Source organism: Petralouisia muris (assembly GCF_004793545.1).
GTDB classification, from domain to species: domain Bacteria; phylum Bacillota; class Clostridia; order Lachnospirales; family Lachnospiraceae; genus Petralouisia; species Petralouisia muris.
In genome coordinates this window covers 1-46,031 of the sequence record NZ_SRYA01000038.1, presented here as the reverse complement: position 1 = coordinate 46,031, position 46,031 = coordinate 1, and the positions used below count along the sequence as shown (strand labels likewise).

At 43.8% G+C, this 46,031-nt stretch carries 51 protein-coding genes; 11 read left to right on the top strand and 40 right to left on the bottom strand.

Annotated features, from left to right (window positions below; all coding sequences use genetic code 11):
• Window positions 1-164: 164 nt before the first annotated feature.
• The 4 genes from E5329_RS17455 to E5329_RS17440 all read right to left on the bottom strand — a co-directional run bounded on the left by E5329_RS17455 (window position 165) and on the right by E5329_RS17440 (window position 2,642).
• Window positions 165-1,199 (bottom strand): nucleoid-associated protein, encoded by a 1,035-nt coding sequence (locus E5329_RS17455; protein WP_135990724.1) that lies wholly within the window; start codon window positions 1,197-1,199, stop codon window positions 165-167.
• A 27-nt stretch (window positions 1,200-1,226) separates the two neighbouring features.
• Complete coding sequence (locus E5329_RS17450) at window positions 1,227-1,484, bottom strand: hypothetical protein (RefSeq protein ID WP_135990723.1); 258 nt, start codon at window positions 1,482-1,484, stop codon at window positions 1,227-1,229.
• Between the two features lie 100 nt (window positions 1,485-1,584).
• Window positions 1,585-2,340: an exodeoxyribonuclease III gene (locus tag E5329_RS17445; protein ID WP_135990722.1), complete on the bottom strand. Its 756-nt coding sequence runs from the start codon at window positions 2,338-2,340 to the stop codon at window positions 1,585-1,587.
• 41 nt (window positions 2,341-2,381) lie between these two features.
• Window positions 2,382-2,642 (bottom strand): hypothetical protein, encoded by a 261-nt coding sequence (locus E5329_RS17440; RefSeq protein WP_135990721.1) that lies wholly within the window; start codon window positions 2,640-2,642, stop codon window positions 2,382-2,384.
• Window positions 2,643-2,916: 274 nt separating this feature from the next.
• Here E5329_RS17440 and E5329_RS17435 point away from each other — a divergent pair, with 274 nt between their 5' ends.
• Complete coding sequence (locus E5329_RS17435; protein WP_135990720.1) at window positions 2,917-3,396, top strand: pyridoxamine 5'-phosphate oxidase family protein; 480 nt, start codon at window positions 2,917-2,919, stop codon at window positions 3,394-3,396.
• An 81-nt stretch (window positions 3,397-3,477) separates the two neighbouring features.
• On the opposite strand, the gene E5329_RS17430 is transcribed toward E5329_RS17435, so the two are convergent.
• The 7 genes from E5329_RS17430 to nrdD form a co-directional block, all read right to left on the bottom strand.
• A complete protein-coding gene (locus E5329_RS17430; RefSeq protein ID WP_135990719.1) occupies window positions 3,478-4,434 on the bottom strand; it encodes an L-lactate dehydrogenase in 957 nt (318 codons plus the stop codon).
• 101 nt (window positions 4,435-4,535) lie between these two features.
• Entirely contained in the window at window positions 4,536-4,727 is a 192-nt protein-coding gene (locus E5329_RS17425) for a hypothetical protein (protein ID WP_135990718.1), read from the bottom strand.
• Between the two features lie 62 nt (window positions 4,728-4,789).
• A complete protein-coding gene (locus E5329_RS17420; protein ID WP_135990717.1) occupies window positions 4,790-5,113 on the bottom strand; it encodes a hypothetical protein in 324 nt (107 codons plus the stop codon).
• 16 nt (window positions 5,114-5,129) lie between these two features.
• Window positions 5,130-6,404, bottom strand: coding sequence for a diaminopimelate decarboxylase (locus E5329_RS17415; RefSeq protein ID WP_135990716.1), 1,275 nt, complete (start codon window positions 6,402-6,404; stop codon window positions 5,130-5,132).
• 20 nt (window positions 6,405-6,424) lie between these two features.
• Entirely contained in the window at window positions 6,425-7,168 is a 744-nt protein-coding gene (locus E5329_RS17410; protein WP_135990715.1) for a TrmB family transcriptional regulator, read from the bottom strand.
• A 177-nt stretch (window positions 7,169-7,345) separates the two neighbouring features.
• Entirely contained in the window at window positions 7,346-7,837 is a 492-nt protein-coding gene (gene nrdG / locus E5329_RS17405) for an anaerobic ribonucleoside-triphosphate reductase activating protein (protein ID WP_135990714.1), read from the bottom strand.
• Between the two features lie 9 nt (window positions 7,838-7,846).
• The gene (gene nrdD, locus E5329_RS17400) at window positions 7,847-9,976 is read right to left on the bottom strand and encodes an anaerobic ribonucleoside-triphosphate reductase (protein WP_135990713.1); all 2,130 of its coding nucleotides are present in this window, start codon (window positions 9,974-9,976) and stop codon (window positions 7,847-7,849) included.
• Between the two features lie 201 nt (window positions 9,977-10,177).
• On the opposite strand from nrdD, the gene E5329_RS30775 reads away from it, so the two are divergent.
• Window positions 10,178-10,546, top strand: a complete 369-nt coding sequence (locus E5329_RS30775; protein WP_275443407.1) for a hypothetical protein — start codon at window positions 10,178-10,180, stop codon at window positions 10,544-10,546.
• Between the two features lie 254 nt (window positions 10,547-10,800).
• Here E5329_RS30775 and E5329_RS17390 read toward each other — a convergent pair whose 3' ends face one another.
• The 8 genes from E5329_RS17390 to E5329_RS17355 form a co-directional block, all read right to left on the bottom strand.
• Entirely contained in the window at window positions 10,801-11,931 is a 1,131-nt protein-coding gene (locus E5329_RS17390) for a ComEC/Rec2 family competence protein (RefSeq protein ID WP_135990712.1), read from the bottom strand.
• A 2-nt stretch (window positions 11,932-11,933) separates the two neighbouring features.
• Entirely contained in the window at window positions 11,934-12,836 is a 903-nt protein-coding gene (locus tag E5329_RS17385; RefSeq protein WP_135990711.1) for a hypothetical protein, read from the bottom strand.
• Window positions 12,837-12,964: 128 nt separating this feature from the next.
• The gene (locus E5329_RS17380; protein WP_135990710.1) at window positions 12,965-13,402 is read right to left on the bottom strand and encodes an RrF2 family transcriptional regulator; all 438 of its coding nucleotides are present in this window, start codon (window positions 13,400-13,402) and stop codon (window positions 12,965-12,967) included.
• 14 nt (window positions 13,403-13,416) lie between these two features.
• Window positions 13,417-14,526: a PucR family transcriptional regulator gene (locus E5329_RS17375; protein WP_135990709.1), complete on the bottom strand. Its 1,110-nt coding sequence runs from the start codon at window positions 14,524-14,526 to the stop codon at window positions 13,417-13,419.
• Between the two features lie 87 nt (window positions 14,527-14,613).
• Window positions 14,614-15,726 (bottom strand): ABC transporter ATP-binding protein, encoded by a 1,113-nt coding sequence (locus E5329_RS17370; RefSeq protein ID WP_135990708.1) that lies wholly within the window; start codon window positions 15,724-15,726, stop codon window positions 14,614-14,616.
• A gap of 208 nt (window positions 15,727-15,934) precedes the next feature.
• On the bottom strand, window positions 15,935-16,369 hold the full coding sequence (locus E5329_RS17365) for a dUTP diphosphatase (protein WP_135990707.1): 435 nt from the start codon (window positions 16,367-16,369) through the stop codon (window positions 15,935-15,937).
• Window positions 16,369-17,154 (bottom strand): lytic transglycosylase domain-containing protein, encoded by a 786-nt coding sequence (locus E5329_RS17360; protein WP_275443406.1) that lies wholly within the window; start codon window positions 17,152-17,154, stop codon window positions 16,369-16,371. Before E5329_RS17360 ends, E5329_RS17365 begins: the two co-directional genes overlap by 1 nt.
• 22 nt (window positions 17,155-17,176) lie before the next feature.
• A complete protein-coding gene (locus E5329_RS17355; protein ID WP_135990705.1) occupies window positions 17,177-18,079 on the bottom strand; it encodes a S1 RNA-binding domain-containing protein in 903 nt (300 codons plus the stop codon).
• 298 nt (window positions 18,080-18,377) lie between these two features.
• Between E5329_RS17355 and E5329_RS17350 the strand changes: the two genes are divergently transcribed.
• Window positions 18,378-19,130 carry a glycosyltransferase family 2 protein gene (locus E5329_RS17350; RefSeq protein WP_135990704.1) on the top strand — a complete coding sequence of 251 codons (753 nt, stop codon included), beginning with the start codon at window positions 18,378-18,380 and terminating at the stop codon, window positions 19,128-19,130.
• A 14-nt stretch (window positions 19,131-19,144) separates the two neighbouring features.
• A complete protein-coding gene (locus E5329_RS17345) occupies window positions 19,145-21,322 on the top strand; it encodes a DUF2298 domain-containing protein (RefSeq protein ID WP_275443405.1) in 2,178 nt (725 codons plus the stop codon).
• Window positions 21,323-21,328: 6 nt separating this feature from the next.
• Here E5329_RS17345 and E5329_RS17340 read toward each other — a convergent pair whose 3' ends face one another.
• From E5329_RS17340 to E5329_RS17330, 3 genes are all read right to left on the bottom strand, one after another.
• Entirely contained in the window at window positions 21,329-21,907 is a 579-nt protein-coding gene (locus E5329_RS17340; RefSeq protein ID WP_135990702.1) for a formate/nitrite transporter family protein, read from the bottom strand.
• Between the two features lie 123 nt (window positions 21,908-22,030).
• Entirely contained in the window at window positions 22,031-25,567 is a 3,537-nt protein-coding gene (gene nifJ, locus E5329_RS17335; protein ID WP_135990701.1) for a pyruvate:ferredoxin (flavodoxin) oxidoreductase, read from the bottom strand.
• Window positions 25,568-25,716: 149 nt separating this feature from the next.
• Window positions 25,717-27,519 (bottom strand): GGDEF domain-containing phosphodiesterase, encoded by a 1,803-nt coding sequence (locus tag E5329_RS17330; protein WP_135990700.1) that lies wholly within the window; start codon window positions 27,517-27,519, stop codon window positions 25,717-25,719.
• A 224-nt stretch (window positions 27,520-27,743) separates the two neighbouring features.
• On the opposite strand from E5329_RS17330, the gene E5329_RS17325 reads away from it, so the two are divergent.
• From E5329_RS17325 to E5329_RS17305, 5 genes are all read left to right on the top strand, one after another.
• Window positions 27,744-29,384, top strand: coding sequence for an ABC-F family ATP-binding cassette domain-containing protein (locus E5329_RS17325; RefSeq protein ID WP_135990699.1), 1,641 nt, complete (start codon window positions 27,744-27,746; stop codon window positions 29,382-29,384).
• A gap of 74 nt (window positions 29,385-29,458) precedes the next feature.
• The gene (locus E5329_RS17320; protein WP_135990698.1) at window positions 29,459-29,677 is read left to right on the top strand and encodes a PDDEXK family nuclease; all 219 of its coding nucleotides are present in this window, start codon (window positions 29,459-29,461) and stop codon (window positions 29,675-29,677) included.
• Between the two features lie 362 nt (window positions 29,678-30,039).
• Window positions 30,040-30,417 carry a GntR family transcriptional regulator gene (locus E5329_RS17315; protein ID WP_135990697.1) on the top strand — a complete coding sequence of 126 codons (378 nt, stop codon included), beginning with the start codon at window positions 30,040-30,042 and terminating at the stop codon, window positions 30,415-30,417.
• On the top strand, window positions 30,418-31,281 hold the full coding sequence (locus E5329_RS17310; RefSeq protein WP_135990696.1) for an ABC transporter ATP-binding protein: 864 nt from the start codon (window positions 30,418-30,420) through the stop codon (window positions 31,279-31,281).
• Window positions 31,278-31,922: an ABC-2 transporter permease gene (locus E5329_RS17305; protein WP_135990695.1), complete on the top strand. Its 645-nt coding sequence runs from the start codon at window positions 31,278-31,280 to the stop codon at window positions 31,920-31,922. The genes E5329_RS17310 and E5329_RS17305 overlap by 4 nt, the downstream gene beginning before the upstream one ends.
• Window positions 31,923-31,924: 2 nt before the next feature.
• On the opposite strand, the gene E5329_RS29865 is transcribed toward E5329_RS17305, so the two are convergent.
• The 18 genes from E5329_RS29865 to E5329_RS17220 all read right to left on the bottom strand — a co-directional run bounded on the left by E5329_RS29865 (window position 31,925) and on the right by E5329_RS17220 (window position 44,855).
• The gene (locus tag E5329_RS29865; RefSeq protein ID WP_168356665.1) at window positions 31,925-32,170 is read right to left on the bottom strand and encodes a hypothetical protein; all 246 of its coding nucleotides are present in this window, start codon (window positions 32,168-32,170) and stop codon (window positions 31,925-31,927) included.
• A 21-nt stretch (window positions 32,171-32,191) separates the two neighbouring features.
• A complete protein-coding gene (locus tag E5329_RS17300) occupies window positions 32,192-33,229 on the bottom strand; it encodes a M42 family metallopeptidase (protein ID WP_135990694.1) in 1,038 nt (345 codons plus the stop codon).
• A gap of 24 nt (window positions 33,230-33,253) precedes the next feature.
• Window positions 33,254-34,114 (bottom strand): peptidoglycan editing factor PgeF, encoded by an 861-nt coding sequence (gene pgeF, locus E5329_RS17295; RefSeq protein WP_275443404.1) that lies wholly within the window; start codon window positions 34,112-34,114, stop codon window positions 33,254-33,256.
• Window positions 34,115-34,207: 93 nt separating this feature from the next.
• Window positions 34,208-34,576 carry a YraN family protein gene (locus E5329_RS17290; RefSeq protein ID WP_135990692.1) on the bottom strand — a complete coding sequence of 123 codons (369 nt, stop codon included), beginning with the start codon at window positions 34,574-34,576 and terminating at the stop codon, window positions 34,208-34,210.
• A gap of 40 nt (window positions 34,577-34,616) precedes the next feature.
• Window positions 34,617-34,901 (bottom strand): EscU/YscU/HrcU family type III secretion system export apparatus switch protein, encoded by a 285-nt coding sequence (locus E5329_RS17285; protein ID WP_135990727.1) that lies wholly within the window; start codon window positions 34,899-34,901, stop codon window positions 34,617-34,619.
• Window positions 34,902-34,971: 70 nt separating this feature from the next.
• Window positions 34,972-36,909: a hypothetical protein gene (locus E5329_RS17280; protein WP_135990691.1), complete on the bottom strand. Its 1,938-nt coding sequence runs from the start codon at window positions 36,907-36,909 to the stop codon at window positions 34,972-34,974.
• A 29-nt stretch (window positions 36,910-36,938) separates the two neighbouring features.
• The gene (locus E5329_RS17275) at window positions 36,939-37,664 is read right to left on the bottom strand and encodes a ribonuclease HII (RefSeq protein ID WP_135990726.1); all 726 of its coding nucleotides are present in this window, start codon (window positions 37,662-37,664) and stop codon (window positions 36,939-36,941) included.
• 38 nt (window positions 37,665-37,702) lie between these two features.
• Window positions 37,703-38,230, bottom strand: a complete 528-nt coding sequence (gene lepB / locus E5329_RS17270; RefSeq protein ID WP_408634662.1) for a signal peptidase I — start codon at window positions 38,228-38,230, stop codon at window positions 37,703-37,705.
• Between the two features lie 248 nt (window positions 38,231-38,478).
• Window positions 38,479-39,330 (bottom strand): ribosome biogenesis GTPase YlqF, encoded by an 852-nt coding sequence (gene ylqF, locus E5329_RS17265; RefSeq protein WP_135990689.1) that lies wholly within the window; start codon window positions 39,328-39,330, stop codon window positions 38,479-38,481.
• A gap of 57 nt (window positions 39,331-39,387) precedes the next feature.
• Window positions 39,388-39,969: a signal peptidase I gene (lepB, locus tag E5329_RS17260; RefSeq protein WP_135990688.1), complete on the bottom strand. Its 582-nt coding sequence runs from the start codon at window positions 39,967-39,969 to the stop codon at window positions 39,388-39,390.
• Window positions 39,970-40,207: 238 nt separating this feature from the next.
• Entirely contained in the window at window positions 40,208-40,561 is a 354-nt protein-coding gene (rplS, locus tag E5329_RS17255; protein ID WP_135990687.1) for a 50S ribosomal protein L19, read from the bottom strand.
• A gap of 132 nt (window positions 40,562-40,693) precedes the next feature.
• Window positions 40,694-41,440, bottom strand: coding sequence for a tRNA (guanosine(37)-N1)-methyltransferase TrmD (gene trmD, locus E5329_RS17250; protein ID WP_135990725.1), 747 nt, complete (start codon window positions 41,438-41,440; stop codon window positions 40,694-40,696).
• A gap of 8 nt (window positions 41,441-41,448) precedes the next feature.
• Entirely contained in the window at window positions 41,449-41,997 is a 549-nt protein-coding gene (gene rimM / locus E5329_RS17245) for a ribosome maturation factor RimM (protein WP_135990686.1), read from the bottom strand.
• Between the two features lie 113 nt (window positions 41,998-42,110).
• A complete protein-coding gene (locus tag E5329_RS17240; protein ID WP_135990685.1) occupies window positions 42,111-42,341 on the bottom strand; it encodes a KH domain-containing protein in 231 nt (76 codons plus the stop codon).
• A gap of 18 nt (window positions 42,342-42,359) precedes the next feature.
• Window positions 42,360-42,602 carry a 30S ribosomal protein S16 gene (rpsP, locus tag E5329_RS17235; RefSeq protein ID WP_135990684.1) on the bottom strand — a complete coding sequence of 81 codons (243 nt, stop codon included), beginning with the start codon at window positions 42,600-42,602 and terminating at the stop codon, window positions 42,360-42,362.
• 83 nt (window positions 42,603-42,685) lie between these two features.
• A complete protein-coding gene (gene ffh, locus E5329_RS17230; protein ID WP_135990683.1) occupies window positions 42,686-44,041 on the bottom strand; it encodes a signal recognition particle protein in 1,356 nt (451 codons plus the stop codon).
• A gap of 1 nt (window position 44,042) precedes the next feature.
• Window positions 44,043-44,387 (bottom strand): YlxM family DNA-binding protein, encoded by a 345-nt coding sequence (gene ylxM, locus E5329_RS17225; protein WP_135990682.1) that lies wholly within the window; start codon window positions 44,385-44,387, stop codon window positions 44,043-44,045.
• Between the two features lie 234 nt (window positions 44,388-44,621).
• Window positions 44,622-44,855, bottom strand: coding sequence for a hypothetical protein (locus E5329_RS17220; protein ID WP_135990681.1), 234 nt, complete (start codon window positions 44,853-44,855; stop codon window positions 44,622-44,624).
• Between the two features lie 482 nt (window positions 44,856-45,337).
• Here E5329_RS17220 and E5329_RS17215 point away from each other — a divergent pair, with 482 nt between their 5' ends.
• Together E5329_RS17215 and E5329_RS17210 are read left to right on the top strand one after the other, a co-directional pair.
• The gene (locus E5329_RS17215) at window positions 45,338-45,679 is read left to right on the top strand and encodes a TnpV protein (protein ID WP_135990680.1); all 342 of its coding nucleotides are present in this window, start codon (window positions 45,338-45,340) and stop codon (window positions 45,677-45,679) included.
• Between the two features lie 102 nt (window positions 45,680-45,781).
• The coding region (locus tag E5329_RS17210; protein ID WP_135990679.1) for a response regulator at window positions 45,782-46,031 on the top strand (250 nt) is incomplete at its 3' end.

The window sequence follows — 46,031 nt, the reverse complement described above, 5'->3', positions numbered from 1 at the left end:
GTTCGGTAAACTCTTGTTCTTTTTCTCTCCTCAAAAATCGCAATTTCCTATAAAGTAAAAAAAGAGCGGTGGCAAATTCCGCTCTCTCCTTCTTAGTAATATTTGATAATTTCTAAATCCTGTTTAGATTTCTCAATGGCAACTTTTTTCATTTCCTGCTCCATTTATTTAGAAGTAATATGACCCACATTTTTAATCAAAATTGAAATGCTTCCATCCGGATTGGTAATAAATTCAATACGCTCCCCATCCTGATACTGCTCCATGGGAATCTTAATTTCCACTCCGGTGTCTGTAGTCAGGTGCTGCTTCCCAAACTTTCTGGTTGTGCTTTCTGCCTGAGGTTCAATTCGAAGATCTGCTCCCATTTTGTATTTCTCCAGCTTTTCCTGAACTTCTTCCTTGTATTCTTCCTTCTCCTTAAAAACCTGATCCAGCACAAAAGGCACGTCCACTGCTCCTGTTTCCGCCAGCTGATCATGAATGATCTGCTTAGTTTCCATCTGCGCCTCAAACTGCTCCCCGTCGTTGAAATACTTCTTCTGTACTGTGTCGATGGCCCGGGTGACAATGGAAAGCTGGGATTTCGGGGACAGCGCTCCGCTGCAGTTTAAAAATAATTTTGAAAAATAATTTGTCTTTGTGCCGTTAACCTCATATTTTTTCTCCGTCAGAAAAACGGTAAAATCTGACAGGCTGATAAGAGCAGCCTCCGACAGTTTCTGGGTTTCTGTGGGAAGAATTGCCCGAAACTTAATAATTTCATTGGCGTTTCCAAATGCGTCGGACTGAGTCTGGTGAGTATAAGAAGTCCTGTAATCCATTTTCAGCAGCGCAAGATATTTTCCTGCATCTGCTTCAAACAAAACCACCACAAAATCCGCCTGAGGAATCTCAATATTCTGATTCATGATTTCGTACAGACGGGCTGCCATTTTCTGGCTGGTTTCTATAAATTTTCCCTCCTCCAGCCCTGCTTCTGCAAAGGCAGCTATCTGTTGATATACCTCCGATTCCTCTTTATGGAATTCACAGGTTTTCTTCTCATCTGTCGTTTCGATCCTGTAAATATGCTCTCGCAAAAAATCTCCAAAATCGGAACCGTAATCCAGCAGCGCATCCGAAAGTACCGGCGTTCCCACTGTGGAATCTAAAATATGCACGATGACCTTCCGAAGCCTGATTTCTCCTTTTTCCATTTCTATTCCTTTCTGGATGCTCATTGGTTACAAAAATTTAACGGTTTCCTTTTCTGACAAACCATACTGTTCCATAACAGCTTCTATTATTTTGTCTCTGCTCATCCCACGATTGCGCAATACATTTACGGTTCCGTAAATTCCCTTTCGAATCCCTTCCTGAATCCCTTTCTCTTTTCCTCTTTTCTCGTCCTCCCTCAATTCTGGTTCCATAATTTCCATCAAAACCGGACCCATATCATCCTCTCCTTTCTGCTGCTCCACCCATTTTCTATTCTCTTTCAAATACAAGATCCTTACGGTTTTCTGACAATTCCAGGTTTATAGCGGACACAAAGGCAGGACGCCATTGAATATCTTTTTCTTTTCTTCGCCCATTTTTTCCTTACTCTATCTCCAATTCCACCGGACAATGATCAGAACCAAGTATCTGCGTATGGATTTTCGCATCTTTCAGTCTGTCCTTTAAATCCTCCGACGCTACAAAATAGTCAATTCGCCACCCGGCATTTTTCTCTCTGGCTTTAAACCGGTAAGACCACCAGGAATATGTCTGTTCCAAATCAGGATAAAAATGCCTGAAGGTATCTATATAGCCATGGCTCAAAAGGTTCGAAAACTTCTCCCTTTCCTCATCGGTAAATCCGGCGTTTTTCCGATTGGTTTTAGGATTCTTCAAATCAATCTCCTGATGAGCCACATTCAAATCCCCGCAGAAAATAACAGATTTCTTCTTTTTCAGCCCATCCAGATATTGAATCATTGCCTCTTCCCATTCCATGCGGTAGGAAAGCCTGGCCAATTCATTCTGGGAATTGGGGGTATAACAGGTTACAAGGTAAAAGTCCTCATATTCCAGCGTAATGACACGGCCTTCGGAATCGTGTTCCTCTGCGCCTATTCCGTAAGCTGCTGACAACGGCTTATGTTTTGTGAAAATCGCCGTGCCGGAATAGCCTTTCTTCTGCGCATAATTCCAATAACTTTCATATTCTTTCGGCAAATCCAGGGAAATCTGCCCCTCCTGCAGCTTTGTTTCCTGAATGCAGAAAAAATCTGCATCGGCTTCCCTGAAAAAGTCCAGAAATCCTTTCTGAACACAGGCCCGCAGGCCGTTTACATTCCATGAGATAAACTTCATAAACGAAATGCTCCTTCTCTGATGATTATAATATATTTTGATTATATCATGTATCCCAGGATTTTGCAAAAACGGCCTGTAAATCTGACCGTTACGTTTCCTCTGCCGGATCGTTTCTTGAGAAAATGATTGTGAAAAATCACTTTTTTGTCCTGGCTTTTCACCGGTGTTCTCATTTCCCTTTGTGTATTCATGAACGGCCTTTTCCCATAGGCTGCAGCGTTTCTTGCCGGGTCTGTGCCGGAGCCCAGTTCATCCATAATGATAAAGCTTTCTTCGTCTGCTTCCTTGAGGATTTCCAAAACGTTTTTCCTATGAGCTGAAAAAGTAAAAGCACAGCCATACAGCTATGCTCCTAAGATCCAACAAAATACGGAAATGCCGCCTGGCATTCCCGCTGATAAATCACACATCATGATTCAGCAATTGTAAGGCGAATAAACGGCAATTGACGCTGTCTGAATATGAACAGACTTCCAGCCTGAACAAAAACAACATTTCTGTCTGGATTATCATTTATTTTTATGGTATCCTTATGGAAATCACACATTTTACCAATCAGAAAGGAACCAAAGCATGAGACGAAAAGACCGGGAAATCAAAAACACTGACGAAATTTTCTCTGTAATCAAGCAATGCAAGACCGTACACATCGCCATGGTGGATGATGGTAAGCCTTATGCCGTTGCCCTTAATTTCGGCTTTGACCGCACAGGAGACACGTTGGTTTTATATCTTCACAGCGCCATGGAAGGCCGAAAAACAGATATTTTAAAAAGAAACCCCAACATATATTTTCAGATGGACTGCAGCCATGGACTGGTTCCGGGAACCCCTGGCAATCCCTGCAGCTTTAGCTGGAATTATGACAGTGTAATGGGCTGTGGACAGGTCACCTTTCTCACCGAATCATCTCAGAAGGAACACGCCCTGAATCGAATCCTTCAATGCGCTGCCAACACGGAAGAAACATTCGAATTTCCAGAGCAAATGCTGGAAAACGTCTGTGTATGGCAAATCGCGTCAAATGATTTTACCGGTAAACGCCATAGATGAAACACCGCCATAAAATAAAGCCCGTCTCCGATCAGCCCACAACGGAAAAGATTTGTCAAATGCATTCTAAGGAACTGTCCCCTAAGGCAAATCCAAGCTTCCAATCACTTCCTTAAGGGTATCCGCCGAATGTTTCAGCAGTTCCATTTCTTCCTCATCCAAAGAAACAGGCACATGGGCTTCTACGCCGTTCATGCCCACCACTGCCGGCATACTGAGGGCGATGCCTTCCATTCCATAATTCCCATGCTGGATCGAGGATATGGGCAGGATGGATTTCTCATCCCTTACAATACATTCACAGATCCGTTTCACGGCCATGGCAATTCCGTAATAAGTGGCCCGCTTTTTGGAAATAATTTCATAGGCGCTGTCTTTTACCTTTTCAGCAATTTCATCCATTGCCTCTTCGTGGTTAAAATGGCCCCGCATTTCACAGAAATCATCCACTGGAACGCCAGACACATTTGCGCTGCTCCAGGCGGCAATTTCACTGTCTCCATGCTCGCCAATAATAAAGGCATGAACACTTCGGCTGTCCACCCGCAAATGCTCGCTGAGGACGCATTTCAGCCTTGCAGTATCAAGAACCGTTCCGGATCCCAGCACTCTCTGTTCCGGAAATCCTCCGATTTTTACCGCTGCATACGTCAAAATATCCACCGGATTGGATACCACCAGAAGAATTCCCTGAAATTCCCGTTGTGCAATTTCCGGTATAATGCTTTTATAGACGGCCACATTTTTATTTACCAGATCAAGCCTGGTTTCCTCCGGCTTCTGGTTTGCTCCCGCCGTCACAATGATAATGGCGGCGTCTGCAACATCATCATAAGTTCCGGCGTAAATTTTCATCTGCCCGGAAAAAGGAATTCCATGGGCAATATCCTTGGCCTCCCCGTCTGCCTTGTCAAAATTGGCGTCCAGAAGCACAAGTTCCGTAAAAAGCCTGCTCTGCATCAGGGTAAAGGCTATAGCAGAGCCTACGAATCCGCAGCCGATCACAGCCGCTTTTTTTGCGTTGATTTGTTTCTCCATTTTTGCTCTCGCTCCTTTTCGGGGACTGTTTCCATACTATGAAACGTTTTCATAGTATACCCTTTATGAGCGGCTGCTATTCTTTCCTGCTTTTCAATTTTTCAAACACGCTCTAATATCCTTGAGGAGGCCCGTTTCCAACGCACTTTTTCTAATTCTAGTATAAAATTCTTTTTCATCTTCGTGATGGATATACGTCCCATTTTACGACTTGTCATGAAATCGTATAAGTCATAAGAAAACTGCTCAATCGTAAAAGGTTTCGTATCTCGATCATATAAATCTATACTCATTTATGTCTCCTCACAAACCCCGTTTTTCCCCTTAAAAACTGTCCAAGTTCCATGCCGGCTCTCTACCAGTTTGTCTTTGCCGCCAGCCAGCGTTTTGGCTCCTTTTCCCACAATTCATTAAGCCAGTCAATCCCCTGTTGTATTCCTTCTTCCGAAAACTCTGTTTCTATCCTCTGCTTCTTCTCCTCCGGCGTGGCGTCGAACCCGTAAGGAGCTTCCCATGCTGTTATTTCCAACATCTGAACTCCTTTACCTTTTTCTTCCTTATCCCCTACGGGAAGCTCTTTCTTTGTAACGGCAAACCGGAAGCGAAGTCCTTCATAGCTTCCGGTAAACACCGCCTTTTTCAGATAAGGAATTGACAATACATCCTTGCGTTCTATCATGAAATTCCTCTTAATTCTATCTCTGCTTCATATCTTTTAAAATGTCAAAACAATCAAATGTGGCAAAATAGTCCTTCGGCGTTTCCGCCCGCCGGATTAACTGTATACTTCCGTCCTCTTTTAATAAAATTTCTGCTGACTTTAATTTGCCGTTATAATTGTATCCCATGGAAAATCCGTGAGCGCCGGTATCATGAATTACCAGCAAATCCCCCATATCAATCTTCGGAAGCATGCGGTCTATGGCAAACTTATCATTATTCTCACAAAGGGAACCTGTAATATCATATTTATGATCGCACACATGATTGTCTTTGCCCACTACCGTGATATGGTGATATGCCCCATACATAGCCGGCCGCATCAGATTCACAGCACAGGCGTCACAGCCTATGTACTCTTTGTGGGTATGCTTCTCATGGATGGCAGTTGTCACAAGACATCCATAAGGCCCCATCATAAAACGCCCCAGTTCTGTATAAATGGCCACATCTCCCATTCCTGCCGGTACAAGAACTTCTTCGTAAACCTTCCTTACCCCCTCACCGATGACATAAATATCATTGGGCTCCTGATCCGGACGATAGGGAATACCGATTCCACCAGACAAATTAATAAACCGAATATCCGCTCCTGTCTCTTCTTTTAACTGAACCGCCACCTTAAATAAGGTCTTTGCCAGAGTTGGGTAGTATTCATTTGTCACTGTATTGCTTGCCAGAAATGCATGGATTCCAAAATGCTTCGCACCCTTTTCCTTTAGTACTCTAAAGCCTTCAAACAACTGCTCCGTGGTAAACCCGTATTTTGCATCCCCTGGGTTGTCCATAATACTATTGCTGATTTTGAACACTCCGCCCGGATTGTAACGGCAGCTTATCGTTTCCGGAATATGCCCAATGGTTTTTTCCAGAAAATCAATATGGGTAAAATCATCTAAATTGATGATTGCTCCGATCTCATCTGCAAATTTGAATTCTGAAGCCGGCGTTGCATTGGAAGAAAACATAATATCCTTTCCACTAAAATGCAAAGCATCCGCCAGCATCAGCTCTGTCATGGAGGAACAGTCACAACCGCAGCCATATTCCTTTAAAATATTGATTAAAAATGGGTTCGGCGTTGCTTTCACTGCAAAATATTCCTTAAATCCTTGATTCCAGGAAAATGCCTCTTTTAAAGCCTTTGCATTGGCGCGTATCCCCTTTTCATCATACAAATGAAAGGGAGTGGGGTATTTCTGTACAATCTCTTTCAACTGTTCTTCTGTTACAAATGGTTCCTTTTTCATCTTACTATTTCCTTCCTTTTCTATTTTCCTTCTTTTTGCTCCAGCTCCAAAAGCTTAATTTCATTCTTCATGGAATCCTTAAACACCTGAACAAAATTAGGCTGCCCGGAATACAAGCACGTACTGTCCTTTCCCTTTCCGAACTCTCCCGTCAAAACCTGCCTGGAATCTGCAATCAAACCAATCTGATTTTTCTTATCAGCGGTACGATAAATTTTTACTCCTTTTTCTTCCAAAGAACGCTCCATTGCTGCTTCCTTCTCGTCTTTTACAAAAGAAGTCAGAATCACCGTTTTCATTCTCCGCATTGCCAGCCGCTCCAGTTCTTCCTGAAATTCCTCTAAAAACCTGTCAGACATGGATAAATAAACACGCTTTTTGGCTTTATTCAGCATATTTTTTATTTTATCCGCAATATTCTCATCCGAACTAATCGTAAAATATCCTTCATTTTCCTCCTTCTCTCCAGGAAGGTGAGCAATCAAAAGCTCCTTGCGCACATCCAGGCTGCGAATTTTATTCTGGCAGAATTCTTCGATATCCACCGGGGTATATTTTCTGGAATTTCCCTCTGTCACATAGGCGCCGCCTTTATCTGTCAATCCTTCCAATGCTTTATAAACATTCGAACGTGATATTCCGATACATTTTGCAATTTCATATCCATTGCTTGTTCCAGAACGAAACAATTCCAGATAAACCTGCGCTTCCTGCCCAGTCAGCCCAAAAGCAACCAAATGCTCCACCAGATTTCTCTCTTCCATTTTACTTGCCCTTTCTCTTACAATCCTGACACTTCGCTTGTAGTAGTATTGTTCAGGAATACTATACTGGTTTCACTGAGAAAAGTCAAGGGATTTTTTAGCATATCCAACTTATTGGCACAAATAACGCCGGACAGAAATATTGCATATTCCGATATTTCCATCCGACGCTCATATTTATTCACAATGCAGAATAACTTTTCCCTCTGTTCTGCTGGCAGGTACATTTATGACACGCTGATTTTCACTCCCCCGCCAATATAACTTTGTATTTTTCTGTTCCGCCAAGAATTCCCCATCCACCAACACATCCACATAATCCATAATTTCCAACGAAGAAATCGTCTCCCATATAAATCCGGTATACATCCAAATGGTTTTCCCCGGAAATCTTTCTTTCACTTCTTTGGCAAATTTCAGCACATCTATACGGTTGCCGAAATACAGAGGATCTCCGCCGCTGAATGTAATTCCTGACACATAATCTCTGGCAAGCTCTTCAAAAATTTCCTGTTTTGCACCATCATCAAAAAGAAGTCCGCCATTGGGATCCCAGGTAATGGGATTCTGACATTCTTTACAGCAATGAGAACAGCCGGACACCCATAAGACTACACGAAGCCCGTCACCGTTAAGCATATCGTCTTTTGTTATATTGTGGTATCTCATAATATCTCCTTACATACTTATGCGTTCTTTAATCTCTGCCATTTTCGCATCATTCAGCCTGGTATCGCCTTTTACTCTGGAATAAGACAAATATCCGTTCATCCGTTCAATCTTCGTCAGATTATGGCTGCCGCATTTGGGACATACATCCATCTCCAATTCCTGATGACCGCAATCGTCACAATAGGCAAGGGATAAATTCACCCCTTCATAAAATCCCATATCCATGGCCCGCCTTACCAATGTTTTCACTGCTTCTGTATTATAATCAATCGGATACTTCACATACTGAATCTTTCCTCCGTTGCTCAGTTCCCAGAAACGGTATTCCAAATCCTGTTTCTGGATCGGAGTAATATCCTCTGTCACATGGCAGTGGAACCCATTGCTCACATACTCTCTGTCAGACACATTTTCCACAATGCCATATTTCTTCCGAAACTGTTTTACCTGCAGTCCGCAGAGATTTTCTGCCGGCGTTGCATAAATAGCATAAAGATTTCCGTCAGCCTTTTTAAATTCCGTAATTTTTTCATTAATATGCTCTAGCACCTCAATGGCAAACTGTCCGTCCTCCACCAGGGATTTTCCATTGTATAGCTGCTGCAATTCATTAAAAGCCGTAATTCCAAAAGAGGCCGTTGCCGTCTTCAATAATGGTTTGATTTTATCATGAATCCCCAGATGGCCGCCGTAAAACCCGCCTTCACAATAGGCCAGCGGATTGGTGCTTGCCCGCATTTCTCCCAGATATGCGTAGGTACGGATGTGAAGCTGGCGGATTAACTCCAGATAATAGTCCAATACCTCATAAAAGTTCCTGCTTTCCTGCCTGGATTTGGCTAAAATCATCGGCAGATGAAGACTGACAACCCCAATATTAAACCTTCCTACAAATACCGGATGATCTGTTTCGTCCGCAGGATTCATTCCGCCTTTCACATACCAGGGAGACAAAAAGGCTCTGCATCCCATGGGACTGATAATCTCTCCATACTGCTTGTACATACTGGAGATATAACCTTTTCCTGTAAGGCTTAACCAGTCAGGATACATGGTTTTCCTGGAGCACTCAATGCCCGCCTCAAATACATCCTCCAGTTCTTTTCCTGGGCCATGGAGATTCTCATCATACAGAAAAACCAGCTTAGGAAACAGCACCGGCTTTTTGCAGCCTTCTTTTCCCTGGCCTTTTTTTCTCACATTCAGCATGGCAATTGAAGCCATTTTCGCAAATTTCCCTGTGCCTGTGCCAAACGTCATAGTAATAAACGGATAATCTCCCCTGCTGGAGGATACGGAATTAAATTTATATTCCCAGCCCTGGACTCCCTGCTCCAGATCCCTTGCTATCTCCTTCATGGTCTCTTCCTCTGCACGTTCCTCACTGAGTCCCAGACTGCAGTAATGGTTCTTATATTTGACATAGGATTTTTCTGCATAAGGCTCCAGAATTTTTTCCACACTCGGCACAGTAAACCCGCCATATTGCTGGCTTGCTGCACTTAATACAATATCCCCTATTACATCAAATGCCACATCCAGTGTCTTTGGCTCATTGTACCAGAGGTTTCCCATTTCGAATCCGCCCCGCAGCACATTTTCCACATCAAACAGACAGCAGTTCATGGTATCACGCCTGGCAGACATATCATGGACATAAATATAACCGTCCCGGCAAGCCTGGATTTCTTCTGTTGTCATAAAAAATTTCTGATACAACTCTTTATTTAACTGGTTAAATATCAGACTTCGCTTGGTGGAAACAAGAGCGCTGTCCGTATTGGAATTTTCTTTGTCACCAATGTACATAATAGACTGGCTCTTTTTGTAAACTTCATCCAGCATCTGCACAAAATCCTGTTTATAATTCCGGTAATCCCGATAGCTTTTTGCCACCACTGGATTTACTTTTTCCAATGCTCCTTCCACAATGTTGTGCATCTGAGCAATCTTCACTTCTTCTATCCCCATGGATTCCACTTTTTCCTCAACAAACTGGCAGATAAACTTTAATTCCTCCTCCGTAAATGTAATCAAAGCCCGGTAAGCGGACTTGTTTACCGCAACCACCACTTTCTGCACATTAAAGTCTTCTTTTGTCCCATCCTTTTTTACTACTTTAAAGGTTTTCACCATGCTGTTCCCTCCTGATTTATTCTTCTAATATATAGGTATATCTAGTGAATTTTTCTGAATTATCCCCCCTATTTATACTATATCTTGTGTTTTGGACTATATCTTATCATGGCAGCGTAAGGAAGTCAAGAGATTCCCGTAGACTTTTTAGGCCAAACATGTTACAATCAGGATATCTTATAGAAATGAGGAGGTGAGCACATGAGCGAAAATGATAAGCTTGATCTGATTCTTTTTAAACTGCAGGATATTCAAACGCACCTTCAAACTATCGACAAACGTCTCGACGGGATTGAAGAACGCCTTGACAGAGTGGAAGCGCGTCTTGACAGAGTAGAAGAACGTTTGGACAGAGTAGAAGAGCGTTTGGACAGAGTAGAAGAACGTTTGGACAGACTCGAGGATACTGTAAACAGAAATTATGCTATGACGGAAGAATTTTACGTTTCACAGAAAGAATCCAATGAAGAATTCCGGGCAGAATTCCGCGTCATACACGGAACCCTGGATATGCATGCAAGACAGATTGCACGCAATACGGCACTGCTCAAAGAGTATAAGATATCGTAACCCGTTCATTTCTTTATGCATTTGTTAGCATCCCCTTTGGGGCATTACTTACTTTATGGTCATTCGGCCGTCTCACAAAGCACAGCTGACTTTCAGAGTATTTTTTAAGAAAATAGCAATCCCTTTTACTTTTCGGCTCTGTGAAAAAAAGAGAACATCCCTGATAGAAGGGGCAGAATCGGCATTCATACTTTCTGTTTCTTCTATCAGGGATGTTCTTTGCAGCAAGAATCATTACATTCTTATCATCTCTGCTATGGCCTGCATCTGCTGCAGGGCTCATATCCCTGTTCTTTCAGCTCCTGTGAACTCAGGCTGCTGTATTCTTTATTCTCTTCCTGCATTTGTTCCACACTGCTGCAGGAATTCTTATGAAATTTTCCGGTATTGGTATTAATGACGTAGGTTCCTGTCTCCTTCTCCTGGCCTTTGATACTTTCTTCCGTCTCCTTATCCTGACTCCCTGTGGGTTCCCCTGCTTTCCAGCTCTCACTTGGAGAACAATTCCAGATAATTTTCTCTCCATCCGAAACCGCCACAATCGTTCCCTGTTCATCTGTCCGGTATATCTCTGTCCCGATACTGCGGAAATGATTCATCGCTTCCGCTCTTGGGTGTCCATAGCTGTTTCCTTCTCCGCAGCTTATCACCACTGCATCAGGATTCACCTCTTCCAGAAATTCCATAGTATTTGCTGTATCGCTGCCGTGGTGAGCCGCCTTTAGAACATCTGCAGATAAATCAACGCCTTCTGCAAGCATGTCCTGCTCTGCATCCTCTTCCGCATCTCCGGTAAACACAAAACGGTTCTCTCCAAACTGCAGCAGAATCCCAACAGAATAATCATTCCAGTTATCACCATAATCTTCCTTTACAGGTGCGATAATTGTAAATTCTGCATTTCCCAAAGCGTAGGATGTTCCGGCTTTGGGATAAGTAATCTCTTCCCTTTTGTCCTGAATTACCCGCAACACGTCCTGATATGTTTTTGTATCTTTCTCCAGATCAGGTAAAATCACTGTATCCCACGAAAATTTATACAGTATTACATCCAGTCCGCCTACGTGATCGGAATCCGGATGAGTGCCGATAGCATAGTCCAGATGATCCACTCCCTGATGCTGCAAATAAGACTGGACTGCCGTTCCTTTGTCGTTATCTCCAGCATCAATCAGCATGGCGTGATCTCCCTGCTTAATCAAAGTGGCGTCCCCCTGCCCCACATCTATAAAATGCACCTCCAGCGTTTCCCCGTTAAGCTCCGGACTTTCCCCGCCGGAATCCCCCTCTTTGGTCAACAGATTTCCGCAGCCTGCCGTCTGGATCCATAAAACTGACAGCGCCAGCAGAATTCCGCGCCATACGCTTTTCCTTTTGTTTCTCATAATTAAATATTAAAATCCACTACAATTCCTTTAATTTCTTCTGGCAGCAACGCCTGCTCTTCCAAGATCTGCTGCGTACTGTTTAGAATCTCCATTTGTCTGTTCTGAAGATCTTTTATAACATCAGCCTGAACTTGAGCCGATGGAGGGCTGACTCGGTTTTCTCTGGCTCTTTTTTTCTTCTCCAGTTCTTCCTCCAGTTCTTTTGCCTGCTTCTCCTGTTCTAACTGAGCTTCCTTCATTTCTTCTTTCTGCTCGTTCTTTTCCTCTTTAGCTTCCTCAGCCTTTTCCACAGTCTCTTCCAGATCCTGATCCACGGTTTCTTTTGCTTCGTCCATCAGCATTCCTATTATTTCTTTGCTGGCAGCATTCATCGTCTCTTCCGCAGCTTTAACAGCGTCTGTCATCCCATGATGCTTTAACGCTTCCTGCTTCACTGCTTTAATTGCCTTCGTGGAATCCGCAACCATGGACTGGCCTTTCTCAATTTCCCCACTCCAATGCTTCTCCATCTCATTCAGCTCTTTCATATAAGCTTCATAATCCTCGCCGCCGTCCGGGTATTCCTCCTTCAGCTGTTCCTTCTGCTCCCGGACTGCCTTCAGCTCTTTGGAGGCTGCCAACGCCTGTTCCTTGCCCTCTTCAATCTGTCCACGGCATTCGTCCATCACTTCATCCACCTGGGAATCCGATTCAAACTGTTGCTTTATAAAATCCATGGCATCCTGCATTGCCTTCTTCTTTTTCTCAGCAATACCATCCTGACACAGATTTAATCCAGAAGCATCAATACTTTTTTTCTGGCTTTTCTCCTGCTTTTCTTTCTCTGCGTTGTTCTCCAAACGATCTTTTCCATAGCTGTTTTTTACAATTGTTTCCTGCTCTGCTGCGTTTCCTATTTTCATGTCTCTTCCCCTTTCTGCATTCCTCTGAAATAGTAGCTGTTATATGTATCGGTATATTTTCACATTTCCTTAATTTTCCCATTTCATTTGCTGCAAAAGGGCATTTTCCTGTTGTAAACGTCAGAACATTAAATACTATAATCTGCCGTTCCCCTGATTTCTTTCTCCCATTCCACCAAATCTTCAAGAGTTACCTGATCCACCACCCCGTTAATGGCCTCGTAAAGCATCTGCCAAAACCGCAGGGTCACGCATTCTCTGCTGCGGCTGCAGGAATTCTCTTCATCCTCCAGACAAGCCACAGGCGCAAGACTCCCCTCAATCTGACGCAGAATCATTCCTACCGTATATTCCTTTGGCTTCTTTGCCAGCATATAACCGCCACCCGGCCCTCGCAGGCTTTTCACATACCCGCATTTCTGAAAAACGGAAATAATCTGCTCCAGATATTTCATAGAAATCTCCTGGCGCCTGGCCACATCTTTCAGCCTGACAATCTGATTCTCTTCCAGTGCCAAATCCAGCATCAGGCGCAGCGCATACCTGCCCTTTGTAGAAATTTTCATCCCTATCGCCCTCTCTAGTCCTTATCCTCTTCATTTTCCTGCTCTCCGGCACTCTTCTGGTAATTCATATTGGAAATCACCATCAGCGCAATCTTAAACAGCATGGCGTCCTCAAAGGTACGGATATCCAGACCCAACGCTTTTTCAATCCGCTCCAGCCGATACACCAGTGTATTCCTGTGCACATACAGCTGCCTGGCGGTTTCTGATATATTCAGATTATTTTCAAAGAACTTATTAATCGTTACCGTAGTTTCTTCATCAAACATATCCGGTATCTTTTCTCCAAACACCTCCTGCAAAAACATTTCACACAAGCTGATTGGAATCTGATAAATCAGTCTCCCAATGCCCAGGTTCGCATAGGAAATGGTATGGGCTTCCACATAAAAAATGCTTCCAACCTCCAGAGCCATCTTAGCCTCCTGATAAGAACGGGCAATATCCTGCAGCATTTCTACACGGTTGCCATAGCCCACCCGTACCTTTACCATCGCTTCTGTCTGAAGGTTATCTACAATCACCTCTGCCAGACTCGCCAGTTCTTCCTCTGTTCCAATCTCCCTGACATCTTTAACCAGAATCACTGATTTCTCATCTACTTCCGTTATAAAATCTACGGTAGATGAAGCAAACAGGTTCTTCACTGTCTCCATGACAATTCCATCTTTTTTCCCGGAAACTTCTATCACAAACACCACCCGCTGGGCAGTTTCAATATGCAGCTTCTTCGCCTTATTGTACATATCCACCACCAGCATGTTTCCCAGAACCACATTCTGCATAAAGCTGTTCCGGTCAAACTGCTCCCGAAACGCACTGACCATATTGCGAATCTGACACGCTGCCAGACGTCCTATCATATAGGCTTCTTCCCCGCCGGCCCGGGCAAGTAAAATATACTCCAGTTCATTTTCAATTAAAATCTTAAAAAAATGGCATCCGGACAGCATCTGGCTCTCTGCCATGGAATCTGCAAAAAATCGAATGGCGTCTCCCATTTCTTCCTCTATCTGGTAAGTGGACGCCAGCAAGTTTCCCTTATCACTGTAAAGCGCCAGATCAATCCTAGATATCTCTTTGATTTCTTCCAATGTCACCTGTAACTTATGATTTGATAGCATATTTATTCTCTCCGTAATATGAAAAACGGAAGCAACACATCGCTGCGTCGCTTCCGGACTTTTGTGTTATGAAATTATATTACCGAATTAGTGAGTAATTGTCAATTCAGTTTCTTTATCAAATACATGCATTGCATTGATATCCATTGCCAGCTTAATGGAATCGCCAAGGCGCGCTGATGTGCTGGAAGATACCTTTGCAGTCATGCTGGTTCCGTTGATGGTATAATACAGCAGCACTTCAGAACCAAGCAACTCATATCCGGTAACCTTGGTGTTGAAAACACTGTCCTTATGCGCCTCAAGGGCTGCCTGGGAATCGTCAACATCTTCCGGACGGATACCAATTACAACAGTTTTGCCATTATAACGGCCGTCAATCAATTTCTTTGCTTTTGCAGGCGGCAGTACAATGCTGTTTTCTCCAACCTTCAGAGATACCTTATCGCCTTCAATCTTGCAGACAGCATCCAGGAAGTTCATCTGCGGAGATCCGATAAATCCGGCTACAAATAAATTATTCGGCTCATTGTATAATTTCTGAGGAGAATCTACCTGCATGATAATTCCATCCTTCAATACAACGATTCTGGTTCCCAGCGTCATAGCTTCTGTCTGGTCATGGGTTACGTAAATGATGGTTGCGCCCAGTCTCTGATGCAGGGAAGCAATCTCAGCACGCATCTGCACACGAAGCTTTGCATCCAAGTTGGATAACGGTTCGTCCATCAGGAATACCTTCGGTTCACGGACAATTGCACGTCCCATAGCAACACGCTGTCTCTGTCCACCAGATAAAGCCTTAGGCTTACGATCTAATAATTTCTCCAGATCAAGGATTCTTGCCGCTTCCTCTACCTTCTGTTTGATTTCTTCCTTCGGAACTTTTCTTAACTTCAGACCAAACGCCATGTTATCAAATACAGTCATATGAGGATACAGAGCATAGTTCTGGAATACCATGGCAATATCTCTGTCCTTGGGCTCTACGTCATTCACTATTCTTCCGTCGATAGACAACTCACCGGAGGAAATCTCTTCCAAACCAGCTACCATACGGAGCGTTGTGGATTTACCGCATCCTGACGGTCCTACGAAAATAATAAATTCTTTGTCTTCAATCTCAAGGTTAAAATCCTTTACTGCTTCAAATCCATTGGGATATTTCTTACAAATGTTCTTTAATGATAAACTTGCCATTTTCTAATTTCCTCCTGTATTATGTTCTGTCTAAGCAGAATTCTTTATATCAAGTATACTACCAGACTTCTGCAGGAAATGCCATGCCCCAACTATACAAAAAGAACTGCCCTTTCTTGTCAGTTCTGACAGGAAAAAGCAGTCCTGTTGTATCTCTTCGTCACATTAACGAAATAATTTAAATAATTTATACAATTTGACGAATTCCCTACTTTACTCCCGTAGTTCCAAATCCGCCTCTGTCCTGATTGTTCAGCGAATCCACTTCTTCAAAGACTATAGCCGGCTGATTCTTCATAATTCGAAACTGACAGATTCTGTCACCCTTATGAATCACTGTATCCCGGATTGCATACGCCGGCATCTGCCACATATCCTGATCGCCACAATAACTTCCGTCAATGACGCCGCAGCTGTTGGTCTGCAAAATGCCGTAATTCTTAAAAGTGGAACTTCTGGGAACCACATGGGCTTCATATCCCGCCGGCAGCTCCATGGCAACTCCCAAAGGAATCAATCTGAATTCCCCTTTCTTCAATTCCGTCGTTTCGCTGGCCCGCAGATCAATCCAATCTGACTTTCCGTCTATGTAGGTAAGCTTATCCAACTCTGAATCAAAATATTTAATCTTAATGGTTTCCATTAAATTCCGCCTCCCAGCAAATTGACTGCCGAAGGACTGAACTTAAGATCCTGATAAGCGCGGTAAGAATCTGACTGCTCTTCCTGCTGCTGTTCCTCTTCTTCTTTTTCCTGCTGCGCTTCCTGAATCTTTGTATACAAGTCAATAAATCTGAGATAATCTTCATAAGAAAAAAGCTGCTCTAAAATACTTTCATAATAACTCTCTTCCGCTTCTTCCACAGTAGCCGCCGTAAGATTACCGCCATTTAACGTTCCTGTATTGCCGGCAGCGCCATTGACCGCATAAGAAGCATTGGGAGCTGCAACGCCGTCATTCATATATTGCGTAACCTTCACCACATAATTCTGCGTCTCTTTAAAAGGCGGAATTCCGCCGTATTTTGCCACATTATTACTTCCAGCGTTATAGGCAGCAAGCGCTAGGCTGATATCGCCGTCATATTTCTGGAGCATCTGGCTGATATATTTGGTGCCGCCCATTATATTCTGATAAGGATCATAAGAATCTGTCACTCCCAGTTCCCTTGCAGTAGCCGGCATCAGCTGCATAATGCCCTGGGCTCCGGCCTTAGAGGTTGCATCCGGCCGAAAGTCTGATTCCGCCTTGGCAATAGCCTTAATCAAATTCTTCGGCACATTGTAAGTCTGGGCCGCCTGTTCAAAAATTTCCTCCAGTGAAGCTGTCGTCTGCAAATAAGAAGAAAAATCTCCTCCCTGCCCTGTCACAGAAGTAACCGTCTGCATGCCTGTGGCGTCTGTACTCTGAATTCCATTTACTTTCATTTGCTGTGACTCCCTTCTATTCTTATAATTTAATTTTGGAAAGCAAATCTCCCAGATTCGTAGAAGCGCTTTCATGGGAAACGTATTCTTCTACCTCTTCTGGCTTATCTACATCCACCATTTCTTCTTCCAAAGCCTTCATGCTGAGGCTTACTTTATTATCATTCGTATTCAAAACCTTCACCTTCACCTGCTGCCCCACGCTCAGCACCTCGGAAGGTTTGCCAATCCGCCTCTGGGAAATCTGTGAAATATGAACCAATCCGCTGATTCCCTCTCCCAGATCCACAAAAGCCCCGTAAGGCATTAAAGATTCCACCACGCCTTCCATCACGCTTCCTGGAACCATTCTGGCAATCTTACGGTTGTGCTCCTCCTGCTGCCGTTCCTTCAAAATCACTTTAGCAGAAAGCACCAGCTTCTTTTTCGATTCATCTACTGTGATTACCCTTACCTTCACTTCTTTCCCAAGCCATTCTTCCGTAGCTTCCACATACGAAAGAGCCAGCTGGGACGCTGGAATAAATCCCCGGATTCCTTCCACATATGCCACAACGCCGCTGGGCACAATGCCTGCAACCTTGACCGACAGCTCCGTCTCATCTTCCATGCAGGTACGCAGCTTCTCCCATGCCAGGATATCATTTGCCTCTTTTTTAGACAACTGGATATTTCCTTCCCCATCATCGGTCTTAACTACTGTAGCTTCTATCACATCCCCTGGATGCACCTCCTCCATTACCTGAAAGTTCGGGTCATTGCTCAAATCCTCTACCCTGATAATTCCCTGGGCATAGTATTTTAAATCAAGGGTCACCTCTTCCTCGCTTACTCCAATCACGGTTCCAGAGATTATGTCTCCTTCATTGATTCTGCGGAAAGACGCTTCCAGTTCTTCTTTGTAATCTTCCATTGATTCTGCCATAATCAGCTCTCCTTCTCTCCATAAAAAATGCCTGTATTACATAATTAAATATATTCTAACAGAAAAAACAGAAAAATGCCAGAAAAATATTCTCTTTATTTCCCAGTAAATAAATGGTATAATAGGAGCATTCAGCAGCACATATTACGTGTCCCGCATACGTGATGTCAGACTGCTTCACGGATCGAATCAAACACAGGCGGCAATGTCCGCAGACATGGTCTAAACCACAGATTAAATTTTCAGGCTGGGCAGGTTTACAAAAGATAATGTTTATGTCCGGTTTCAGGAGGTATTCATGGATACACTTTTCATCATTATGCCTGCATACAATGAGGAGGAAAATATACATAATGCAATCGCCCAATGGCATCCAATTGCAGAAAGAATCAGTCCGGACAGCCGTCTGGTCGTAATAGACGACGGAAGCCGGGATCACACCTTACAAGCTGCGCAGAATTTAAAGAAAGCCTACCCGCAGCTAATCGTCCTTACCAAAGAAAATCAGGGGCATGGCGCAACTGTCCTTTACGGATACAAATATGCCATCTTAAAAGGCGCTGACTATGTATTCCAGACTGATTCTGACGGCCAGACCTTACCGTCAGAATTTTCTGTATTTTGGAAAAACCGCAGAAAATGCGGGCTTCTAATCGGCTGCCGTATCAGGCGGCAAGACGGACTTTTCAGAATATTCGTCACAAGGGTTCTGCAAATGGCGCTGCTTATCTCATTCAGAATTCCCGTAAGAGACGCCAATACTCCCTATCGCCTGATGCGCTGTGAAGAACTGCAAAAAGTTCTTTGCCTGGTGCCTAGAAATTTTTTTCTGTCCAATGTATTAATTACTGTAATTTATACCAAGCAGCATCTGGGGGTCCATTACTATCCCATTACTTTTCTGGAACGTCAGAATGGACGAAACTCTATTAATATGAAAAAAATTATTCAAATTGGCTCCAGAGCCTTTTGCCAGTTCTGGCGTCTCCGTAAAAAAATACAACCTGAACATTCAAAACAGAAATCGCTCCATGGAAGGAAGCTGTTATGAAGGGAGCTGTTATAATGAAAAAATCTATCCGAATACTGACTTTTGCTATCTTGTTTTGCCTGACATTCTTGTTACTGCAGAAGGACAGCGGCCCTTTTCTGATCTGGTGGCTGATGCTTTTTATTCTTGGATGTTCTTTCATGCCCCTCACCAGTATCTTATTTCCTGGTTTTCAGGACAAAGGCTGGATCTTTTCCAAAGTCATTGCCATTGCTGTTTCCGGATATATCACCTGGCTGCTGGTTTCCCTGCACATACTGCAATTCACTTCGGCAGCCTGCCTTTTGATTACCCTTGCATGCATCGCCCTGAATCTGACTGCAATGGCCCTGCATCGGAACAGCTTTTCCCGCTTTCCGGCTGCGGACATAAACCTGATTTTTCAGGAAGAGGTCATTCTTTTTCTTGCATTTTTGCTTTGGACTTATATCGCAGGATTTCGGCCTCAGGCTTTTGGGGAAGAGAAATTTATGGATTTTGGATTCATGGCCGCCATGATGCGCAGCGCCAGGCTTCCTGCCACTGATCTCTGGTACAGCCAGTCTCCCATCAATTATTATTACGGAGGCCAATACTATGCCGTATTTCTCACCAAGCTGACTGGAACCCAAATAGCTCTTACCTATCATCTGATGCGTACATTGGTTGCAGCTATGGCGTTTGCCCTGCCCTTTTCTCTGGTCCGCCAGATTTCTTTTGATTACTATCAAAGCACAGGCAGGATTTCTTCCTCAAAATACCGGGGATTTCTGCCCTGCTGTGCCGGGCTGCTGGCTGGAATGGCCGTTTCTCTGGCTGGAAATATGCATTATGTGATTTACGGCAAAATCCTGCCCCTGTTTACAGACTCCGATTATTGGTTCCCTAATTCCACCAGATACATCGGACATAACCCCGAAACCCTGGATCAGACCATCCACGAGTTTCCCTCCTATTCTTTTATTCAGGGGGATCTGCATGCCCATGTTGTAAACATCTATTTTGTTCTGACAGTAATAGGACTTCTGTATGCATGGATAAAAAAAGGAAACTATGAAAAAAAGAAAATATTGCTCCAAATGCCTTTATTGATGTGCGGTCTGTTTCTTGGAATTTTCCAATGGAGCAATGCCTGGGACTTTGCCATTTATTATGTGATACTCTGCGGTATCTGCCTGTTTGGCAATCTGAAATGGTTTGAAAACTGGAAACAGGGCATCCTTGCCAGCGCAGGACAATGGGGGGAAGTGCTGATTTTAAGCTTCCTGACCGCCCTTCCTTTTACGCTGCACTTTGACAGCAGCATGGCGCAGGGAATCCGGCTGGCGCAAAACCATTCCGCACTGTATCAGCTCTGCGTTCTTTGGGGGTTTCCAATTCTCATTGTCATCATTTATCTGACTGCACTGATTTTGGAACGGGGAAAATGCAGCCCTCTCCAATGGCTGTCAGACACTAATCCCACAGACATTTTTACCGCCGTTTTATGTCTGTGCGCCTCAGGGCTGATACTGATGCCGGAACTTATCTATCTGCGGGACATTTATGAAAAGACTGCCGCGCGATCCAACACCATGTTCAAGCTGACTTACCAGGCATTTATTTTGTTCGGCCTTTGTATCGGATTTATTTTGATACGTTTTCTATCCGACGCTTCCCGCAGATGGATAAAAACCGCAGGCGGACTTGGCATCGTCTGTCTGCTGCTGACTTCCGGCTACACCTCTACTGCCGTAAAGCAATGGAATGGAAATATCTGGAACAGAGCCGGATATCTGGGACTGGACGCCACTGCCTTTCTAGAAACCAGTTACCCCGAAGACGCCCCCGCAATTCGATGGCTGCAAGCGAATATAGAAGGATCTCCAGTAGTTCTGGAGGCAAACGGCAATAGTTACAGCAGTTATTGCCGGGTATCTGCCATGACCGGTCTTCCCACTATATTAGGCTGGTACACCCACCAACATCTCTGGCGAAACGATACGGATGATTTAAATGAGAAAAGCAGGGAAATCGAATTTATTTATACATCTGAAAACGAAGTTCAGGTGCGCAGCCTTCTGGAAAAATATCAGGTTTCCTACCTCTTTATCGGCCAGATGGAACGTGAAAAATATCCTTCTCTGAATGAACCGCTGCTGCGCAGCCTGGGAGAAGCTGTATATGATAATAAAACGGTAATTATCCGGCTTCCCTGGCATAAGACCCCATAAATAAGTTCATTCTGGCTTCAAACTGAAAAGTTTAGCCCCAATCCCATTACCAATCAGCATAACGATAAGATAACCAAATGCTTTTAAACTATATGTCCCAGCAAAATTAAAATAAAACATATTTGCAATGGAGTGTTCAAAACCAGACAATATAAATATCATTACAGGCGCTATGATAAATATTATATTTTTAGATTTATTATAATTATCGATTGCCAAATACATCATAACGCCACAGAATATTGATAAAATAAAAATATGTAGAATATCGTTACTTAACTTTTTATTGACCAACTCTGAACTATCAATATTAAGATGTGTAACTTTAATTAAAAATGCCGCAATATAAGTTCCGATAAAGTTTCCGATTATGATAAGCGGCATATTTAAAAGTTCTTTCAAATCTTTCACAAAACCTATTTTACCAGTGTATAAATAAAACCCTTGTGTTACGATTGTCAATAACCCAAAAGAAAATAACAATGAACTTATAAATCTATCTTCGACTGACAAATATACAATACCGCCTATCCCAATCATAAAACCAGCATAAATTGATTTTATAAACATTTTCTTCGTATCCATAAATGTAAAGCACCGCCTCTCTGATAAAAAACTACTATATAGATGGCGATTAATGATTGCCACCTATAAATTTCCCTATAAGATAAATCCCTCCGGCTAGGCCGGAGGGATTTTAACTCTATCTTAGTTTTCACCATATAAAGTGATTAACTTATTCAGATACTCATAACGCTCTTTTGCATGTTTCTCAGATACAGCAAACAATTCTTCTGCTCTTTCCGGATTGAATCTTGCAAGTGCATTATAACGAACTTCGCCGTTCAAGAATGCCTTGTAATCTCCAGTAGGAGCCTTGCTGTCTAAGGAGAATGCCGCCTTTCCTTCTTCCTTCAATGCAGGATTGAAGCGGAAGTTATGCCAGTAACCAGCTTCCACAGCGTTCTTCTCTTCGGTCTGAGCTTTGCTCATACCAACCTTGATACCATGGTTGATACAGGGAGCGTAAGCGATAATCAGGGATGGTCCCGGATATGCTTCTGCTTCTGCCAGAGCTTTGATACACTGATTATAGTCAGCGCCCATTGCGATCTGCGCAACGTATACATAGCCATAGCTCATTGCGATAGAAGCAAGGTCTTTCTTCTTCACTTCTTTACCGCCTGCTGCAAACTGCGCAATTGCGCCGGTTGGCGTAGCTTTGGAGGACTGTCCGCCTGTGTTGGAGTAAACTTCAGTATCGAATACCATTACGTTGATATCCTGTCCGCTTGCCAGAACATGGTCAACGCCGCCAAATCCGATATCGTATGCCCATCCGTCACCGCCGAAGATCCACTGGGACTTCTTAGCAAGGAAGTCTTTCTCTGCAAGGATTTCTTTGGAAGCGTCGCATCCGCAGGCTTCTAAAGCTGCTACTAATTTATCGGTAGCCGTTCCGTTCACAGCGCCGATTCCATAAGTGTCAAGCCACTCTTTTCCTGCTGCTGCAACGTCTGCATTCTTGCCTTCTGCTACTAATGCTTCAACTTTGGTTCTTAATTTCTCTCTGATTGCCTTCTGAGCCAACAGCATACCGTAGCCGAACTCTGCAGCATCTTCGAATAAGGAGTTAGACCATGCAGGGCCATGTCCTTTTTCATTAACAGTATAAGGCGTGGATGGTGAAGAGTTACCCCAAATAGAAGAACATCCGGTTGCATTTGCAATGTACATTCTATCACCAAACAACTGTGTAATTAATTTTGCGTAAGGCGTCTCGCCGCATCCGCCGCAGGCTCCCGAGAACTCAAGCAACGGCTGTTTGAACTGAGAACCTTTCACGGTTGTCTCTTTGAATTTCTCTACTACGTCTACTTTCTTCTCTGTGGTCAAACCATAATCAAAGAATGCCTGTTCTCCAACGTTAGCTTCACAGTTCTGCATCGTAAGAGCTTTTTCACCCTTCTTGCCCGGGCACACGTTTGCACAGGAGCCGCATCCGGTACAATCAAGTGCAGAAATGGTCATGCTGAACTTGTACTCCGGCATTCCAGTCATAGGAAGTGTCTGCATTCCTTCCGGAGCCTTAGAAGCTTCTGCTTCTGTCAATGCCACCGGACGGATAACTGCATGGGGGCAAACATAGGAACAAATATTACACTGGATACAGTTTTCCGGATTCCATACCGGAACGTCCACTGCGATGCCGCGTTTCTCATATGCAGCGGAACCGGAAGGAGTCTGTCCATTTTCATATTTCTTCACAACGGATACAGGAATCTTGTTACCTTCCTGTCCGTTTACAGGAATCTGGATATCGTTTACGAAATCTACTACGTCTTTTCTATCTCCTGTTGCAACCTTCGCAAAGCTTTCATCCTGAGCGTCTTTCCAGCTTGCAGGCACTTCAATCTTAACAACTCCGGTTGCTCCGGCGTCGATTGCATCATAGTTCATCTGTACAATCTTGTCGCCTTTCTTGCCGTAGGTTGCCTTAGCGGCAGCTTTCATCAGCTCGATGGCTCTCTCTTCCGGAATAATTGCTGCCAGCTTGAAGAATGCAGACTGAAGCACAGTATTGATACGTCCGCCAAGTCCGATTTCCTTACCAATCTTAATACCGTCAATCGTATAGAACTGAATATCATTTTCAGCGATATATCTCTTTACCTGTCCGGGAAGATGTGTTTCCAGTTCTTCCGGACTCCAGGAGCAGTTCAAAAGGAAGGTTCCTCCTGGCACTAATTCCTGAACCATGTTGTATTTGCGAACATAGGAAGGATTGTGGCATGCTACGAAATTCGCCTGTTTAATTAAGTAAGTGGACTTAATTGCCTTCTTACCGAAACGCAGGTGAGACATGGTAACGCCGCCGGATTTCTTGGAATCATAGTCAAAATATGCCTGAGCATACATATCTGTGTTATCACCAATAATCTTGATGGAGTTCTTATTTGCTCCAACGGTACCATCAGCGCCAAGTCCCCAGAACTTACAGTTAATGGTTCCCTCCGGAGTGGTTACCGGATCTTCTTTTACTTCCAGGGAAAGGTTGGTTACATCATCATAAATACCGATAGTGAATCTTTCTTTCTCTGTGTTGTTAAATACAGCGATAATCTGTCCCGGAGTGGTGTCCTTGGAGCCTAATCCATAACGGCCGCTGGTAATCTTAACAGCGTCAAATTTACTTCCCTTCAATGCTGCTACTACATCCAGGTATAAAGGCTCTCCAAGAGATCCGGGCTCTTTGGTTCTGTCTAATACAGCGATTGTCTTAACGGTGTCAGGAATTGCTGCAATTAATGCATCCTTGCTGAACGGACGGTACAGACGTACCTTCACAACGCCTACCTTCTCGCCCTTAGCCATTAAGTAGTCAATGGTCTCGTCAATGGTATCGCATACAGAACCCATAGCGATGATAATTCTGTCAGCATCAGCAGCTCCGTAATAATTAAACAGCTTATAGTCTGTGCCGATCTTCTCATTAACCTTGTCCATATATTTCTGAACAATTGCCGGAAGAGCGTCATAAGTGGAGTTGCAGGACTCTCTGGTCTGGAAGAAAATATCTGGGTTCTGTGCAGAACCGTCCTGACGGGGATGATTGGGATTCAGGGCATTCTTACGGAATGCTGCGATAGCATCCAGATCTACCATGTCTTTCAGGTCTTCATAATCCCATGTTTCAATTTTCTGAATCTCGTGGGAGGTACGGAATCCATCAAAGAAATTGATGAAAGGAAGATGTCCTTCCAATCCAGCGCAGTGAGCCACCGGCGTTAAGTCCATAACTTCCTGTACGGAAGATTCGCAGAGCATTGCCGCACCAGTCTGACGACAGGCATATACGTCGGAATGGTCGCCGAAAATGTTTAATGCATGGGTTGCAACGCAGCGCGCTGATACATTAAATACGCCCGGAAGGCCTTCACCAGCAATCTTGTACAGATTGGGGATCATCAGTAACAGACCCTGGGATGCAGTATAGGTAGTTGTCAAAGCGCCTGCTGCCAGGGAACCGTGCACTGTACCTGCTGCACCTGCCTCAGACTGCATCTCTGTTACCTGAACAGTCTGACCGAAAATATTCTTTCTTCCCTGTGTTGCCCATTCATCGGTTGCTTCTGCCATAACAGAAGATGGTGTGATGGGGTAGATGGCTGCAACATCGGTATATGCATAAGAAGCATGTGCTGCTGCATGATTGCCATCCATGGTTTTCATAGATCTTTTCATTACATTTTTCCTCCTGCCTGAATTTAATCTATTACTGCCTGGTATCTTCCCAATCCGGGAAAACAAACCCTGTGCCCTAAGGGGAAACAGTAACAAATTCTTCCTTTATACTATAATAATTATGGTCAAAAAAATCAATAGTTTTCAGCTTATTTCATGTATTTTTCTTGGAACACCTTAATGGGCAAAGGGCGATCAAACAAAAATCCCTGCCCAAACCGAAAGCCGCAGTCCACCAGAAATTCCCTCTGTTCTTCTGTCTCAATCCCTTCGAAAATCACTTCTTCCTTCACACTTTCAATCAGCCTGCCCATATGCTGGATAAACTCCTTCTCATTTTCACGGTTTTCACGGTTTAAAAAGCTTTTGTCGATCTTCACAATGTCGACCGGAATGTCAAGGAGCATTCCAAGGGAAGAATATCCGGTGCCGAAATCATCAATAGCTACACGGAATCCGGCCCGGCGAAGCTGCTTTACCTCCAACTTCACCAGCTCGTACCCTGTGGCAAACAGACTCTCCGTTATCTCTATTTCGATATATTTCGGTTCAATCCGGTAGGCTTTGTTCAAAGACATAATCCTCTGATAAATCCCTTCCCGTTCAAAATGGCTTCTGGAAAAATTCACGGAAATCACTGGAGGCTCTTTTCCTGCTTCCAGCCAGCTCTGCATATAGACCAGCACCTGTTCATACACATAAAAATCCAGTTCCACCACATAGCCGAAACGCTCCAAAATGGGAATAAACAATCCTGGGTTCTCTATTCTTCCGTCTCTCTTCTTCCAGCGCACCAGCGCCTCCCCGCCGGAAAGTTCGAATCTGGACAGGTAAAACTTAGGCTGCACATATACCTGAAATCCCCCTTTCTCCAGACTTCTCTGAAACTCAGCCAACACTTGTTTTTCCTCTTCCCGCCGGCTTCTCATCTTGCTTTCATACACCCGGCAGAAGGCACTGTTACTGCCCTTGATGCTCTTTCTGGTAAGATTGGCATTCTCTATGGCAATATCCAGATTCTCATCCTTTTTTTCCATAAAATAAATTCCGGTGGTAAGCCTGATACTGCAGGAAGGATAAATCTCTTTCTGCTTCCTGCTGAAGGCAAGACTGGTATTTACGATTTTATGCAGAATAGTATCCCGATCAGTATCCCAGTAAAATGTGATAAATAAATCAGAATACAGCCGGCAGGATATCCTGTTGTCATTTCTACGTATTAAATCTCCAAAAGCTTTTAATATCTCATTACCCGCTGCATGTCCAAAATTATCGTTGATATAGGAAAAATCATTGATATCCGTATAGATAATGGCATATTCCCTGTCTTCTCTCCAGTTCTTTAGTTCCTCCTTCACCTTACCCTTAAACGCCTCTTCAATATAGAGCCCCGTCAGCAGATCTCGCCGCTTCAAATGCATGATCTGCTTCTGATCCTCTCTCTTGTGTATCCGCAGCGCCACCAGAAAAGAAACCATACGGGCCAGCTCCTGCAAGGTCTCTTTCTCAAAATCCGTCCATTCCCTGGCTTCCTGCCTGCCGCAAAACAAGACGCTGCATTCCTCGGAACCTCTGAAAAGCCCCTCCCGATTCTGACAATAGAATTTCCCGCTTGTCCCTCTTTTGGACAAAGCAGTTTGTGAGAAAGCTTCGCAGTTCAACCGGCTTTCCTCCAGAATTCCTTGTTCCAGGTTCCAGCAGTTGGTCCAGACTTGCTCCTTATTCTCCTCTTCATATTCTAATACCGCTGCAAGCCTTAACTGATACTGCATTCCAATCCGCTCCAGAGTATAATTCAGGGAATCATTCACATCCCCGCCCTGTTGAAGCAGCTTCGCCAGTTCCTGATTAATTTCTTTCATTAATCTGTACCGCTCTGTCTGCTGGCACAGTTCTTCTTCTGTCTTTTTTCTCTTTAAAATATCTTTCTTCCGCGTTCCCATTCCGATCATAAAAACATACCCCACTTCAAGTTCCTGTATCGTTCCTATTTTTCGCCTGCAACTACTCCATTATTTTCTACTATACCAAACTATTAACTTAATTTCAATGGATTTTTGTTTCGAACCAAGATAACTTTTCCTTGAAAATACGGCAGTTTTATGTATAATAAATAGGCAAGGGCAACGGCCTGCAAAAAACAGGAAGAAAATTCAGAAAATATGAGGATTTTAATATGATTAGTGCAAACAATGTAACCTTAAGAATCGGAAAAAAAGCTTTATTTGAAGATGTTAACATCAAGTTTACGGAAGGAAACTGCTACGGGCTCATCGGAGCCAACGGAGCCGGCAAATCTACTTTTCTTAAAATTTTAAACGGACAGCTGGAGCCAACCAAGGGCGACGTGTTTATCACTCCGGGACAGCGTCTTTCCTTTTTACAGCAGGATCATTTTAAATATGATGAATTTTCCGCATTAGACACTGTCATTATGGGAAATCAGCGCCTGTATGACATAATGAAAGAAAAAGACGCTATTTATATGAAAGAAGATTTTACCGACGCAGACGGAATCCGTGCCAGCGAGCTGGAAGCAGAATTTGCAGAAATGGATGGCTGGAATGCGGAATCAGATGCGGCGCAGCTTTTAAACGGCCTTGGCATTGAGACGGAATTTCATTACTCTTTAATGAAAGACCTGACGGGAGAACAGAAGGTGAAAATACTTCTGGCCCAGGCGTTATTCGGCAATCCAGACATACTTCTCTTAGACGAACCTACCAACCACCTGGATCTGGACGCCATTGCATGGCTGGAAGAATTCCTGATTAACTTTGACAACACGGTAATTGTGGTATCCCACGACCGTTACTTTTTAAATAAGGTCTGCACCCATACCGCCGATATCGACTATGCCAAAATCCAGCTCTATGCCGGAAATTACGATTTCTGGTATGAATCCAGCCAGCTTTTGATCAAACAGATGAAAGAAGCCAATAAAAAGAAAGAAGAGAAAATCAAAGAGCTTCAGGAATTCATTTCCCGTTTCTCCGCAAATGCTTCCAAATCCAAACAGGCAACCTCCCGCAAGAAGGCTCTGGAGAAAATACAGTTAGATGAAATCAAGCCTTCCAGCCGAAAATATCCCTACATTGATTTCCGGCCCAACCGGGAAATTGGAAATGAAGTGCTTACAGTTGAAAATTTAAGCAAAACCGTCGACGGGGTAAAAGTTCTGGACAATGTATCCTTCATTGTAGGACATGATGATAAAATTGCTTTTGTGGGAAGCAACGAGATTGCAAAAACTACCTTGTTTAAAATCCTTGCCGGAGAACTGGAACCGGACGAGGGCAATTACAAATGGGGCATTACCACCAGTCAGTCTTATTTTCCCAAAGACAATACGGAAATCTTTGACAATGATTTACAGATTGTGGAATGGCTCACACAATTTTCTGAAATCAAAGACGCTACTTATGTCAGAGGCTTTCTGGGAAGAATGCTGTTTGCCGGGGATGACGGCGTTAAGAAAATGAAGGTGCTCTCCGGCGGGGAGAAAGTGCGCGTGCTTTTATCCCGTATGATGATTACCGGGGCAAATGTCCTGATTCTGGACGAACCTACCGACCACCTGGATATGGAATCCATCACTGCTTTAAACAATGGGCTGATGAAGTTTTCCGGCGTAATTCTGTTTGCTTCCCGGGATCACCAGGTGGTGCAGACTACTGCCAACCGGATTATTGAATTCTTGCCTAACGGAACTATGATTGATAAAATTACCACTTATGATGAATATCTGGAAAGTGATGAAATGGCAAGGAAAAGACAGGTCTACTCCACCAGCAATGCCCAGGAGGAGGATGACTGAGAACCCTGTTCCTCTCTTTTTCACCACAAACAGTACACACAGAATACCATCCTGCTGCAGAAGGAAGTGCTATTATGACTCTCCCACAATCTCAGCTTTACATGGAATCTGACTACTATAATTTACCGGAAGATGTCCGGGAATACTGGATTGTCAATCCCATGGCGCAGTCTGTTTATGTGTACTATCTGGATGAGGAACAGTTTGAGACAACGGCCTATACCTTTCAGGACCAAATTAAGACGATGATTTATGAAGATTTATATATTGATTTTAAGCAGTTGGAATTATAATTGTTTACGATAAAATGATCAAGAAGACGGGAGTTAATGCTCCCGTCTTCTCACGGCGCCATGTGTACCGTTCGGTACATGACGCCTTCAATAGTCAACCCGCAAAACTGATAAATAGTGGCCAAATCATTAAAGCCACTATTTATCAGTTTTTTTGATAATGCTCCTAACCCAGGCCTTCAAGAAACGTAAAATGGTTCCTATACATGTATTTCCCGCAAATTTTTATACCACTGATATTATGTCAAATAAATCATTAATCTCATAATGTCAGTTTTTCATTGACATGTGTAATGTACAGTGCTATACTGTTATTGTTTATATAATACACACAAATATAGTACAGAACGGTGGTGATTCATTTGGAAATAATAGTAAGTAATAAATCAAGCCACCCTCTCTATGAACAGATTGCAAACCAAATAAAAACAGCTATTATGAGCGGGGAATTGCAAGCAGGAGAAGCAATACCTTCTGTACGTTCTTTAGCAAAATCATTGCATATTAGCGTTTTAACCGTTCAAAAAGCCTATTCAACATTACAAGATGATGGTTTCATTGAGACTACTGCAGGGAAAGGGTGTTATGTATCTGTACAAAACCAGGATTTTTACCTTGAAGAACAGCAAAAAAGAATTGAGGAATATTTTCTCAAAGCAATAGAGATTGCTCACATCAGCGGAATAACCTTTGAGAGATTAGTTGATTTGCTCACACTTTTATATCAGGAGGATGAATAAATGGCAAATAATACTTTAGAAATCCAAAATTTATCAAAAAACTTCAAAGATTTTAGCCTGAACAATTTGAATCTTAAAATCCCTCGAGGTGTAATAATGGGATTAATCGGAGAAAACGGAGCAGGAAAATCCACAACCATTAATTGTATTCTTAATGAAATCGAAAAAACTGATGGTAAGATTTTAATATTCGGAAAAGATCACATCGCTGCTGAGACTGAGATTAAAGATAAGATTGGCATTGTATTTGATGAAAATCATTTCCCGGATATTTTTACTCCAAAAGAAATTGGTAAATATATGTCCGGAATTTATTCTAATTGGGAATGGTCTACTTATAATAAATACTTAAGGCAATTTGAATTGCCTGAAAATAAGAATATAAAAGATTTTTCTAAGGGGATGAAAGTAAAATTAGCTTTTTCCGTTGCGCTTTCTCACAGAGCCGAATTTTTAATTCTGGATGAAGCTACTAGCGGTCTTGATCCAATTGTGCGTGATGATATCCTTGATATTTTAATTGATTTTGTCCAAGATGAAAATCACTCTGTATTAGTATCATCCCACATTACAAGTGATTTAGAAAAAATTGCAGACTATATCACTTTTCTTCACAAAGGGAAAATAGTTTTTAGTCACATGAAAGATGAACTTATCGATAATTATGGTATCATTAGTTGTGGAACGTCTATATTTGATACACTTGACAAATCAGAAATTATTGCCTACCGTAAAGAAGATTATCAGTATAAAGTTCTCGTTAAAGACAGAAAAAGCGCCACACGAAAGTACCCAGAAGCAATTATCGAACCTGCAACCCTCGAAGAAATCATGCTATTTTATGTAAAGGGGGAATTACAATGAAAGGATTACTGACCAAAGATTTTTTAACACTCAAGAAAAAATATGGCATTACAAGAGTAATTATAGATCTTGCCATTATAATCGCACTCATGATTGTTCTAGAAAGCGCCGGCTCCATTTATATAAGTTTCCTTCCTCTTCCTCTTGAAATTACATCTATGATAATTTCACTAACCACATGTGATGAAGAATGGAAATGGAATAAATATGCAATATCATTACCAATTACTAAAACAAAAATTGTAAAAAGCAGGTATCTCTTGGCAGGAATTTTATCGCTTACTGGATTATTAATCGCTATTTTGGTAAATACAATTTCTTACTTTTGCTTTCCAAAATACAAATACGGATTTTATCTTTTCATAGCTTTTGCTTCTTTTGCTATTATGCTCCTATTTTTGGCTTTTATCTTACCGTCAACTTATTCTTTAGGAGTCAATGCAGGATTCGCTGTTATGATAGTACTATTGGCAATACTTTTAGTATTAGGATTTTGGTCTAGATTAACTAACAATTCGATAATGTGGTTTGTAGTTGACAACTTTGAATTCTGCATTGTTATTGGATTTATATTGGATATATCGATATGTATATTGTCATATATTCTTTCAAGAACTTTTTTCAAGAAAAAACATATTTGATTTTAGGGAAAATCAGATAGCACAACCATTTGTATTGCCACATCTATGATAAAAAATATAGATGTGGCATTCTCCTCAGTAACAGGGATGGGGTTCACCTTATAACGCTTTAAAACCTCCCATACATCTTTCTCAAAATACTCAATCACCGGCCGCCACTGGCACACAAGCCCCCACAGCTTTTTTCTGCAATGTTTCGGTGTATCTCCATTTCGTTGTATTTTTCCTGGCAGGAATGGATATTTCACCAATTCCTGCTGGGAGTTTTATTACGGCTGCAGCAAATAAGCCTTCAGCAATTCCAGCGTCGCCTTTACCCCGTCCACATGAGCCCTCTCATATCCATGGGAAGCATACACCCCAGGACCAATCAGCCCGTGCCGGCAGTCATATCCAGCTTTCAATGCAGCATCCGCATCGGAGCCGTAATGGGGATAAATATCCACTGCAAAATCAATCCCACGCTCCTTTGCAGCTTTCACAAGATCCGTGACTACCTGATAGTGGTAAGGCCCTACACTATCCTTGGCGCAGATGGACGCCTGATGCTCTGTACAGTCCAGTCCTTCTCCCACGCACCCCATATCCACAGAAAGAATCTCTGTTACGCCCTGGGGCACAGTACCGCAGGCTCCATGGCCTACCTCCTCAAATACTGTGGCATGCTGGTAAATTTTCCGCTTCAGGAGTATGTTTTCCTCTTTCAGATATTTTGCAAATCCAAGGAAAATTCCCACACTGAGCTTATCATCCAAAAAACGGCTCTTAATATATCCCCGCTTCGTAATCACTGTTCTCGGCTCAAAGGCTATAATGTCTCCCACCATAATCCCAAGCTTTTTCGCATCATCTTTAGAATTTACTTTTTCATCCAGCACCACTTCCATGGCGTCAAAGCTGCGTTTGATATCGTCATAATTATCGTTGACATGGATGGATGCATTTTCCAACTGGAACGTGCCCTCGTATGTTCCGTTTTGCCTGGTAATCACCCTGCAGTTTTCCGCCTCCGCATTGTTGGGATTTAAACCTCCCAGCGGCGACGCCTTCAGCCTTCCGTTTTCCTTAATCTCCCGTACCATGGCTCCCAGGGTGTCCAGATGGGCCTCTAGCAAAAGAGCATTGTCTTCTTTGGCCCCGCCTAAATCCACCAGCACTCCTCCTTTTACTGTTTTCACCGGCTCATAGCCCAGAGACTGATATTCTTGCATCAGATAATCCGACGCTTCCTTTGTGTATCCGGTGGGACTGTCAATTGCCAATAAATTTTTCGTTTGTTCTAAGATATATTCCATGATCTGATCCATCGCTATTTCTCCTCATCTATTAAATTAATTTAAACACAAAAACGCTCCCAGATTTCCCCGTTTTCCATGGCTGGCACGATGGGAAAACAGCAGTTTGGGATTGCAGCAGGTGCATAAATTTGTCACAGCCAGATGTTCCTGTTTCACTCCGGCTTCCATTAGGACAATCTCATTGGCACGCCATAGGTCAAGCTGATATTTTCCATTGCCCTTGTCCTGCAAAATCTTATCCTCATAGTATGAAAATTCCCTTTGAAATTCTGCTGCCACATCCTGGCTGATTTCATAACAGCTCTGGCAGATGGAAGGTCCAATGGCGCAGAGCACATCCTCCGGCTCTGTCTGAAATTCCCGTTTCATGGCAAGCATCGTCTCTCTTCCTATGCGCCCTGCTGTTCCCCGCCATCCAGAATGGGACAGCCCTATGGCCCGATGTCTGGGGTCTACAAAATAAAGAGGAACGCAATCCGCATAAAAAGCAGATAATATCAGCCCCGGTTCATCGGTGATCAATCCATCTATATTGAAATAATCTCTTTTCCCAGTAAGCCCTTTTCCGGCATCTTCCTTGCCTACCCGCTTCACATTGGCGGTATGGGTCTGATCGGTAAAGACAAACTTATCATACTCCGTCCCAAGGGCAAGGGATACTCTGCGGAAATTTTCTTTCACAGCCTCTTCATCATCCCCTCTGGCAAAACTCAGGTTCAGACTCTCCAAATATCCCTGGCTCACCCCGCCCATTCTGGTAGTAAAGCAATGCTTCACGATGCCCGTATTCTCCAAAATGGGATAATACAGATACGGAAATGTCCTTCCTTCTGCCTTCGCCTGCCCCAGCACCGGCATCGGCTCCCTTCCATCCTCTGTTTGAAACGCTATCATGGAATCCTCCATATTTGCTCCTTTCCGCTCTCACTGATTTCTTTCCCCCTCAATTAACTATTCCATACTCTGACTGTTCCCTGCAGACCGACCTTACTCCAGAAATGCAAAAGCATGCTCTACATGCATGATTTCTGTTCCTAAAATCCCAATCACATCAAACCGGCAGGGCGTATCTTCCCCATACCCATAACGCAGGCAATAGTATACTGCGGTTTTGCAGATGCGCCGCTGCTTTCTCCTGTCCACTGCTTCCAGGGGATGGCCGCCCTTTTCATCTTTGCGGTATTTTACTTCCAGAAATACCAGATATCGGCCCTGTCTGGCCACCAAATCAATTTCTCCGTAACGGCTGCAGAAATTCCTGTGCAAAATCTGATATCCCTTATTTTCCAGAAATTCCGCCGCCTGCCGCTCCCAATCCATGCCTCTGCTGCGGTTCTGATTACCTGCTTTCGCCAATCTGACGCTCCTTTACAATCCTGTTCCTGCATTGCTGTTTTTATTTCAGCTTTTCTCTCATCCGTTCCATATCGTCCACAAATACCAGGATTTCCGCCACCACCTCATACAGCTCCGGCGGTATCATATCCCCGATTTCCAGCTTGGAAAGAGTCTTAGCCAGCTTATCATCCCGGTAAAAGGGGATATTCTCTTCCTTTGCCTTTTCAATGATCTTCTCTGCCAGATGCCCCTTTCCGGTGGCAATAATTTTTGGCGCATTCTCTCCTGGGTTATATGCGATAGCCACAGCCGTTTTCTGTCTCCGCCCCAGTGGGGTTTCCATAGTTACCGGCTCATTTGTATTCTTATATCTTGTCTCTGCCATAGATTTCTTCACGCCCCCTGTGTCACTTTTATGCTTTCACATCAAAGGAATACCGGTGGAGCTTTCCTGCCGGCTTTTCCTGATCCAGAAAATCCTGAACAGAATTCTTCTGAGGCTTCCGGTTCTCCACCTTCACTTCACAGCTATAGCCTTTCTCTCTCAGGCGTTCCACCAATTGATCGGTAAAATTCCCAATCAAACGAAAAGACAATTCATCCGCCAGATAAAAATCTGTCTGTACGGATGAGCCATGCATTTTCACATAAATATCTGTAGAACCCAAATGCTCCAGATCCAAATGCAGCAGCGCGGAAAGATCGCCTTCTTTCTCTCTAAGGCTCTTCTTATTGGTATACACATACAAATCACTGTGGGCATTCTGCTGCTTTAATTTCAAAGGGAGCTGCACATAAGAGCAGACCTGGTTCAGCTGGTTCATAAAATCCAGATTACTCTGCACTGACTGGGCTGTTTTGGCAAGGGCTGTTCCTTCTTTTCCAACCTGAGACAGAGCCTGCTGCAATTCTGTCATCTGCCTGGTCAAACGCTGATACAGCTCCTTTACTGCCCCTTCCTCCTTTAATTGCTCCGGTGTCAGCATCCACTGCTCCGTCATTGCCTGTTTCATCAGTCCCTTAAATTCCTTAGAGGAAAACAGCTTCTTTACATCATTTCCGTTCAGATTCCCGCTGCTGTCCAAGAACTGCATGATCTGCTGCAGCATCTCTTGAGCAGATAGGCTGGCATTCAGCTGCCCCTGGGGCAAAAGCTGTTCATTTCCCGCAGCACCAGGAAATCCCTTAAGGATATTTGCCAGGTTTTCCTGCTGCCCTTTGTCCAAAATCTGATCCATGGGATTAAGCGATTCCTGACCGCTGCCGGAAATGGCTTCTGGACTCTGCTGCGCCTGATTGGACACCGCCTGGCCCTGTCCAGTATTCCCTTCCTTCTGTATCGCCTGGTTTGGAATTTCCTGGGCAGATGGTTCCCCGTTTTGAACTGCCTGAGCAAGCTGCGCTCCATCCTGCAGAATCTGAGCTCCGCTTTGATTTGAGACCTCTCCATTCTGCACAGGCTGCTCCTGCAGGAGCTGTCCAGATGGTTCCCCATTTGAAATCGCCTGGGCTCCATTTGGATTTACTGGTTCAACGCCTTTTTGATTCAGGGCTTCTCCATTCTGAATCGCTCCAGCCTCCTGCCCGCCCAAAAGGATACTCAGTATCTGCCGCTGCAGTCCCAGTATCTGTCCTGTTTCCTGATTCTGCGCACCTGCCGCTGCAGATGAATCTCCCAGATTGAAATTTTCAGAAAACGCTGGGCCGGGGCCGATCCCCTCTTTTCCAAATAATTGCTGGGGAAGGTCTGCAATCCCATCCATAAGCTCCTGCATCTGAGGCAAAATTGCCTGCTGGCCGTTCTGATAATTCTGAAACTGATTTAAAGAATTCTCTGTAATCACAATTCCCAGCTTCTGCATCTGCACCAGCGTCTGCATATTCGCCTCAGGAAAATTCGCCGCTGCCCGAGCCATCTGCATTAGACTTCCCTTATCAATGGGAAGCTGCTCCATCATCATCTCATTGACCATAGACAGATTCCGCGGCGTAACCTTTAACCCTGCCGCCTCCAATGCTTTCATCAGCGTTGGATTCTGCGCGCTTTCCAAAGTAACCGGACGAATGGAAATCTGCTCTCCCGTATTTGCTTTGACTTCAAACAGCATGGGCTGACCTTTTTCCAGGTTCACCCCGGCTTCCATTCTGGCCGATATGGTTCTTCCGTCGCTTAATCCCAGAGTTACCTGGCCGTTCTTTATCTCTGTCACCATTCCTTCAAAAACTTTTCCCGGCATCAGCTCCTGGGCCTGGGCCACTGGCCTTGCCCCTATCGTTTCTTTCACGTTTCCCAGAGTCTGTGTATTTGACGCCGTATTGGTCTGATATTGTAACACGCCTCCTAATGACATTCTATCACTGCCTTCCTTCCCTGCCGGTTCTACAGAAAAGAATTCCGGTGTATCGGCGACGGGCCATATATCCGTATCGCCTCCATATGCTCCTTTGTGCCATATCCTTTGTTTCTGGCAAATCCATATTCCGGCATAATCTTATCATATTCCATCATCAGCCTGTCTCTGGTAACTTTTGCAATGATACTTGCTGCGCCGATGGAAATACTTTTTGCATCCCCCTTGATAATGGGAACCTGCGGGATATCCACATTAGGAATCGTCACCGCATCATTTAATAATATATCGGGCGTTAGGGACAGATTTTGAATAGCCTGACCCATGGCCTCATAAGTTGCCTGTAAAATATTAATTTGATCAATTCTCCCGGGACCAGCCATTCCCACTCCTACTGCCAATGCCTGAGCCATAATCACATCATACAATTCCTCTCTCTTCTTCTGGCTGAGCTTCTTGGAATCATTAATGTACAAAATATTGCAGTCTTTCGGCAATATCACGGCTCCTGCAACCACCGGCCCTGCCAGCGGCCCCCTCCCTGCCTCATCTATTCCGCACACATAACCTGCGCTTTCATATTTTCTTTCGTATTCTTTTAATTTCTCAATCCGCTGTTTCTCTTGAGCCAGAGCTTCTAACTGTTTTTTCGCCTGCTGCACCAATTTTCTGGCGCCTGCTCTCTCATCTTTCTCATATTTAGATATAAAAGAAGGCAGCATCGTCTCCTCTGCCGCCTGTAATTCTTCTTTCATCAGACTGATTTTCTTTCGTTCTTCCACCTTGTTCTCCTCTATTGATGCTTGATAAAGCCTATGCTGTCAAAAGGATATATCCGAAGCCAGGCTCTGCCGATAATATCTTTTCCATGCACCACGCCAACCCTGGGATCTCTGCTGTCTGAGCTTGCATTCCGGTTATCTCCCAGCACAAAATATTCATCTTCCCCCAGCTCTATCGGCTCTGCCGCCTGTCCCTGATCCAGCATAACCTCTCTGCCGTAAGATTCCTCTAACACTTCGCCGTCAATGTAAATATTGCCTGCTTCGTCAATCTGCACGGTTTCTCCCGGAAGCCCGATAATCCTCTTAATATAGTAGGTATCCTCTTCATACTGAAACGGAAATACAATGATATCAAAACGCTCCGGCGCATGAAACCGGTAGCTAATCTTATCCACAATCAGATTATCCCCATCACTGAGGGTATATTCCATAGAGGTTCCGCTTACCTGGGTTCGCTGTCCTACATAGTGAATCACCAGATAAGTAGCCAAAAACACGATCGCTATATACAGGATAAAGCTGATTGTTTCTTTCATAACGCCCGATTTTCCCTCTGAAGAGCCCTTCCTGGCCTCCTGCTTTTCTTCCATCTTATCGCCATCTTCCCTTTTACTCATATCTATAATTTCTCTTCCCGCCATCTGCTAAAATTAATAGTATTTTGCTTATCCGCCACCTGCAGCATTCAGACTTTCCCAACGTTTTTCCCTGATTTTGGCTCCTTTCAAGCTTCGATTCCGCCTTTGCCTGGCCGCTGAACAAAACTGCCTGGGCACTTTTTATTTTACTGCGGCTCCTTGGGAAATTCAAGAGTTATTTTCCCCAAACGTCCGCTGCGAAATTCATCCAGCGTCAGGGACGCCGCCTTGCTGTAATCCAGTTCATTTCCCTTTTTCACGCAGTTTCTGTTCTCAGCAATCTGCATTAAAATTTCCGGCGGCTCAGCCGTTTCCGCTGCGCCATAACGCTCTTCCAGAATCCCGGGATAATTTTCCTTCAAAATCTTAATCAATTCCAGAGAAAGCTCGTCAATGTTCAGTATTTCATCCTTCATAGAGCCAATCAATGCCAAATGCAGACCTACGCGCTGATCTTCAAATCTGGGCCATAAGATTCCAGGCGTATCCAAAAGCTCCACATTTTTGTTCAGGCGTATCCACTGCTTTCCCTTGGTTACTCCCGGCTTATTGCCGGTTTTGGTGCAGGCTTTGCCGGCAAAGGTATTGATAAACGTAGACTTTCCCACATTGGGAATCCCAACCACCATGGCGCGCACCGGGCGGTTCTTAATGCCCCGTTTTCTGTCCCTCTCCATTTTTTCCCGGCAGGCCTCCATAATCACATCATTGACGTCTTTCATGCCTGCCCTCGCTCTGGCATCTAATCTGACTACATAATATCCTTTATTTTGAAAAAAATCAGACCAGCGTTTCGTCTGCTTTTCACTGGCAAGATCCGCCTTATTCATCAGAATCAGCCTGGCTTTCTGCCTTCCCAGCTCATCAATATCAGGATTACGGCTGCTTAAGGGAATTCTGGCGTCTACCAGTTCAATTACCAAATCTATTAATTTCATATCTTCCTGCATCTGACGTCTGGCTTTCGTCATATGCCCGGGATACCACTGAAAATTCATGTTTTCTCCTTCTTATTCTGCCCTTCGGACATAAAAACGCGCCCTTGGGCTCTTCCTTTATTTCAACAACCCGAACCGATTCCAGGGATATACAATACACCATGCCTTCCCTACAATATATTCTTTCTTCACATTGCCGATACTGGCGTACCGGCTGTCTTCGCTGTTATTGCGGTTGTCTCCCAATACGAAATATTCATCTTCCTCTACTACAATTTCCTCCTCCGCCAGCAGCGGATTCTCAATTGCAGAAACTTCTACTTTTTCCTCAAAAGGTTCACCGTTGATATAGACAATTCCGTCCTTAATCTGAATCCGATCTCCCGGAAGTCCAATAACGCGCTTGATATAATAATGGGATTTCTCATTTCCGTTGGGCAAAAATACAATCAGATCATTCCGGCCGGGACCGAACAGCTTACAGCCTACACGGTTTACCAGAATCTTTTCCCCGTTTTCTAAGGTAGGCGACATGGAAGGCCCCACCACGGAAACACGAAATCCCACAGACAGCACAAAAAGCATTGCCAATGCGATGGTTAAAAGAATCTCCCCGATCCAGACAATCACTTCCTGCACCAGTCCGGTATTTATTTTCTTCTTTTTCCGATTAAAATTCAATCCCGATGTTCTTCTCATAGTTCCCTCTGTTCGCTGCGCCAAAAGCCGACAATTCCTTACTGGGTGCATAGAAAGCAAGGGACAACTACCATCGTATTTGTCCCTTGCTTCCTTCCTGCAAAATCAGCCCCGGGGTTATACCCGTGAGCCAAATGATTTGCCAGCCGATTCCCGCTATTTCAAGAAAAACAGAAATTATTTGACAAATAAGTATGCGCTCGCGTATATCTCCCGCAGGTATTCGCTTTTGCCTGAATTATTTAACCAGTTCTTTTACCTTCGCTCTCTTACCTACGCGTCCTCTCAGGTAATTCAGCTTCGCACGTCTTACTTTACCGCGGCGAACAACCTCAATCTTCTCCACATTCGGAGAATGCAGCGGCCATGTCTTCTCTACGCCGATGCCGTTGGAGAACTTCCTTACGGTAAAAGTCTCTCTGTTGCTTCCGCCCTGTCTCTTTAATACAATTCCTTCAAAAACCTGAATTCTCTCACGGTTTCCTTCTTTGATCTTACCATATACTTTCACGGTATCGCCAACACGGAATTCGTCTACTTCTGCCTTTAACTGTTCCTGTTCAATGCTCTTGATAATATCTGTTGCGTTCATTTGTGACCTCCTGATTATTTAGATGTTCTTAATACACTTTGTAACAGAGGACCATCATTTTCTTCTCACAGATTTGTATTATATCACAGTCATAAGGGAAATGCAAGGAATTTTTGCTGCCCTGTGGCCGCTTCATCTGCGCTGCTTTTCCCCCTGCTCCGTCTCTTCCAGCCACTTCCTCTCTTCCTCTGTCAGTTCTGCCTTCTCCAGCAAATCCGGCCTTCTCCTTTTCGTCAGAAGAATGGCCTGCTGTCTGCGCCACTGTTCTATATTTTTGTGATGGCCGGACAAAAGAATCGGCGGAACCTTCCTGCCGTTCCATTCCTCCGGCCTGGAATACTGAGGATACTCCAGCAGATTTCCTTCAAAAGATTCCGACGAACCGGACTCCTCATTGCCCAGCACTCCCGGCACCATCCGGGAGATGGCGTCCACCATCACCATGGCCGGCAGCTCCCCTCCGGTCAGCACATAATCCCCAATTGACATATAATCCGTCACAATTTCTTCCAGTACCCGTTCGTCAATGCCTTCATAATGACCGCACAAGAGAATCAGTTCCTCCTCTTTAGCAAAAGTTTTGGCGTCCTGCTGGGTAAAGGTTTTCCCCTGGGGCGTCACATAGACACAGCGGGGTTTTTTCCCAATCCGCTCCACCACAGACTGCCAGGCGTCATACACCGGCTGAGCCTGCATCAGCATTCCCGCTCCTCCGCCATAGGGGTAATCATCTACCTTCTGGTGCTTATTTGTCGAATAGTCACGGATATTTACCGTCTCTATACGCAGAAACCCTGCTTCTGCCGCCCGGCCGATAATACTGGTATTCAGCCCTCTTGCAACCATTTCCGGAAACAATGTTAAAATATAAAAATTCATACTCATTCCTAACCTTCTTCCAGCAATCCCGCCATCAAATGCACCTGCATCCTTCTCTGTTCCAAATCAATTTGCAGAATACACTCCTGAATGGCCGGCAGCAAGAGTTCTTTCTTCTTATCCGATACCCTGGATGCATAAGGAGAATCCCCGTCTACCTGAATGACATACACATCATTTGCGCCCGTCTGCAGCACATCTTTGACTTCTCCCAGAAACTGTCCCTCCTCTGTTGTCACCTTTAGGCCAATCAAATCAGCAATGAAATATTCCCCTTCTTCGCATGTTACAGCCTGTTCCCTAGATATCAGAAGACTTTTTCCCTTATATTTTTCAACGTCATTTATATTATCAATGCCCCGGAACTTCAGAATTACCAGGTTTTTAAAAAACTTTACCTGGCAGATTTCCAGCGCAAGCTTTTCTTTTCCTGTGTCCAGCAATACTCTTTTCAGCTTTTTAAACCGTGCAGGATCGTCGGTTGTGGGAAATACCTTCACCTCTCCCCGCACTCCGTGGGTGGTTGTAATTATGCCCACCTGAAACAAATCTTCCATAAATATTCCTTTCTCAAAATATCAAAAACCCAGACAGCTTCTCTTTCTCAGGCAGAAAAATCGCAATGAGCCAGAACTCACTGCGATTCTCCTGCCTGAAGCTGCTTCCTATCTTACTGCATGATATCCACAACTACTTTTTTATCACTCTTAGCCGCTGCTGCTTTTACAACGGAACGAATTGCCTTAGCAATCCGCCCCTGCTTTCCGATTACCTTTCCCATATCTGCCTGGGCAACACGTAACTCTATCACAATGGATTTGTCGTTCTCAGTCTCTGTAACTGCAACTTCTTCCGGATAATCCACAAGCGCTCTCGCAATTACTTCTACTAATTCTTTCATTACGTCACCTCACGAAGATTATTTTTCGATACCGGCTGCTTTAAAGATCTTACCTACCATTTCTGTAGGCTGCGCACCATTTGATAACCATTTTTTAGCTAATTCTTCATTTACATGAAATTCACTTGGATCTTTAGTTGGATCATAAGTTCCGATTTCCTCGATAAACTTGCCGTCTCTCGGAGATCTGGAATCAGCTACAACGATTCTATAGAAAGGAGCTTTCTTCTGGCCCATTCTCTTTAATCTGATCTTTACCATCGCATATCACCTCCTGATTGATATCTTTGTATTTATTTTGTAATCAGGACATACGGTCCTGTTACTGACTGTTTCAAAACACTCTAAAAACCAAAAGGCAGCTTAAATCCGCCCCGGCGCTTCCCTTTGCCGCCCATCAGCCCCGGCATCTGCTTCATCATCTTCCGACTCTGTTCAAACTGCTTCACCAGCCTGTTTACCTCACTGATGTCCACGCCGGCGCCTTTGGCAATCCTGCGCTTTCTGCTGGGATTCAGGATAGAGGGATTGGCTCTCTCCTTAGGGGTCATGGAATAAATAATTCCTTCAATCCGCGCCATCTTCTTTTCATCCATGGCGTTCTCAATCTCGGCAATCTGGGAACCTCCGATTCCAGGCATCATACTGAGCAGACTGGAAATTCCGCCCATCTTCTTCATCTGGCTCATGGATTCCAGATAATCATCAAAGCCAAATTCCGCCTTCTTCATCTTCTGTTCCAGTTCTCTTGCCTTCTCTTCGTCAATGGTCTCCTGAGCCTTCTCAATCAAGGTCAGGACATCTCCCATTCCAAGAATCCGGTTGGCCATACGGTCTGGATAAAACTGCTCCAGATCGGATAGCTTCTCTCCCATACCTACATATAACAGAGGCTTCCCGGTTACTGCCCGGATCGATAATGCTGCTCCGCCTCTGGTATCGCCGTCCAGCTTGGTAAGTATTACGCCGTCAACGCCTATCTTGTCATTAAAGGTAACCGCCACATTCACGGCGTCCTGTCCCGTCATGGCGTCTACCACCAGAATCGTCTGATGCACTTCCACCTGCTCTTTGATTTCCTGCAGCTCCTGCATCATCTCTTCATCCACATGAAGACGTCCGGCTGTATCCAGTATTACTGTATTAAATCCTTTTGCCTTGGCATGTTCTATAGCAGCTCTGGCAATATTGGCCGGCTTATGGCCGTCTCCCATGGAAAACACTTCCACTCCCTGCTTCTCGCCATTAATCTGCAGCTGCTGAATTGCCGCAGGACGATAAATATCACAGGCGGCCAGCAAAGGTTTCCTGCCCTTTTGCTTCAGCTTCCCTGCAATCTTAGCGGTAGTGGTAGTCTTACCGGCTCCCTGCAGCCCTGCCATCATAATCACCGTAATCTCACTGCCGGGTCTTAGGGCAATCTCTGTTGTCTCAGCGCCCATTAAAGCAACCAGTTCTTCATTTACAATCTTAATCACCATCTGCCCTGGATTCAGACCGTTCATCACATCCTGTCCAACTGCCCGCTCCTGCACAGATTTTACAAACTGTTTTACCACTTTAAAGTTGACATCCGCTTCCAACAACGCAAGCTTTACTTCCTTCAGCGCTGTCTTCACATCCTCTTCCGTCAGCAGTCCCTTGCTGCGCAAAGATTTGAATACGTTCTGTAATTTCTCTGATAAGCTGTCAAATGCCATCTTATAACTCCTCTAATATCTCATTGGAAATAGCTTCAATCTCAGCCATCACCACCGCTTCCTTCTGTTCCTGATAATTCCGGCTAAGCGACTGAATACGGGTTACCTTTTCCTTCGTGCTTAAAAAGCGTTCCAGAAGATGCAGCTTCTCTTCATATTCACCTAATATCCTGTCACAGCGCTTCACCAGATCATGAACACCCTGACGGCTGATCCCCTCTTCCTGGGCAATCTCACTGAGGGATAAATCATTCAGCACAAAATCTTCATAAACCTCTCTTTGGTGATCCGTGAGCAGCTCGCCATAAAAATCATACAGATACGTCTGCATCAATTTTCTTTCCATTTTTATCACCTTGGGTATCATACTATAAAAAAAAGACGGCGTCAAGTATTATTTCTTGACAAACTATTGTTTGTGTTTCTCCGTCTTTCTTCTCAAATTTGTCACAGAATTGTCACAGCAATTATGATATTCTGACCGGCTGTGCCACTGCTTCCTGCTCTTTCTTTTTATCCTCTGTCAGATGCGTATATGTGTCCAGTGTCACGAATGCAGAAGCGTGTCCAAGGTTCTGGCTCACGATTTTACATCAGCCCCGGCAGAATAGGCAAGGCTTGTATAAGTATGCCTAACCATGTGCAGACAAAAATTTTCAATTTTTTCTGTATGGTTTTCTTCTTCCTTGTTGTGCCGCTCGCTATTCTTTACATAACCCATAAATAAATCAATCTGCTGCGAAGCATAAGCTATATTGTAAATCAAACTATAAAGGAATTTATCAAGGAAAATACGCCTGATAATCAATGACATTTATATTTTGCCTTTATACCCCCTCTATCTGCCGCATATTGAGCTTTTACTGCATAACTCCAATAAAACTACCGTCTATGCCGTTGCAATCCAAAATAGGGGCTTGTGTTGCGTGTATTGGGTAATGGTTCATGGAATCACCTGATAGGAAAATGGAATAACAGAAGAAACGTGCGTTTTGTTCTTGTGCTCTGCTGCCGGATATGCTATATTATAGACAAAAAAGGGAAAGCCATAGAAGCGGCTCTACCCCTTAAATGAATAAGCTAAAACCTCATATGAGGTAAGCCGTCACTATTGGCAGTAGTGGCGGCTATTTCTTTTTTCCCTTGTAAATCTGATAAATCAAATTAGCAAGGGCAACAATGAGTATTCCAATCTGGATTAAGTATGAAACCAGATAAGGACAAAACTCAAACATTGTGTTTAAGACAGCAGACACAAATATGTGGAGTGAATATCTTATGTGGTGGAAATAGAAAATGGCAAAATCATTATTTGAACAGTTAGGCGGTGCATATCACGAAGAAAATGGGTATATTATCCAAGATTTAAGATTACTTGCCGAAGAAAAACAGCCAATAGGCATCTGGGGACAAAAGCACTTGGAATATCTGAAACATTGCCGTAAGGTTACATACGGCAATCTTCTCACAAGCGGCAAACTCAATGATTGCCTTGCCGACATTGACAGACAGGCACAGGAACGCTCTGAAAAGCTCATAGAGAGCATGAAAGAGGCACAGGGCGTTAAACAGCCAAAGGAGGAAAATGCCTTAGAATGGATAAAGTTCATATGTAATTTATTGATATGGTTTGTTTAAACAGCTATACTATATACAGAGCGTGGGATATTAAAAAATTATGTTTTGTGAGGTTTCTGCGACATTTGGGTGATAGAATGACTAAAAACAAGGAGTGGTTTTATGCGGATACTTGTTGTTGAAGATGACAAACTTTTGAATAGCACATTGTGTTACAACCTGTCCATGTCAGGTTATGATGTGGACAGCGCTTTGTCAAAAGGAGCAGCGATGAGGTTTTTTACAGAAGAAAAATATGGGCTTGCTGTGCTTGATGTAAATCTGCCAGATGGAAATGGTTTTGATTTATGCAGTGAGATAAAAAAGTGTCTTCGACACTTCAGCCCCCTAGCCCCCATTCATGGGGGAATTA

Bases quoted from the DNA above. Each gene is read 5' to 3' on its own strand.
- E5329_RS17375 (WP_135990709.1), bottom strand. From the start codon at position 14,526: ATGCTATCAAATCATAAGTTACAGGTGACATTGGAAGAAATCAAAGAG.
- E5329_RS17445 (WP_135990722.1), bottom strand. From the start codon at position 2,340: ATGAAGTTTATCTCATGGAATGTAAACGGCCTGCGGGCCTGTGTTCAG.
- E5329_RS17435 (WP_135990720.1), top strand. From the start codon at position 2,917: ATGAGACGAAAAGACCGGGAAATCAAAAACACTGACGAAATTTTCTCT.
- E5329_RS17430 (WP_135990719.1), bottom strand. From the start codon at position 4,434: ATGGAGAAACAAATCAACGCAAAAAAAGCGGCTGTGATCGGCTGCGGA.
- E5329_RS17305 (WP_135990695.1), top strand. From the start codon at position 31,278: ATGAAAGGATTACTGACCAAAGATTTTTTAACACTCAAGAAAAAATAT.
- E5329_RS17365 (WP_135990707.1), bottom strand. From the start codon at position 16,369: ATGGAAACCATTAAGATTAAATATTTTGATTCAGAGTTGGATAAGCTT.
- E5329_RS17385 (WP_135990711.1), bottom strand. From the start codon at position 12,836: ATGAAAATAGGAAACGCAGCAGAGCAGGAAACAATTGTAAAAAACAGC.
- E5329_RS17320 (WP_135990698.1), top strand. From the start codon at position 29,459: ATGACTCTCCCACAATCTCAGCTTTACATGGAATCTGACTACTATAAT.
- nifJ (WP_135990701.1), bottom strand. From the start codon at position 25,567: ATGAAAAGATCTATGAAAACCATGGATGGCAATCATGCAGCAGCACAT.
- rpsP (WP_135990684.1), bottom strand. From the start codon at position 42,602: ATGGTAAAGATCAGATTAAAGAGAATGGGCCAGAAGAAAGCTCCTTTC.
- E5329_RS17425 (WP_135990718.1), bottom strand. From the start codon at position 4,727: ATGAGTATAGATTTATATGATCGAGATACGAAACCTTTTACGATTGAG.
- E5329_RS17220 (WP_135990681.1), bottom strand. From the start codon at position 44,855: ATGTCATTGATTATCAGGCGTATTTTCCTTGATAAATTCCTTTATAGT.
- E5329_RS17410 (WP_135990715.1), bottom strand. From the start codon at position 7,168: ATGGAAGAGAGAAATCTGGTGGAGCATTTGGTTGCTTTTGGGCTGACT.
- E5329_RS17300 (WP_135990694.1), bottom strand. From the start codon at position 33,229: ATGGATCAGATCATGGAATATATCTTAGAACAAACGAAAAATTTATTG.
- pgeF (WP_275443404.1), bottom strand. From the start codon at position 34,114: ATGATAGCGTTTCAAACAGAGGATGGAAGGGAGCCGATGCCGGTGCTG.
- E5329_RS17330 (WP_135990700.1), bottom strand. From the start codon at position 27,519: ATGATCGGAATGGGAACGCGGAAGAAAGATATTTTAAAGAGAAAAAAG.
- trmD (WP_135990725.1), bottom strand. From the start codon at position 41,440: ATGAATTTTTATATTTTAACATTGTTTCCGGAAATGGTTGCAAGAGGG.
- E5329_RS17285 (WP_135990727.1), bottom strand. From the start codon at position 34,901: ATGGAAACCCCACTGGGGCGGAGACAGAAAACGGCTGTGGCTATCGCA.
- E5329_RS17455 (WP_135990724.1), bottom strand. From the start codon at position 1,199: ATGGAAAAAGGAGAAATCAGGCTTCGGAAGGTCATCGTGCATATTTTA.
- nrdG (WP_135990714.1), bottom strand. From the start codon at position 7,837: ATGAGATACCACAATATAACAAAAGACGATATGCTTAACGGTGACGGG.
- E5329_RS17350 (WP_135990704.1), top strand. From the start codon at position 18,378: ATGGATACACTTTTCATCATTATGCCTGCATACAATGAGGAGGAAAAT.
- E5329_RS17240 (WP_135990685.1), bottom strand. From the start codon at position 42,341: ATGAAAGAATTAGTAGAAGTAATTGCGAGAGCGCTTGTGGATTATCCG.
- E5329_RS17390 (WP_135990712.1), bottom strand. From the start codon at position 11,931: ATGAGAAACAAAAGGAAAAGCGTATGGCGCGGAATTCTGCTGGCGCTG.
- E5329_RS17310 (WP_135990696.1), top strand. From the start codon at position 30,418: ATGGCAAATAATACTTTAGAAATCCAAAATTTATCAAAAAACTTCAAA.
- E5329_RS17325 (WP_135990699.1), top strand. From the start codon at position 27,744: ATGATTAGTGCAAACAATGTAACCTTAAGAATCGGAAAAAAAGCTTTA.
- E5329_RS17360 (WP_275443406.1), bottom strand. From the start codon at position 17,154: ATGAAAGTAAATGGAATTCAGAGTACAGACGCCACAGGCATGCAGACG.
- rplS (WP_135990687.1), bottom strand. From the start codon at position 40,561: ATGAACGCAACAGATATTATCAAGAGCATTGAACAGGAACAGTTAAAG.
- E5329_RS17275 (WP_135990726.1), bottom strand. From the start codon at position 37,664: ATGAAAGAAGAATTACAGGCGGCAGAGGAGACGATGCTGCCTTCTTTT.
- E5329_RS17215 (WP_135990680.1), top strand. From the start codon at position 45,338: ATGGCAAAATCATTATTTGAACAGTTAGGCGGTGCATATCACGAAGAA.
- E5329_RS17370 (WP_135990708.1), bottom strand. From the start codon at position 15,726: ATGGCAAGTTTATCATTAAAGAACATTTGTAAGAAATATCCCAATGGA.
- lepB (WP_408634662.1), bottom strand. From the start codon at position 38,230: ATGAAAGAAACAATCAGCTTTATCCTGTATATAGCGATCGTGTTTTTG.
- ylxM (WP_135990682.1), bottom strand. From the start codon at position 44,387: ATGGAAAGAAAATTGATGCAGACGTATCTGTATGATTTTTATGGCGAG.
- E5329_RS17420 (WP_135990717.1), bottom strand. From the start codon at position 5,113: ATGATAGAACGCAAGGATGTATTGTCAATTCCTTATCTGAAAAAGGCG.
- E5329_RS17355 (WP_135990705.1), bottom strand. From the start codon at position 18,079: ATGGCAGAATCAATGGAAGATTACAAAGAAGAACTGGAAGCGTCTTTC.
- rimM (WP_135990686.1), bottom strand. From the start codon at position 41,997: ATGGAAGATTTGTTTCAGGTGGGCATAATTACAACCACCCACGGAGTG.
- lepB (WP_135990688.1), bottom strand. From the start codon at position 39,969: ATGAGAAGAACATCGGGATTGAATTTTAATCGGAAAAAGAAGAAAATA.
- ffh (WP_135990683.1), bottom strand. From the start codon at position 44,041: ATGGCATTTGACAGCTTATCAGAGAAATTACAGAACGTATTCAAATCT.
- E5329_RS17340 (WP_135990702.1), bottom strand. From the start codon at position 21,907: ATGGATACGAAGAAAATGTTTATAAAATCAATTTATGCTGGTTTTATG.
- E5329_RS17345 (WP_275443405.1), top strand. From the start codon at position 19,145: ATGAAAAAATCTATCCGAATACTGACTTTTGCTATCTTGTTTTGCCTG.
- ylqF (WP_135990689.1), bottom strand. From the start codon at position 39,330: ATGAATTTTCAGTGGTATCCCGGGCATATGACGAAAGCCAGACGTCAG.
- nrdD (WP_135990713.1), bottom strand. From the start codon at position 9,976: ATGGTGAAAACCTTTAAAGTAGTAAAAAAGGATGGGACAAAAGAAGAC.
- E5329_RS30775 (WP_275443407.1), top strand. From the start codon at position 10,178: ATGAGCGAAAATGATAAGCTTGATCTGATTCTTTTTAAACTGCAGGAT.
- E5329_RS17280 (WP_135990691.1), bottom strand. From the start codon at position 36,909: ATGTCATTAGGAGGCGTGTTACAATATCAGACCAATACGGCGTCAAAT.
- E5329_RS17415 (WP_135990716.1), bottom strand. From the start codon at position 6,404: ATGAAAAAGGAACCATTTGTAACAGAAGAACAGTTGAAAGAGATTGTA.
- E5329_RS17380 (WP_135990710.1), bottom strand. From the start codon at position 13,402: ATGAAAATTTCTACAAAGGGCAGGTATGCGCTGCGCCTGATGCTGGAT.